This window comes from Membranihabitans marinus (assembly GCF_021729155.1).
Classification (GTDB): domain Bacteria; phylum Bacteroidota; class Bacteroidia; order Chitinophagales; family Saprospiraceae; genus Membranihabitans; species Membranihabitans marinus.
In genome coordinates, this window is sequence record NZ_JAJQYA010000024.1 from 1 (window position 1) to 57671 (window position 57671).

General features: G+C 39.2%; 40 protein-coding genes, 1 tRNA gene and 1 pseudogene (1 of these 42 running past the window's edge). 15 read left to right on the forward strand and 27 right to left on the reverse strand.

Annotation, left to right across the window (positions count from 1 at the left end; translation table 11 throughout):
• From LVD51_RS13915 to LVD51_RS13935, 5 genes and pseudogenes are all read right to left on the reverse strand, one after another.
• Positions 1–7978: pseudogene (locus LVD51_RS13915) on the reverse strand (hypothetical protein); the annotation flags it as partial.
• A gap of 359 nt (positions 7979–8337) precedes the next feature.
• Positions 8338–8958 (reverse strand): hypothetical protein, encoded by a 621-nt coding sequence (locus LVD51_RS13920; protein WP_236972003.1) that lies wholly within the window; start codon positions 8956–8958, stop codon positions 8338–8340.
• A gap of 104 nt (positions 8959–9062) precedes the next feature.
• Positions 9063–9650 carry a Crp/Fnr family transcriptional regulator gene (locus LVD51_RS13925; RefSeq protein ID WP_236972004.1) on the reverse strand — a complete coding sequence of 196 codons (588 nt, stop codon included), beginning with the start codon at positions 9648–9650 and terminating at the stop codon, positions 9063–9065.
• 327 nt (positions 9651–9977) lie between these two features.
• A complete protein-coding gene (locus LVD51_RS13930; RefSeq protein ID WP_236972005.1) occupies positions 9978–10385 on the reverse strand; it encodes a hypothetical protein in 408 nt (135 codons plus the stop codon).
• The gene (locus LVD51_RS13935) at positions 10382–10783 is read right to left on the reverse strand and encodes a hypothetical protein (protein ID WP_236972006.1); all 402 of its coding nucleotides are present in this window, start codon (positions 10781–10783) and stop codon (positions 10382–10384) included. Before LVD51_RS13935 ends, LVD51_RS13930 begins: the two co-directional genes overlap by 4 nt.
• A 1891-nt stretch (positions 10784–12674) precedes the next feature.
• Between LVD51_RS13935 and LVD51_RS13940 the strand changes: the two genes are divergently transcribed.
• From LVD51_RS13940 to LVD51_RS13960, 5 genes are read left to right on the forward strand one after another with little or no spacing between them, the layout of a single operon-like run.
• Positions 12675–15449, forward strand: coding sequence for a TonB-dependent receptor (locus LVD51_RS13940; protein WP_236972007.1), 2775 nt, complete (start codon positions 12675–12677; stop codon positions 15447–15449).
• Between the two features lie 2 nt (positions 15450–15451).
• Positions 15452–16669 carry a DUF4876 domain-containing protein gene (locus tag LVD51_RS13945; protein ID WP_236972008.1) on the forward strand — a complete coding sequence of 406 codons (1218 nt, stop codon included), beginning with the start codon at positions 15452–15454 and terminating at the stop codon, positions 16667–16669.
• 24 nt (positions 16670–16693) lie between these two features.
• Positions 16694–18049, forward strand: coding sequence for a DUF6850 family outer membrane beta-barrel protein (locus LVD51_RS13950; RefSeq protein ID WP_236972009.1), 1356 nt, complete (start codon positions 16694–16696; stop codon positions 18047–18049).
• A 9-nt stretch (positions 18050–18058) separates the two neighbouring features.
• Positions 18059–18349 carry a hypothetical protein gene (locus LVD51_RS13955; protein ID WP_236972010.1) on the forward strand — a complete coding sequence of 97 codons (291 nt, stop codon included), beginning with the start codon at positions 18059–18061 and terminating at the stop codon, positions 18347–18349.
• A gap of 48 nt (positions 18350–18397) precedes the next feature.
• Complete coding sequence (locus LVD51_RS13960; RefSeq protein ID WP_236972011.1) at positions 18398–18916, forward strand: hypothetical protein; 519 nt, start codon at positions 18398–18400, stop codon at positions 18914–18916.
• Between the two features lie 1037 nt (positions 18917–19953).
• Here LVD51_RS13960 and LVD51_RS13965 read toward each other — a convergent pair.
• From LVD51_RS13965 to ruvC, 8 genes are all read right to left on the reverse strand, one after another.
• Positions 19954–20637 carry a class I SAM-dependent methyltransferase gene (locus tag LVD51_RS13965; protein ID WP_236972012.1) on the reverse strand — a complete coding sequence of 228 codons (684 nt, stop codon included), beginning with the start codon at positions 20635–20637 and terminating at the stop codon, positions 19954–19956.
• 12 nt (positions 20638–20649) lie between these two features.
• On the reverse strand, positions 20650–21957 hold the full coding sequence (locus LVD51_RS13970; protein WP_236972013.1) for an APC family permease: 1308 nt from the start codon (positions 21955–21957) through the stop codon (positions 20650–20652).
• 395 nt (positions 21958–22352) lie between these two features.
• Entirely contained in the window at positions 22353–23198 is an 846-nt protein-coding gene (locus tag LVD51_RS13975; RefSeq protein ID WP_236972014.1) for a nucleotidyl transferase AbiEii/AbiGii toxin family protein, read from the reverse strand.
• A 125-nt stretch (positions 23199–23323) separates the two neighbouring features.
• Positions 23324–24049: a type IV toxin-antitoxin system AbiEi family antitoxin domain-containing protein gene (locus LVD51_RS13980; protein ID WP_236972015.1), complete on the reverse strand. Its 726-nt coding sequence runs from the start codon at positions 24047–24049 to the stop codon at positions 23324–23326.
• A gap of 478 nt (positions 24050–24527) precedes the next feature.
• Positions 24528–24752 (reverse strand): hypothetical protein, encoded by a 225-nt coding sequence (locus tag LVD51_RS13985; RefSeq protein ID WP_236972016.1) that lies wholly within the window; start codon positions 24750–24752, stop codon positions 24528–24530.
• Between the two features lie 807 nt (positions 24753–25559).
• Positions 25560–26996, reverse strand: coding sequence for a dGTP triphosphohydrolase (gene dgt / locus LVD51_RS13990; protein WP_236972017.1), 1437 nt, complete (start codon positions 26994–26996; stop codon positions 25560–25562).
• 424 nt (positions 26997–27420) lie between these two features.
• Positions 27421–27494: transfer RNA gene (locus LVD51_RS13995), tRNA-Ile, on the reverse strand.
• Positions 27495–27557: 63 nt separating this feature from the next.
• Positions 27558–28103, reverse strand: coding sequence for a crossover junction endodeoxyribonuclease RuvC (gene ruvC / locus LVD51_RS14000; protein WP_236972018.1), 546 nt, complete (start codon positions 28101–28103; stop codon positions 27558–27560).
• A 503-nt stretch (positions 28104–28606) separates the two neighbouring features.
• On the opposite strand from ruvC, the gene LVD51_RS14005 reads away from it, so the two are divergent.
• The 3 genes from LVD51_RS14005 (at position 28607) to LVD51_RS14015 (ending at position 31544) form a co-directional block, all read left to right on the forward strand.
• Entirely contained in the window at positions 28607–29461 is an 855-nt protein-coding gene (locus tag LVD51_RS14005; protein ID WP_236972019.1) for a DUF3108 domain-containing protein, read from the forward strand.
• Entirely contained in the window at positions 29462–30049 is a 588-nt protein-coding gene (locus LVD51_RS14010) for a DUF4230 domain-containing protein (protein ID WP_236972020.1), read from the forward strand.
• A gap of 145 nt (positions 30050–30194) precedes the next feature.
• Complete coding sequence (locus tag LVD51_RS14015) at positions 30195–31544, forward strand: peptide MFS transporter (RefSeq protein WP_236972021.1); 1350 nt, start codon at positions 30195–30197, stop codon at positions 31542–31544.
• A 537-nt stretch (positions 31545–32081) separates the two neighbouring features.
• Here LVD51_RS14015 and LVD51_RS14020 read toward each other — a convergent pair.
• The 3 genes from LVD51_RS14020 to LVD51_RS14030 form a co-directional block, all read right to left on the reverse strand.
• On the reverse strand, positions 32082–33410 hold the full coding sequence (locus tag LVD51_RS14020) for a hypothetical protein (RefSeq protein ID WP_236972022.1): 1329 nt from the start codon (positions 33408–33410) through the stop codon (positions 32082–32084).
• 151 nt (positions 33411–33561) lie between these two features.
• Entirely contained in the window at positions 33562–34971 is a 1410-nt protein-coding gene (locus tag LVD51_RS14025) for a glycosyltransferase (protein ID WP_236972023.1), read from the reverse strand.
• A 97-nt stretch (positions 34972–35068) separates the two neighbouring features.
• Complete coding sequence (locus tag LVD51_RS14030; RefSeq protein WP_236972024.1) at positions 35069–35761, reverse strand: glycosyltransferase family 2 protein; 693 nt, start codon at positions 35759–35761, stop codon at positions 35069–35071.
• 170 nt (positions 35762–35931) lie between these two features.
• Here LVD51_RS14030 and LVD51_RS14035 point away from each other — a divergent pair, with 170 nt between their 5' ends.
• On the forward strand, positions 35932–37407 hold the full coding sequence (locus LVD51_RS14035) for a hypothetical protein (RefSeq protein ID WP_236972025.1): 1476 nt from the start codon (positions 35932–35934) through the stop codon (positions 37405–37407).
• On the opposite strand, the gene LVD51_RS14040 is transcribed toward LVD51_RS14035, so the two are convergent.
• Positions 37397–38707 carry an MFS transporter gene (locus tag LVD51_RS14040; RefSeq protein WP_236972026.1) on the reverse strand — a complete coding sequence of 437 codons (1311 nt, stop codon included), beginning with the start codon at positions 38705–38707 and terminating at the stop codon, positions 37397–37399. The genes LVD51_RS14035 and LVD51_RS14040 overlap by 11 nt on opposite strands.
• A gap of 125 nt (positions 38708–38832) precedes the next feature.
• Here LVD51_RS14040 and LVD51_RS14045 point away from each other — a divergent pair, with 125 nt between their 5' ends.
• The 4 genes from LVD51_RS14045 to LVD51_RS14060 are packed head-to-tail and all read left to right on the forward strand — an operon-like array spanning position 38833 to position 42793.
• Positions 38833–39741, forward strand: coding sequence for an ATP-grasp domain-containing protein (locus LVD51_RS14045; protein WP_236972027.1), 909 nt, complete (start codon positions 38833–38835; stop codon positions 39739–39741).
• Entirely contained in the window at positions 39722–40657 is a 936-nt protein-coding gene (locus LVD51_RS14050; RefSeq protein ID WP_236972028.1) for a succinylglutamate desuccinylase/aspartoacylase family protein, read from the forward strand. Before LVD51_RS14045 ends, LVD51_RS14050 begins: the two co-directional genes overlap by 20 nt.
• A 10-nt stretch (positions 40658–40667) precedes the next feature.
• On the forward strand, positions 40668–42110 hold the full coding sequence (gene dacB, locus LVD51_RS14055) for a D-alanyl-D-alanine carboxypeptidase/D-alanyl-D-alanine endopeptidase (protein WP_236972029.1): 1443 nt from the start codon (positions 40668–40670) through the stop codon (positions 42108–42110).
• Positions 42111–42142: 32 nt separating this feature from the next.
• Positions 42143–42793 carry a class I SAM-dependent methyltransferase gene (locus tag LVD51_RS14060; protein ID WP_236972030.1) on the forward strand — a complete coding sequence of 217 codons (651 nt, stop codon included), beginning with the start codon at positions 42143–42145 and terminating at the stop codon, positions 42791–42793.
• On the opposite strand, the gene LVD51_RS14065 is transcribed toward LVD51_RS14060, so the two are convergent.
• A complete protein-coding gene (locus tag LVD51_RS14065; RefSeq protein ID WP_236972031.1) occupies positions 42787–44193 on the reverse strand; it encodes an ArnT family glycosyltransferase in 1407 nt (468 codons plus the stop codon). The genes LVD51_RS14060 and LVD51_RS14065 overlap by 7 nt on opposite strands.
• A gap of 214 nt (positions 44194–44407) precedes the next feature.
• Between LVD51_RS14065 and LVD51_RS14070 the strand changes: the two genes are divergently transcribed.
• Complete coding sequence (locus tag LVD51_RS14070; protein ID WP_236972032.1) at positions 44408–46696, forward strand: TonB-dependent receptor; 2289 nt, start codon at positions 44408–44410, stop codon at positions 46694–46696.
• Positions 46697–46732: 36 nt separating this feature from the next.
• Here LVD51_RS14070 and LVD51_RS14075 read toward each other — a convergent pair whose 3' ends face one another.
• From LVD51_RS14075 to LVD51_RS14085, 3 genes are all read right to left on the reverse strand, one after another.
• Positions 46733–47359, reverse strand: coding sequence for a porin family protein (locus LVD51_RS14075; RefSeq protein WP_236972033.1), 627 nt, complete (start codon positions 47357–47359; stop codon positions 46733–46735).
• Between the two features lie 1314 nt (positions 47360–48673).
• Complete coding sequence (locus LVD51_RS14080) at positions 48674–49375, reverse strand: thioredoxin domain-containing protein (RefSeq protein WP_236972034.1); 702 nt, start codon at positions 49373–49375, stop codon at positions 48674–48676.
• A gap of 11 nt (positions 49376–49386) precedes the next feature.
• Positions 49387–49791, reverse strand: coding sequence for a hypothetical protein (locus tag LVD51_RS14085; protein WP_236972035.1), 405 nt, complete (start codon positions 49789–49791; stop codon positions 49387–49389).
• Between the two features lie 264 nt (positions 49792–50055).
• Here LVD51_RS14085 and LVD51_RS14090 point away from each other — a divergent pair, with 264 nt between their 5' ends.
• Positions 50056–51165: an OmpA family protein gene (locus LVD51_RS14090; RefSeq protein WP_236972036.1), complete on the forward strand. Its 1110-nt coding sequence runs from the start codon at positions 50056–50058 to the stop codon at positions 51163–51165.
• A gap of 305 nt (positions 51166–51470) precedes the next feature.
• Here the strand turns inward: LVD51_RS14090 and LVD51_RS14095 are convergent, their stop codons facing one another.
• The 6 genes from LVD51_RS14095 to tig all read right to left on the reverse strand — a co-directional run.
• Positions 51471–52625 carry a TlpA family protein disulfide reductase gene (locus LVD51_RS14095; RefSeq protein ID WP_236972037.1) on the reverse strand — a complete coding sequence of 385 codons (1155 nt, stop codon included), beginning with the start codon at positions 52623–52625 and terminating at the stop codon, positions 51471–51473.
• Positions 52626–52730: 105 nt separating this feature from the next.
• The gene (gene dinB / locus LVD51_RS14100; protein ID WP_236972038.1) at positions 52731–53891 is read right to left on the reverse strand and encodes a DNA polymerase IV; all 1161 of its coding nucleotides are present in this window, start codon (positions 53889–53891) and stop codon (positions 52731–52733) included.
• 95 nt (positions 53892–53986) lie between these two features.
• Positions 53987–54739 (reverse strand): tRNA pseudouridine(38-40) synthase TruA, encoded by a 753-nt coding sequence (truA, locus tag LVD51_RS14105; protein ID WP_236972039.1) that lies wholly within the window; start codon positions 54737–54739, stop codon positions 53987–53989.
• A gap of 163 nt (positions 54740–54902) precedes the next feature.
• Positions 54903–56150 (reverse strand): ATP-dependent Clp protease ATP-binding subunit ClpX, encoded by a 1248-nt coding sequence (gene clpX, locus LVD51_RS14110; protein ID WP_236972040.1) that lies wholly within the window; start codon positions 56148–56150, stop codon positions 54903–54905.
• A 27-nt stretch (positions 56151–56177) separates the two neighbouring features.
• Positions 56178–56867, reverse strand: coding sequence for a ClpP family protease (locus LVD51_RS14115; protein ID WP_262912790.1), 690 nt, complete (start codon positions 56865–56867; stop codon positions 56178–56180).
• Between the two features lie 105 nt (positions 56868–56972).
• Positions 56973–57671 carry the final stretch of a trigger factor gene (tig, locus tag LVD51_RS14120; RefSeq protein WP_236972041.1) on the reverse strand. The gene runs 702 nt beyond the window's last position, so the window shows 699 of its 1401 coding nt (coding positions 703–1401); the start codon falls outside the window, past its right edge; its stop codon occupies positions 56973–56975.

Sequence of the window (57671 nt, forward strand, 5' to 3'; positions counted from 1 at the left end):
TAGAAGTAAATACACAATTAACGACCCCAGGCGAACTTACTCCATTACTACTTCCATTATTATAAATAGCACCTCCATCTTCGGCTGAGTTAGATTCAAATACACAATTGATCATCATAGGTGAACTTACACCATCAATACTTGCATTATTACAAATAGCACCTCCATATTGAGCAGAGTTAGACTCAAATACACAGTTGATCAAGTCAGGTGAACTTTCACTCTGATATCCTCGATTATAAATAGCCCCTCCAAACAATTCTGCAGCGTTGGATATAAATAAGCAATTGACTAATTCAGGGGAACTTTCTCCATTATCTTCTGTATCATTTAAAATTGCACCTCCACGTACATTAGCATAGTTGTTCGTAAATTCATTATCTGCGAATACTGGAGAACTATTTCCCTCTATTCTTCCATCATTGTATATAGCGCCAGCCTTATCAGCTGAGTTAGAAGTAAAATCACATTTAATAAAATTAGGAGAACTTTGACCTTGTAATTTTCCATCATTAAATATAGCACCGGCCTCTTCGGCAGAGTTAAATAAAAATTCACAATCGATGAAATCAGGTGAACTATTCCCTTCAAATCTACCATCATTATACATCGCGCCTCCACGAAAATCAGCATAATTGAAAGCAAAGACACAATTTTCAATCCTTGGATTGGACACATTCCCAATTCCAGAGCCATCGTTATACCACCCACCTCCATAGTCATGATTAAATCCGCCATCGGCATTACCTTCGGTGATGGTAAATCCATCCACTGTGGTAGCAGCACTTACATTCTGAGTATACACTACGTGGTAGCTATTGTCGGTACTGTCGTTCTGAGTCCCAATATCTCCACTAAGAATGGTCTCGTAAGAATTCCAATCTCTGTTTTCAATATCATCTCCACCTGCTGGGAATCCTCCGTAAACTCTTACACTATCCGGTATCACAAAGGATATTTCTCTTTCCATAGTCGTTACATTTCCAGGATCTGAGGGACTTACTGGATGATAGGTTCCCTCAGCTACAAAAATAGAATCGGCAGCATTGGGACATACCTTTAACAGTTGAAGAGCGGACTGCAAATCTGTATAGGCATCGGTCCAAGATGTTCCATTGTTTCCTCCCGTTGCAGATAAATCCACATAAATAATATCATCCGTAAAACTATAGTCATCACAACTAAATTCATAGACCCCCATGTCGATAATGCCGGAAAACCTAGGACTCAGATCCAAATCCACTTCTTGTCCATCTACTGTAAATAAAGTATCAATGGTAGATGGATCTCCACTATTGATGGCAGGCGAAGTCAGCTGCAAATGAAAATCTCCATTTGGCCCATCTACAAATAAGGGATCTGCTTCAAATAAATTACCTCCAGCATTCGAGACTCCAGGATAATTGACCTCAGAAAAATCAACATCAAATAAACAGTGGGAAATAGAAACAAAAGCGTCATGATTAAAAAACACAGGTCCCCCACTTTGTGCAGTATTTTCATAAAATATACTATTTTTCAGTATAGAAGAACTTACTCCTCCAACACCTCCATAAATATAAATAGCACCACCTTCATCAGCTGAGTTAGACTTAAAAACACAATTAAACAACACAGATAAACTTGTTCCTTCTTTTCCATCATTATAAATAGCGCCTCCATAGTCAGCTGAGTTAGAATCAAATACACAATTGATCACCTTAGGTGAACTTGCTCCACCATAACTTCCATTATTACAAATAGCACCACCTTCATCAGCTGAGTTAGACTCAAACACACAATTAACCAACTCAGGTGAACTTACTCCTCCATTATTTCCTCCATAATTTAAAATAGCGCCGCCTTGACCACGAGTAGAATTAGAATTAAATACACAATTAACTAACCGAGGCGAACTTAATCCCTTATTACTTCCATTATTATAAATAGCGCCTCCTTGATCAACAGCATAATTAGACATAAATTCACAATTAACCAACTCAGGTGAACTCTCCCCAGATAATCCATCATTAAAAATAGCGCCTCCATCGCCAGCTGAGTTAGAATCAAATTCACAATTAACCAACTCAGGTGAACTTTCTCCACCAAATCTTCCATAATTTAAAATAGCACCTCCTTGACCACCAGTAGAATTAGACGTAAAAACACAATTGATTAACTCAGGTGAACTTTCTCCTCCATTATCTCCAAAATTTAAAATAGAACCTCCACCATTTTCTGCGGCATTCGACGTAAATACACAATTTTGAATCCTAGGATTAGATACATTCCCCAATTCTCTGCCGTCATTAAACCATCCACCTCCAAAGCTATCGTATATTGCTCCATCGGCATTACCTCCAGTAATCACAAATCCATCCACTAGGGTAGAATCACTGACATTCTGGGTATATACTACGTGGTAACTATTGTCAGAACTGTCTCCTGTCACACCAATGTCTCCGCTGAGAATGGTCTCGTAAGAGTTCCAATCTCTGTTGGCAAATAAATCTCCTCCTGAGGGAAATCCTCCATATACTTTTACACTGTCTGGAATGATAAAGGATATGGTTCTTTCCCCAGTTGAAGTAGGCTTATAAGTACCCTCTGCCACATATATCTTATCGGGAGCATCGGGACAGGCTTTCAATATCCCAAGAGCTGATTGCAAATCGGTAAAGGCATCGGTCCATGATGTTCCATTGTTTCCTCCTGTAGCCGATAAATCCACATAAATAATACCATCCGTGAAACTATAGTCATCACAACTAAATTCATAGAGGCCCATATCTATAGTTTGGCTAAATCTAGGTTTTAAATCCTGACCCACTGCACTCCCATTAAGGAAATAAAATAAATTTTCATCAGTGACAGGATCACCACTATTGATAGCAGGAGAATTAAGTTGTAAATGAAAATCTCCAAAATCAGGATTTACAAATAAGGGGTTGGTATTGATAAAGTTATTATTGGTGGTATTGGAGCGCAGCATCAGCATTTCTCCTGTTTGCCCAATTGCTGATCCATCGAACATAGAATAAGAAACTGCAATTACCCCATCACTCACTGCATGAATGACTGGAATGTCTTCGTCCATGTTATTTTTATAAAATATACTATTCTTCAGCGATACTTGCCCCCCTTCGCTATGTATTATATTGATATTGGAAGTGGGATTATTCTGATAGAAAACTGAATTAACAATCGGGGACTGAATCGCTTGAGAGGGAGACCCAACATAAGAAATAGCGCCTCCATTTCCTGAAGCTTGATTTTCATCAAACAAACAATTAATAATTTCAGGTCTTACTTCTCCACCACTTTCTAAATTAAAAATGGCTCCTCCTTTTTCTGCCTTATTGCTAGAAAATCTATTGTTGATAATTTTAGGTGAGGACTTACCAGTATTGCTTCCTTCATTATAAATAGCCCCTCCATCATCAGCAGTGTTGAAATCAAATAGAATATTGATCAACTTAGGCGAACTTTCTCCATCATTTCCACTATTAAAAATAGCCCCTCCTTTATCGGCCGAATTATATATAAATCCACAATTGATCAACTCAGGCGAACTATTTCCATTTTTGCCATAATTATAAATAGCACCTCCATTACCACTAGCTGCGTTGAACGCAAAAATACAATTTTGAAGCCTGGGATTAGATGAATTCCCTGTACCCGAACCATGGTTAAACCATCCACCTCCATTGCCATAGCTATCAACTCCATCGGCATTACCTCCGGTGATAAGAAATCCTTCCAACAAAGTAGAATCACTGACATTCTGGGTATATACCACGTGGTAGCTATTGTCTGTACTGTCATTCACCACACCAATATCCCCACTAAGGAAAGTCTGATTGCTTTGCCAATTTCTATTTTCAAAATCATCGCCTCCAGGTGGAAATCCTCCATATACTTTTACACTATCGGGAATGATAAAGGATACTTCTCGTTCCTGTATGGTTACATTCATGGGATCATCAGGAATTACGGGAAAATAATCCCCCTTCGCTACATAAATCTTATCGGCAGCATCGGGGCAAACATTTAATATCTCGAGGGCTGATTGCAAATCAGTATAGGCATTGGCCCAATCCACTCCTGTGTTCCCACCTATATTTGCTGAATGATCTACATAGATTACATTATCCAGAAAGCTAATGCCAACACAGCTGTATTCATACACGCCCATATCGATGTCATTCCTAAATCTCGGTTGCAAATCCAGGTCTACGACATTGCCATCATTATAATAAAATATCCCCTCTTCTGTCATTGGATCTCCACTATTGATAGCTGGAGAAGACAATTCTAAATGGAAATCTCCGATTACCCCATCTACAAATAAGGGATCGGTATTGAATAAATTATCTCCTGCGTCAAGGAAACCGGTATTAGGATCAACCTCAGAATCCTCAACATCAAATAAACAGTGAGATATTGAAACGGTAGCATTTACAATAAAGGTTACAGGACCATTAACTGCATTATTTTGATAAAAAATACTATTCGTGATCACCGGCTTATATTCTCCATCATCTCCAATAATAAACATAGCACCACCATCACTACCGGCTGAATTATATGCAAATACACAGTTGGTAGATACCATCGAACTCTCACCATCATTTTGCTCATCATAAACACCACCACCAATTTCAGCAGAATTAAATGAGAATTCACAATTGATTAACTTAGGCGAATTTTTTCCTTGAACTCCTGCATTAAAAAAACCTCCGCCAACTTCAGCAGAATTAAACTTAAACACACAATTGATCAGTACAGGAGAACCTTCGCCTCCTTCCACATAATTAGCGAAACCTCCGCCAATTTTTGCGGCATTGAAGAAAAATAAACAATTTTGGATGGTGGGATTGGACGAATGCCCGGCTCCCCAACTATAGTTAAGCCATCCACCTCCGGTACCTAATTCGGAAGATCCATTGGCATTACCTCCGGTGATGAGAAATCCATCCACTAGGGTATAATCTCTGACATTTTCCGAATAAATAACGTGGTAGCTATTGTCCGTGCTGTCATTCTGTATTCCGATATCACCACTGAGAATGGTCAAATTGTCCTTCCAATTTTTGTTAACAAATTCATCTCCACCTGTTGGAAATCCTCCGTACATTTTCACACTATCCGGGAGAACAAAGAATACCTCTCTATTGAATGTCGCAGTCGGTTTATAGGTTCCCTTCGCTACATAAATCTTATCGGCGGCATCGGGGCAAGCTCTTAACATACCAAGCGCTGATTGCAAATCGGTAAAAGCATCGTTCCACGATGCACCATTGTTTCCACCATTTATGGCTGCAGAATCCACATAGATAATATCATCTGTAAAACTATATGAATCACAAATAAACTCATACACCCCCATATCGATATCATTCCTAAATCTGGGTTGCAAATCCAGATCTACGGCATTGTCATTAAGGGAGTAAAAAATATTCTCATCAGTCATTGGTTCTCCCCTATTGATAGCTGGAGAAGGCAACTGTAAGTGAAAATCGCCATTATTAGGATCTACAAATAAGGGATCTGCCTCAAATAAATTACCTCCATCATCAGAGACTCCTGAAGGATAATTGACCTCAGAAAAATCAACATCAAATAAACAGTGGGAAATAGAAACCGAAGCGTTACTATTATGAAACACAGGACCTTCATCATTAACCATATTTTCATAAAATATACAATTGATCAGCACCGGTTCACTTTCTCCACCACCTCCAAAACTAGATATCGTACCATCTTCCTCTGAAAAGTTAAACGCAAAGACAGAATTGGTTATATATGGTGAACTTTCTCCAGAAGAACCATAATTAGAAATAGCGGATGCACGATCTTCGGCATGATTAAACGAAAACATACAATTGATCAAGTCTGGTGAACTCGCTCCGTTGGAAGATCCATTATTGTACATTCCCCCACCTTCATAAGCGGAGTTATAAGAGAATATACAGTTGATTAACCTAGGCGAACTCAGCCCATCATCGCTTCCATTATTAAAAATACCACCTCCTTCATAAGCGGAGTTAGTCGTAAAATCACATTGAATGATAACAGGCGAACTTTCCCCATCCTCACCTTCATTGAAAATCCCTCCACCCCATTCATCAGCATAGTTGGAAAGGAATTTACAATTGGTGATCACAGGCGAACTTTCTCCCGCTCTTCCATTATTATAAATACCGCCTCCTTCCTCATCCGCTGAGTTATCGACAAACACAGAATTTAGGATAATAGGGTTGGATACATTTCCCGATTCAGAACCGTCGTTATACCATCCACCTCCATTATCATGGAAAGATCCACCATCGGCATTCCCACCAGTGATGACAAATCCATCTACAATAGTGGAATCCTTGGCGTTCTTGGTATATACCACATGGTAACTATTGTCTGTAGTATCATTCTGAATTCCAATATCTCCACTGAGAATGGTCTTATTGTCCTCCCAATTTCTTGCTGCAAAACTTCCTCCACCAGTTGGAAACCCTCCGTAAATTTTTACACTATCGGTGATAAAAAAGGAAGCTACTCTATTCATGGATGAGGTGGGCTTATAGGTTCCCCGAGCCACATAGACAGTATTTACATCGATGGGACACGCATTTAATATCCCGAGGGCTGACTGTAAATCCGTAAAGGCATCGCTCCATGAAGTTCCATCGTTTCCACCACTCACAGCTGCAGAATCTACATATATAATATTATCTGGGAAACTATATGAATTACAATTGTACTCATAAACGCCCATATCTATAGCATTTCTAAATCTCGGTTGTAAAGCAAAATCTACTGCATTTCCATTAATAGAATAAAATAATCCTTGGCCAGTCATTTCATCCCCTCTATTAATAGCCAAAGAAGAAGGTTGTAAATGAAAATCGCCATTCTGAGGATCTACAAATAAAGGGTCTGCCTCAAATAAATTACCTCCATCGTCAGAGACATCCGAAGTATAGTTGATTTCAAAAAAGTCTACATCAAATAAACAGTGAGAGATCGAAACCGAAGCTTCATAACTATAAAACACAATTCCATCATTATTGACGCTGTTTTTGTAAAATATACAATTGATCAACTTCGATAAACTTTCACCTTCATCTCCATCATTGTATATTGTACCAATATCGTCAGCTGAATTAAACGCAAAAACACAATTAGTCAACTTAGGAGAACTCTTGCCTCCATCACTTCCTATATTGTAAATAGCACTGCCAAATTCAGCGGTATTAGAGGAAAGTATACAGTTGATCAAGGTCGGTGAACTTTCTCCCTCATCTCCAAAATTATAAATACCTCCTCCTGAATCTTCAGCAGTATTAGAGGTAAATACACAATTAATCAAGGTCGGTGAACTTTCTCCATTCTCTCCATAATTATAAATACCCCCACCATTATCTTCAGCAGTGTTTGTGACAAACACAGTGTTGAGGATACTGGGATTAGACAGGTTCCCCGATCCTGAGCCGTCGTTATACCATCCACCCCCATCACTATACTGAGATCCACCGTCAGCATTCCCTCCAGTTATGGTAAACCCATCTACCGTGGTAGCAACACTTACATTCTGGGTATATACTACGTGGTAACTATTGTCTGAATCGTCATTCTGAGCACCAATATCCCCACTGAGAATGGTCTTATACATTTCCCAGTCTCTGTTGTCAAAATCATCCCCATCAGTTGGAAATCCTCCGTATAGTTTTACATTATTGGGGATAACAAAGGATATAGTCCTATCCCCAGTAGTAGTCGGGAAATAAGTTCCCTCCGCTACAAAAATAGAATCACCACTACTGGCCGCTGTCAATGCTTCTTGTAAATCGTCATAGGCCGTAGTCCATGTGCTGCCATCACCTCCGGGCGAAACACTGGCATCGACATAAATTTGTCCACTTAAAGGCAAAGCCAAAATAGACAAAGTAAATACCAATAAACAACTTAAAAATGAATTTTTTAGGGGTAAGGTTTTATACATAGCCAAATAGTAATATTGAAAAATCAGTATCTGAAATATAAATTTCTGATTATAATATTAATTATAAAATACTAACAACAAAGTACTTACGACACAAAAAATAAAAAACTATTCAATTTCAATATTTATTAAAAATATAAAAAAGGAATGGAGGCCTCTTTGTTATTTTCCAACAAAAAACAAACGTCAATTTATAATAAAACACAAACAAATTCAAATATACCAACTCCTACACAGCGAACCTTCCCTCGTTTTTTCTTCAACATATATTAGATGACAGCTTAATCTTTGCCCTAAAATAGCGCAACAAAGTCGTGAGATAAACCTTAAATTAATCGACAATAAAAACCAAAAATTTATTAAAAATTAAAGCCAAAATGAAGACCGGGCTCACCTATAATATAATTGGGCCATTTGTCGTTTAATTGAGCAAAAGATTGGGGCATTTTAGTCTGAATAGGTCGATGTGTGACTGCTATAGACGGCTCAATAAAAAATTTGTTTTTGAAAAATCTAAATTGATACCCAAGCCGATAGGTATTAAACATTTGATAGCCCTTTTTGAGTTGATTCCCGTCGTCATCCACAAAACTCTGTCGCGCATTCATGATATGAATTGATGTAAATAAATCTTTCCACCAAAATCGCTGATAAACGAAGGCTATTCCGAATTCTCTAATATAACCTGGAAATTTTTCTTCTGGAGCTTCAAATGAATCTCCATAGGGAATACCTAATGACCAAGCGTATTTCCAAGTTTTAAATTCTATAGAAACCACATCCTTTTGGGTAATTCGATACCCTAAGTTTAGCTGAGCAAAATCAGGCTTATTTTTCTGAGATAATACATTACCCAAGACAAAAAATGTACTTCCAACAAAGCACTTTTTATCCGTGGTATCCCGATGAATATCCTGACCGAAAGCCGTTGTAATAGAGAACAATAAAGTGGAGATAATTAAATACAGTTGTTTTTGCATAACATTTAAATTTTAATGATAATGCAAAAGTAAGATGAGGCCAAGCCAAGATTCGTTCACTTAAGTTAAGAAAATCGCCTCCACCAATATTCCCACTCCCGGCCTTAGCTATTCTGTGAAGGATTATCCACCAATCGATTTCTCATTCGACTCAATGATTGAGGAGTTATACCAAGGAAACTAGCGATTTGGTATTGAGGAACTCTTTGAAAGAGATCTGGTCTTGTGTTAAGCAAATTTAAGTAGCGTTGCTCAGGTGAGGAGGTTCTAAATTCATCGAATTCAGCTTTCTTATTGGCCAATAGTTCCTCAGAAAGCAGACGGCAAAGGGTTTCAAATCTGGGAAATTTTTCAAAAACTTCCACCTCCATAGCAGAGTTGGCGACGACTAAAATGGAGTCCTCTACACAGGCAACATAGGAAGTAGAAGGTTTCTTATTAATCTTGCACAGAGGTTCGCAGGATTCGGCCTCAGTATAAAATGCCGTAGTTTTCTCGACACCATCTACCATGGTAAATGATCGGATACAACCTTTGATGACGAAATATCCAAAATCGGATACCTGACCTTCTCTCAATAATATACTGCCTTTTTTGTATTGTTTAAAGACATCTAGATCGAGAAGAATCTTCTTTTCCTCTTCCGTTAGTGTAATGTACTTCGCTAGATAATCAAAAAGAATAGTTTCCATTTTTCTGTTCTATTATTGTGGTGACAGAGAATACATAAAGATAATACCAATTGGGGGTTAATTCTAATAAAAGAGAGATGCAACCTCTTAGACCTTACTTTCTTCGACGAAATAATACGAATTATATTTAAAGAAATTTAAATATTCATTTTGCATTTAATCACCAATGCTATCAGCCTTCGTCCTTTCCTGATTTTACAACAATCTTTGACCTTGTTCATTGACCCAAAATCTATTCTTAATAGTCAAAGCTCTTTGTGTTTTTTGAGAAATAATTCGTATGCTTATTGGTGAAGCAAACTGCCTATTGAAAAATATCCAATGAAATCATTTGGTCTTAGACCGTACCTTATTCACAATAACAGGAATGGCTAATGTAATTAATAAGGCAACGCATGCGGCAATGCCCAGACCTCCTCCAAAACCGTGAAACAACCGACTAGAATTTAAAAATAAACAGGTAAAAATTCCTCCAGATAAGGCAATTAAAAAATAATTACTCAGAACCTCAGAAGAAACCATACCTATAAAAGAGGCCCCAAAGAAAACCAATGGCAAGGTATGGGTTAAATAGTCGGACATTACATGAGGAAATAATAGGACAAAACCACCTGCCAAACAGCCAACCAATGCAGAAGCGCGTACAGCGCCCAAGTTCAATTTATTATTGAGGACATAAGTTAAAATGGCAGAAAAACAACCAGAACAAAAAACCAAGACAAGTTCTATATTCATTGCAAGACTATATTGTAGAAATAAAAAGCCAATCCCACTCCGACAAAGGCCAAACTGCCCAACTTGCCACCATATCCGTGAAAAGCGTTCTTTGTCCCCAATAATATCAGTCCTGTCAATATACTGGCTATGGAAATAAACAGAAAATTGGGGCTATCTCCCACCTTGGTCATCCCTACAAAGGTTCCACAATATACCGCGGCTGGCAGGTTTTGTAATTCTTGGTGACTGGCCATCAAATTGGGAATAAAACTAAATATCAGTCCTACTATGGATGCCGAAAATACGACATTCCAACCTATGATCCAATGCAAAACATAGGTGGTTATTGCCCCGACAAATACAAAACCAATGTTGACAAAGTCCTCAAAACTGTGATCCTCAGCACTAATATTCACTTTTTTATAAGTAATTCTCAAGAGTAAAAAACCCATTATCAGAAAGAATAGATTGTATCCATTTTGAACATTTTCGACAAGTATTGCCACTAAAAACCCAAAATGACCTAGCATTACGGTTATGAAAGACAGTTGTTTTAAACGCTTTTTAATAACAAAATTAAATTTGATAGGTCGCAAAAGTATATAAAAATGGCTGATATAAATCCATAAACAATATAATATTTATGTCAAAAAACAATGGCCAAACTAGACTGGATAGGGGAAGTTGGACTATTGCGAAAATCATGACAAATCAATGAACATCACCATTCATGGTATCAGTCAATTCACATCAATCTTTGATTTTAATAGAAAAATGATGTATGCTGACGATAGAAATGAATTCCCTCGTCCCTTCAGGACTTTTTTCTAGGAATGCATCCTTTTCATAGGGTTTCACCCTATGCTATTAGACTACGTCCTTTCAGGACTTTCTCTTGTTATATTAGATTGGTTTGCCCAAAGCCAATGGCTAAAACCTAACGAATTACAATGAGATCATGCCATTCAAGCTTAAAAAAGTCCTGAAAGGACGGAATATGTCAGCGTAGGGTGAAACCCTATGAATTAATGGTCATCTTGAAAAGAAGTCCTGTAGGGACGACATAATATTAATAAGTAAAATCCTGACGATTTACAAGGCAGTCACGACGGAGCCAGTGGCGTCAGTTCCTTTAATGCTATTATATTATATTGTAAAATGAAATTTTAAACTTGTCAATTTAAATGCAGTCTCGTCGCAGCGCAGTGGCTGCGACTTCTCTCCCCGTAGACCGATTAACGGTCTACGATGCTTCGCATTTTGGTCGTTCATATTAAGGGCATTTGCTTGCCATTCTGGCAACTCTACTCAGTCATCCTGAAGGGATGATAGGTCATAGCCGTGGGTGACCGAATGCAGCTCAAAGAGCCAAATGCCTACTAAAGGCATTTGATGAGGGAACCGAGGGATTATTCCCTCGGGTGGGTGAGGTGTATAAATCATCAGACAATGTTGATTTGGCGGACTTTTTGCTCTATAGACTTTCTTGGACAGATAATCATTGTTTTAATTCAACGATACGAGATATAATATGATTATTTGAGCAAAAAGTGTGACAAATCCCTGAGCATAACCATTCATGGTATCATTCAATTCACAGCAATCTTTGATTTTGATAGAAAATGATGTTTGCTGACGATAGAAATGAATTCCCTCGTCCCTTCAGGACTTTTTTCTAGGAAGGCATCCTTTTCATAGGGTTTCACCCTATGCTATTAGACTACGTCCTTTCAGGACTTTCTCTTGTTATATTAGATTGGTTTGCCCAAAGCCAATGGCTAAAACCTAACGAATTACAATGAGATCATGCCATTCAAGCTTAAAAAAGTCCTGAAAGGACGGAATATGTCAGCGTAGGGTGAAACCCTATGAATTAATGGTCATCTTGAAAAGAAGTCCTGTAGGGACGACATAATATTAATAAGTAAAATCCTGACGATTTACAAGGCAGTCACGACGGAGCCAGTGGCCTACCCACCCGAATCACGGAGGTTTCGGTTCCTTCAATTTTAATATATTATTATTGAAAAATGAAATTTAATACTTATCAATAAAAATGCAGTCTCGTCGCAGCACAGTGGCTGCGACTTCTCTCCCCGTAGACCGATTAACGGTCTACGATGCTTCGCATTTTGGTCGTTCATATTAAGGACATTTGGTTGCTCTATAGAGCAACTACTCTCGGTCATTCATTTCCTAATCAAAATTATGATTTACAACAAAAACATTAATATAAATGCAACGATGTTGCATTTATATTAATGTTTTTCTATTTTTGCAGCTGCTTAAATCAACCCGCAAAGAAAAATGACCAAGGATATAACCTCTCACAAATCAATTGGCAAAAAGCCAAATGTCGATGTTCGAAATATCTGCTCTATAGTATTTCACCTTGTCAGCATCCTGTGCTATACCAACAATATCCAGGCTCAGAACAATCTCGAATATACCTTAAACGGTCAATTGTTGAACAGCTTAGACTCTAGCCCTATTAGTAGCGCTACCGTTTTGGAAGTCAATTCTGAGATATTCGCATATACCGATGAATTGGGAAACTTTGTTTTGGAAGGACTGCCCTCTCCTCACCTACGACTCCAATTTTCTTGTCTGGGCTTTCAACCAACAGACATCATTGCAACCATTACATCAGATAAACAACGGTTTTATTTAAAAGAAGCCACATTTAGCATAGAAGACATCGTCGTTGTCGGCAAAGAATTGGAAACCGGATCCTCTACCGCCATAGGCAGAAAAGCCATCGAACACATTCAAGCGGTAAGTTTGAACGATGTATTCCAACTACTCCCTGGACACTTGGCCGAAAACCCGAGTTTTCTCAGTCCCCAGCAACTAAATCTTCGACAGGGTTCTGCCCTCAGCAGTGCTGGCAAAGCCAATGCACTGGGCACTCAAATAGTAAGCGATGGGATACCGCAATCCAACAATGCCGATCTGCAAACCGACATCAATATCCTCAATGCCAGCCCAGGTTCCGACCCGGGGTTTTCTACCGTAGCCGGCAAGGGAACTGATCTTCGCGAGTGGTCTGCAGACAATATAGAATCCGTGGAGGTTATCAGGGGAATTCCATCCGCCAAATATGGCGACCTAACTTCTGGTTTAGTATTGGTTCATTCTCGTATAGGAGACTTCGATCCCGAAGTTATTTTGCGAGTAAACCCCAATCTCATGCAATTTTCATTTACATCGGGGAATAATCTCAATGACAAAAACAGCCTAAACACCAGTGCAGATTATCTCCAAACCAATGACGATTTGCGCAATGCAACTTCAGCCTACCAACGCTTCAATGGGCAATTGGCATGGCAGCGTATAGGATCTTTGTTCAAAATCAGACAAATAGCCAGTGCATCCTTCGGCATGGATCAATACAGAGGAGAAAACAGTACTCAAGCGGCCAGCCTCAGTGAATACTCTAGCAAAAACTGGCGGTATAAATGGAATTCAGAGATAAGCTTAAGTGCTCCGAGAAAAATATTAAAAAAAGCATCCATTCAAACAGGGATCAATTTTGCCTCTCAACAAAGCTATTATCAAGATTTAATCACCCGTGATCTATATCCCCTATCTGTTGCCCTCATCGACACCACCATGGTGGGTCAGTATGGACATAGCGAATACCTCAACCAAACCACCATCGACGGCCAACCACTCAATCTATACAATCGCATTGAGGGAACTTGGTCTTTCAATGGATGGTGGACCGACCACCATCGCCTGATAGCAGGCAGCGAGTTTCGATATGATGAAAACTTTGGCAACGGTCGACAGTTTGACCCATTGACCCCACCACGACAAAATTATAGCATGGGAGATCGCCCAGATTCATGGGAAGACATTCCAGGCAAGAGCCAAATGGCCGTCTATCTAGAAGATAGGATACTGACTACATTACTCAACAGAGAAGTCGTGCTATCTATGGGATTGCGGTGGGACTTGATTTCAACCCAAAACTTATTTGCCGGCAACGTGGGCAACATTCTCTCCCCTCGTTTCAATCTCAATTACTCTATTCTAGACCATCTTTCCCTACGATTGGGATGGGGGAAGGCGTCAAAATCCCAGACTCTGTCCCAACTATATCCGGGAAAACGATATTTTGACTTGGTCAACTTCAACTACTTTGCCAATGCCCCATCAGAACGCTTAGTGATTATTACCACCAAAGTATTGGACCTCAACCATCAGGATCTAAAACCCTTTACTTCCAATAAATTAGAAGGTGGTTTTACCTTTAATCAAGGGGGCTGGAATCTTACACTTACGGCCTTTTATGAAAAAACCGACAACGCCATCAGCTATGTCAGACAGGTGACTCCTCTAGAATATGAAAAATATCAAATAGCCTCAGAACGCGAAGGCCAACCACCATTATTGATGGAAGAAGCCCTCAGTGTTGAAACCTTTTTTGCAGGCATAGACATTCCTCAAAACAACCTTTACATCGAGAACCAAGGATTGGAATATACTCTATCATTGCCAAAAGTAGAAAGCATCAATACCGAGATAATGGCCAATGGCGCATGGTATTTTACCGCAAGCCGCAACTATGGCCAGATAGCAGAATCTTCCTTTGTGTATACCAATGATTCGAGCCCAGATCGAATACCCTTGTATGAAAAAACCGGCGAAGTAGTTTCGGAACGACTCAATTCAAGTATTAGGGCCATTACCCATCTTCCAAAAATAGGTTTTATTGTATCCACTCTGTGGCAAGCTATATGGCTGGACAAGTCCCATTCTGGCACATTTGATCCATACCCCACAGGATACGTCAATCTTCAAGGTGAAATCGTAAACTTAACTCCAGAACAATCTCATTCTGAACAATATAGTGACTTGCAACGAATGGTCAGCAATCGAAAATGGAATAAATATCCATCCTTACATCTATTCAATCTCAAAGTCACCAAAGAGTGGAAAAACCACAGTCGCTTCTCTTTCTATGCCAATAATATCTTTAATCATCGACCACTTCATTGGAATGAGACTCGACAAGTTTATGTAAGAAGAAACCTTCCTTTAACTTTTGGATTAGAAATTATTTATAAAATTAATTAAATATGAAATTTAGAAATCTAACTCTTTACACATTGGCCATGCTAGCAATGTTTGCACTCACAAACTGCAGCAAGGATGACGGTCCCTCCTCAGGAAATCTTAGCGTTACCGTACATTATCCTGAAAATTATGCCGATGAATTTGCTCAAAATGTTGAGGTAAAAGTGGTCAACACACTGAATGGCAAAGAAAGTTTTGCACAGACATCGAGCCAGGGCATTGCTACTTTTTTAGAAATCACTCCTGGAAGCTATACGGTATCCTCTAGTGTTTCCCTGTCCAGTGCTGAGACAGAGGCATTAACAGGGATTGCACAAGAAACCCAACTCAGTGGAGTAGCTTCCAATATCTCTGTAATGGCTGGTGAAGAAGTCGCTGTGGAAATCGATCTCAATGGAAGTCCCTTGGGCAGTTTACTCTTTAAAGAAGTATATTATACCGGGTCCAAAACCCTTTCCGGAGGCAATTACTTCTCTGATCAGTTTGTCGAAATTTACAACAATTCAACAGAGGTCATCTACTTAGACAATCTTTGTATTGCAGACGTTTACGGTGTGTCTGGGTTAATCAATTCAAGTAATGTGCCCACAGAATTTCAGGATGATCAAAATGCTGTTTATGTAAACAATGTATGGCGGATTACCGGCAGCGGAACCGACTACCCACTGGAACCGGGAAGTAGTATAGTGATAGCGCAAGACGGAGTCAACCACCAGCTGGAAGAACTCAACCCCAACAGCCCAGTTGATCTTTCAGAAGCCGACTGGGAGACCTTCAATGTTCGCGATGACAACAGAGATGCAGATGCCCCTGATGTGGCCAATCTGGAACGATTGTACTTTACTGGGGGTTTTGATTGGCTGATCACGGTTTTTGGTCCCGGCTTAGTCATTTTCAAATTAGATGACTTCGATAGCCTAGAGCAAGTTCCCTATCCAGTCCCTGAATATGCCGACATCTTAGCTCCTCGTATTAAAGTTCCCAACGAAATCGTCATCGATGCTTTTGAAGCACTCAAAGACGGCAACAGCGCTTCATTTAAGCGAGTTCCCGTTGCTCTTGATGCAGGCTTTGTCTATGCCGACGACACTTATACGGCACAAAGTTTTAGAAGAAAAATAGCGGCTACCATTGAGGGTCGTGTGGTTTTACAGGATAGCAACAATTCCACTGAAGATTTTGAAAAATTGGATACGCCCACTCCATGGTCATTTAATTAATACGAATTACGTTAATCACAGAGAATGAATAAGGTTCTATTACTCCTGCTCTTACTGACGGCTTTTATAGAGTCTACTTGGTCCCAACAAGCTCAAGATACGACGACACAGGGTTCTGTAGCCATGATTTCTATTGCGGAAGTCGGTTCATTTCGACCGGCCATGGCCCCTCACCAGAGCTACGATTTTGGCTTTATTACCAAAGGCAAAACAACCATCGACCAATGGCAATTAGAGGGTAAATTTGCCTACCAAAGACAGCTTAAACAAGACCTTCTATTTGCAGGAGTACTAGACCCTTACAATGGCAATCCCTTTATTTGGGGCGACACCATAAGTGGAAATTGGCAGCATGATGGATTCGACACCTACGTCGATATAACTATGCCCAAATATAAAAACCATATTTTCAGCCTTGCCTTGGACTACATCAACGGAACTGGAGCACGCCATAACGGTCCCAAACCTTTTTACCGTTATAGAGAGATCAAAATTGCTCCCCGAGTCAAAACCCTCATTGCCAAAAGAGAAGATCATTATATTAATTTAGGTCTTTACTATACATCGGCTTTCGAGGAAAATGAAATAGGGTATTACGCCATCGACGACACTTATTTGATCAGAGGAAGGGGATTTGGATCCCTGCTCAAAGGCCCTATCAATTCATTGGATAGACGACGAAATTCCAATAAATATGGATTGAATCTCAAGTGGTTTTATGCGGATAAATGGCATATCGACTTCAATTCACAATTTCGCCACGATGGAGTATCAGACGGCCTGTCCAACCCCAATGAAGAAGGTAGTTACACCGAATTTCAATCACTGGCTCAAGTTAAATATCACAGTGAAGAGATGGGATGGAAACTATTTTTCAATTACCGAACAGGCAGTACAGATGATGCGGTGTATGGTTTTCGCAACAGTGAATCACAACACATACAGACCAGAGTAACCATAGATATAAATCGCCATCGCAACATGATTTTTCTACCCGACCTTTCTCTGGAACTACTTTACTGTAAGCAAGAGGACTACATTGTTCAAGCCGATTACCAGAGTCTCAATCTAATACCTCTATTGGAACAAGTCAGCAATATCGGTCAAGTACAGTTGTCCTACTATATTGGATATCAATTCAACCTCGACAAAGAGGAATCCGTTCTCGAATTTGATATATTAAATCGCTTGGTATACACTCCCGATTTTGAATATCTGACATCAGACCATGTATTTATCGGATTAGCACCCACATTTCATTTGGGTAATCAGAAGACCCATAATAAAAGATATTTTATTTCAATTAAAAATAAGCTCATGGCTCGTCACCTTTCTTCTATGCGATATCGAGGAGAATTAGCCTTGGGCATTAACCTGTAAAACACAATTATGGTATCAACAAATAAAAAATTCATCGTTCTTGGACTATTTGCTGCAACTATTGCATGGAGCAGTTGTGCCTCCCTGCCCAGAACCTCTGCGTCAAATAAAAACATTGCGGTCAGCCATCATCATTCTCGTCTGGCCGATTCCATCTTAGCGATAGGATTGGACCACGAAGCGCTGTACACCTTGGTTTCAGATATCAAACCCATGAGCAGCCTCATTGGATTTACCCTGCCTTTTGAGATAGATTCCCTCGAATATATCAAAGGCCATGCCGTAGACCTAGAAGATTAGGCAAAATATGTAGATCAAATCAAACAGTATACGGCTGCTCTAAAAAGTATGGATTTCGATGACTTGTCATTTATCATGGTTCCATTTAGAGCCAAATCCGATTCGACCAGGGCATTTCAAATCAATGTAATCCGAAAGTCTCGTATGAGTCAGGTGATTAACGATCATTTGGATTTCTTTTCCTATATGGGAATCGTTCCTGAAACCGATCCTGGGATTGTACTAAGTACGATCGAAAACCATGAACAAATCCTTCGTTTGCGTGCCTATGGTTATTTATTTGGCTATCCCGACTACGCCGTTGATTTTTTTGTTGAAGCCTATTATGAAAATCAAAAGACGGGAGAATTTGTGGAACGAGATTTCTTTCAAATTCCTGTCTACAGTAGAAAGACAGGGCATTTTGTCTATGCTATGCCCAAAAACCACATCCCCACGGCTACGGACAGTACATTGTATCAGCGATCGACAGAAGTATTGGAGCGATACAAGAAAGAACGCCCAAAATATTTAAATGCGGACAGCAGTTTATTAGCGTCCCAATTGATTCGAAAGTTATATAACTAAAATAAATACGGTAGTTGATCTACGAATTGCATTTATAATAAATGCTAATATTAAGAGGTATAATCACATCCCCCTAGTAATTTGAAATCATTATTAATCGATGACTAAAATTTTTTCTTTTTTGAAACGAAACATCGACGAATAAAAATTACATTTTTCACACAGTGAGTTCGGTTAATTTTGGGGGATGTTTTTTAGTTTTTATTAAAATCTGAACTATACTTCTTTCTTTCCTTTGTCATATTTTTTAAAGTCAACTTAAGTTCCTTAATTTTTTGTTCTAATTTACATACTACTACCACTTTTACCTAGAGAATCCTCATTGTAATATTTATACGTAGTTGCTTGGTCACTTATGTTTATTGTAATGGATTAATTTAGGCATAGACAATTGTTTATGTTAAAAGAAAAGCCCTGAAAACCGTGCACTGAGCCGCCGCACTGAGCTCTTTCGAAGTGTTGGTCGAAGTGGACGTAGTCTAATAGCATAGGGTGACCGAGCAAAGTGCGCGGTACCAGAGCCCGTAAATCGGTCTACGATGAGAGAAGTCATGTCCCCTGGGGTATGACGAGATATTATAAAAATAATCGTCAGCAAATATCCTTCCTCTATCAAAATCACAGATTGATCTTAATTGGATGATAACATAAACGGTGATGCTCATGGATTTGTCACACTTTTTGCCCAGATTATCCAAATATATAATTGTAGAAAATGAAAAAATATGATCTTTTCGTGTCGCGCGATAGTTGATGCAAAAAGTCCGCCAAATCAATATTGTCTGATGATTTATACACCTCACCCACCCGAGGGAATAATCCCTCGGTTCCCTCATCAAATGCCTTTAGTAGGCATTTGGCTCTTTGAGCTGCATTCGGTCACCCACGGCTATGACATATCATCCCTGACAGAACGTAGTTGCCCTTTAGGGCAACCAAAGGTCGTAAATCGACCTTTGGTGAAGGAACCGGAGCCACTGTGCTCCGGCATGACTGCAACGTAATACGATAGGTTTATAGCCAGTGGCTCCGATTTCTTATTTTACTTTAATGATGTATTGATAAGGCAGTAAATTGACATCGACTTCAATGGAAGTAAATCCTGCCTTTTTCAATTCTGTAACCGCTACATCCATGGACAACTTATGGTTAAAGGGAGGACCGACTGGCAGATCTTCTGTTTTGAAATAATCGATGATGACGATTTCCCCGTTGGTCTTGAGACCTTTTTTGACCTTGGCAAAATAATCAACACGGTTTTCTATATGGTGATAGGTATTTACTAAAAAAACCAAATCGACTTCCCCGTCCTTCAATCCAGGGCTATCGTAAGGTATTTTGCGCAACTCTATATTTTTCAAATTTTCACTTTGAATACGCTGCTTTAAATGTTCTTGAAATTCATCATTCACATCAGCGGCGATGACTTCAGCGCCCTTACCAGCGAGTTTTACCGAAAAGTAACCCGATCCTGCTCCTATATCCATTACCTTTTTACCATTGAGATCCCCTAAATAGGCCATCACTTTCTCGGGTTGTTGGTAGGCATCCCTTTCTGGTGATTCGAAATGTTTAACTAAGCGGTCCACGGACGACTGATGCATATATTCATTGGCTGATTTCTCACCGTGTTCTTTTTTATGATGGTTTTCTTGAGCCCATAATGGCTTAACCATTACAAAACTCAGCAAAATTAATGATAGCAAGATCTTCGTTCTCATTGTATTTATGATTTATGATATGGTAATTGGTTCTTTATAGATTCTTTTATCTAAATAATAAGTGGCCAATCCCAGAAAAAGGTTCCCCACTCCGGCTATGGCTTCATAGGTATTGTTCATAAATACAAATACGATCATCCACAGCGACAATAAGATATAGAGTATTTGAAAAAATGGGAATAATGGACTTTTGTATACCCCATCATTTTGATTGTTCTTATTTCGGCGAAGTTTAAATATTCCCAATACCACGAGCAAGGAAGAAATAGAGAGCAAAACCCCACAATAGATCAATATTTGTTCAAAAGTTCCGGTAAGGATTAAAAAGCAACTAATAAAGAACTGAAGCCAAAGGGATCTTTTGGGAATTTCTCTTTCGGATTGGGGTTTAAAATAACTCCATAATCGGTATTCCTTGGCCATACTAGAAGTAACTCTAGGGCCCACCCAGACCATGGCACTGATGCCTGAGATCAACAACAAGGAAATTGTTGCACCAAATATGGCACCGTATTCCTGCCCCAACATTTTTTTTATGGCGATCGCTCCGACGTCAATTTGTCCGAGGAGTTCATTGGCGGGAACGTGTTTTAAAAAAATGAACTGCAACAATACATACATCAGGGTAACCAAGAGGGTTCCGCCCAACAAGGCAAAAGGTAGTGATTTGCTAGGGCTTTTAAATTCTTCCGTTATATAGGCTGCGGCATTCCAACCTGAATAAGAATAACTTACATATATCAATGCAACGGCGAAAGCGGCGGATCCAATCTCATCAATGAAATTTCCTCCGGGGGAATATTCCACATGATTTTGACTGGGAAGGAATAATCCAATCAAAATAATAGTAATAATCAAGAGGACTTTGAGCAATGTACCTATGTTTTGGAATAGTGAGCTTGTCCGCAAATTTTGTGAATGGATAAAGGTTATAGCGGCTATTAGACCAATGCCCACATATTTGACATTGAGTTGGCCATAGGGAAAATATTCTACCACCGCAATGGCCGACAGGGCAATGGGGGCTGCAAATCCCACGGTCAATGAAATCCAACCGGCAAGATATCCGATGAGAGGGCCGTAGATCGAGGACAGGAAGGCGAATTCACCACCCGATTTTTTGATAGAAGTCCCCACTTCGGCATAGCTAAAGGCCCCAGATAAGGCCAGTACCCCTCCCAATAGCCAGAGGGTCAAGATGGCTGGTATACTGCTCAAGTCTTTTAATTGGAATCCCAGACTAGTAAAGACACCTGTCCCAATCATATTGGCCACTACTATGGCCATACCAGTCATACTCCCTATCTTATATTTTGACACTATATATTATCATTTTATAATGCAATTCAACTCAAACGCAACAATGTTGCAAATATAACCTAATGGAAGGACAATGCAACGATATCGAGAAGGTATGCTAAATATAAACCTTTCTAAGCTTAACTCACATTGAATAAGAAAACCTTAAGAGAAGGGAGGATAAATCACATTGTAACATATATCAAGACGATAGTTCATAAAAACTGGGGGCTGGTTCAATAATTAAAAATAGGATAATAAGATACATTTGAAATAACAGAAATCATATAGCATACCGGAAGATCTGTACCTAGAGCATTTTTTTCTATACCTATCTAATATACCCGCTGACGGGTGACCGAGCGAAGTTGCTCTTTAGAGCAACCCGGATGGACTTAATGTCCATCGGATGAGTATCATAAGTAATTCGAGTTTATTTCTTTAACCCTATCCCCTAAAAGATTTAAAGTGTTTTCTATTTCTTTTTCAGCTGGTAAATCACCGTATACTAACATCCTAAAATCATTGAGATAAGTTGTTTTTAACTTTTTCCATACTTTTTCGGTTTCCGAAAAAATAATGGCTTTAGAAATAGGATAGTTTAGCCAATCATTTTTCGTCTTAAAACTTAATCTATCACATTCTTTAACACTCAATAGCATTTCAACAAAATCACCACTCTTAAAAAAAATCTGATTTTTTTCTAATTGTAATAATTGATGTATATCGTAAGTATGCCTTATTTTATCCCTCAATTGCTGAATTGGATTATCTCCATAAGAAAAACGCACTAAGCTCATTATTTTCTCACAAATAGTTCTTCTTATATCCATTACATTAACTTCAAATGGTTTCATATCAAATTCTTCAGCCAATTTTTCTTGATCAATATCTAGCATCATTTGACCTATGTAAGAATTTATTAACTGCTTATGATAAGGCTCATATCCTCCAAAACTACTAGCTTCTAATACAATTACATCTCGCACTTGTCCAAATGCCCCTTTATATTCCTTAGGATATTGGTGCACTGTTTTACGTAACATTCCCTTTTTATTCGTCAATCCCTCTACATTTATTTCAGGCAGTATTGACTCTATGGATTTACTTGGCTTTTTAACCTTTCGCTCCATGCTACTGTTAGTATCCATATCTTTACGCACCATAACCAAATCTATGTCTTCAGAAAAACGTTGTATAACTCCAATACATTTACTTAATGCCGTTCCTCCCTTAAATACGGTTTCTAAACCAATGGGCAAATGAAATATGTGATATCAAGACAAGGTAATCCAATAGTCTTTTTCTATATATATTTCTGCAATTCCCAATCGCTGAGCTGTAGCTCTTATAGATTGATTAAAAAGGGTTTTGTTTACGTGCAATTTCATTCTATATTCCAATTATCAGTGGTGCCGACGACTTGACTTACGCCTTCAATAGGATATTTTGTAATCTGATTTAAAGAATTTTGCAATCTCTCTAAATATTTATCTTCACCTATTTCTTGTAACAAAGCTCCTAATAGAGCTCTTGTAGATGGTGGATATTTTAATGACAAGCGAACCATTGTTTTTATTTCTTCTATGGACTTTTCTTTTAAAATAGCCATAAAACGAATACAAGCTTTTGCTATCGTGGTATCCGGTATTTTTTTCACATATTTTATGGCGTCTAATAATTGCAAATGCGGTATATTCTCTTTAGTAATTGTGTTTTTTTGACGAATAAAGGCAATTTTATAACGACCTCTTTGAAAAGTTGGTCTTACCTCATTTTTTCCAATTTGAATAGTATTACTAACTTGAGTGGTCAAACCTAATTGATGATAAATACTTAAGCCCGTTAAATAACCAATGGTTTTGTTGTTCACCTCCAATAAATCTTTTACAACCTGATATTGTTCAGGAGCTAAATCTCCAAACACTGATTGCTCCGGCTTATAATATTTGCCCTTAGATAATTTAGCTATTTTACCACTTTTAGCCATTCGATTTAAAGCTTTTATAGTGGCTTCTTTACTTTTAACATCTACAAGAAAATCCTCATAGGTGAACACATACCCTCGTGGCAGTCTTTTAAGCATACTCCTAATATAATCAGTGGTTTTCATAATCTATTATATATTTCAAATATAATAAAAACGTCCAGTTTATTAAATAAAAAACTGGACATTTTTTTTCACACCTTCATAGAGGTCTTTGTGTAAATCCGGATTGCTGGCAAAGGTAAGTGGATAATGTGAGCGAGCGAAATGCGAAGCATCGTAGACCGTAAATCGGTCTACGGCGAGTACGACCGAATATAGTACGAAGTATCTAATCCATTAAATATGGATTGGATGAGGGAGCCGAGGTCACTGCACCTCGGGTGGGTTAGTCACTGTGCTGTGACGAGACTGCATAAAAATTTAAGTCACCTATTTATTAATTGAGAATTGAGAATTAAAAAATACAAAAGCACGGATAGACTCAAACCGCACTAATCCTTCCGCTATTCTACTCCACATATGAATCCTGTAGCTACAACGCAATGCCCCACATCCTTATTCAATGTCAAAATTCGACTTTTTTCAAAAAATCCAGTTGATATTATATCCCCCTCACCTGCTGATCATACAATTCATTAAACCACATGTTTTTAAACATCAAATTGATTTTATCCTCTGTCATCTTATTGTAAAAATCCAGCTTTTTATCTATAAAATTTAACAACTCAGAATCTACTTCTTGATAGAACTTATCCTTTATATTATCCTTCGAATTTCCCTTATTGAAATAAGACATCAATGATCCTTCCCCCAAATCTTGGACCAAATCACCTAATTAAGTGATTTATAATTAATTCAATGAAAAGGTGTAAACTTTACACTCGTATTTCCTACAAGGGTAATTTTTGACTATATTTACCCTCGTTAACAAAACGTGAGTACTTATTACCCTTGTTAAATATGGCAGATTTCAACAGAAACATACCTTACAATAGCTTACCGTCATTGCCTCCTAAAAAAACGCTAGAGACAACTAAAGTTTTGCGTAAAACTATTGATGCCTGTAGAGCCTTAGCACAGCTTATACCAATTACGTTTTATGATGTCTGTTAAGATTTTTGAATGACTGAATGTAGTTGCCCTTTAGGGCAACCAAAGGTCGTAAATCGACCTTTGATGAAGGAACCGAGAGCTCCGTCTCTCGTGTGGGCTAGCCGTTAGACGAGGCAACGACTGAATATAACTGAATGAAGTCACATACTGACCAAATACCCTCAATGGATGACCGAATGCAGTACATTATCGAACATAATACGTAGTATCATTGACCGTAAATCGGTCAATGGTGAGATCACCACAGCTACCATGCTGTGGGTGGGTGAGGAAAGGTCGTAAATCGACCTTTGATGAAGGAACAGAGAGCTCCGTCTCTCGGATGGAATGGCCACTGTGCTCCGGGTGGGTCTACCTCCGCGCATTGGGTTGGGAGAGAAAAGAATTGAAAATAGCACATATCGCTCTAATCAAAATAATATTAACCCTAAAAAAAATTCAATTACAAAAGAAAAATATAGAATACAACCTAGATTAAGAATGTGGAATTTGTGAGTATTAAGGATGATTTTTTATAGTATTATATGGGTTTAAAAATTGTTTCAGGGTTTTCAGAAGTCAGTCTACCATAAAATTCTATAGCATATTTATTTGTCATTCCTGCAATAAAATCACAAACTATTCTATTCTTATCTTTTTCGTTTACAGCTAAGTATATGCTTTGAAAATCTTCTGGTAAAAGTCGATAATCCCCATTAATTATTGTATTGAAAATCCTTTTAACAATTTCTTTACCTCTCAATTCCGCAATTTTTAGCTTTGGAGATAAAATTTGAGACTGATAGGTAAAAGTCTTCAATACTTCTACCTCTTTACGAATATCTTGCTTAAGATAAACTGTTGAAAGCATTGGACAATTAACATTGATATCAATCTCTACGCCTCTTAAAAATTTGCCAACAAGTTTTGATGTCAATTCAGTTCTTAAAGCACCATTTATACTTATAATTTTCGACTGTTCATATGCATATCCCGTATAATAATATATCAGATCCTCTCTATTATCCTTAGTAAATTCGACATCTTTCATGTCTTCAGCGTTTAGTATATCTCCGTAAATAGATATTAAAATATCTAAAACTTCATCAGCATCAATAATAAAGGAATTCCTATTGTTTATAGATTCGACTATATTCTCAACTAGTTGCTTTGGTGGATATAGTAAATCCATAGGTGTAAGAAAACCAGCTTTAAAACTATCTTCTAAATCATAATTTGAATATGCAATATCGTCAGCAATGTCCATTATCGAACACTCCACAGTTTTAAATTTTTCACCCAGACTATATCCCTTCAGTAGAGTTTCCTTAATTCTTTGTACTAAACTCTCTTCGGATTTATAGTAGCCTTTTATTGGTTTTATACTTTCTGACCTCTCTTCATGATAGGTTCTTCTTTCTTCTTCATTATCTGGGATAATATTATCATATTTTAAGACGGAGGCTAAACTTCTCAATGTTAAATTTAAGCCTATTCTCTTATCAGTGCCTTCTTCAGATATTCCATAATTTGGATAGCGGGGATTATATATTTTCTTTTCAACTTTTGATATAATTCTTAATGTTTGTGCATTTCCTTCAAACCCTCCTTGAAATTGCATACATTCATCTAATGCTTCTTCTCCCTGATGCCCAAAAGGTGGATGTCCTAAATCGTGGGCAATGGCCGCGAAAGAAACTAAGTCTTCGTCAATATTTATGTTGTTTAAGAAATTGAGCCTTTTTGATATAGATTTAGCAATCTGAGCCACCTCAAGTGAATGAGTTAACCGATTCCTAAAAAAATCAGACTCATTGTTTGGGAATAATTGTGTTTTCCCAACTAACCTCCTAAAACTTGGCGAGTGAATTAGCCTCGCATAATCTCTCCAAAATGGACTTCGATACTCTTCTTTTTCTAGACCAGAATCTCTTTCTGATCCAAATCTTTTATAGTCATGTTTAGAGTAAAAATCCAATAGGATACAATTTTGAGAACATCAATTAGAATTTTGTGCTAGCCTTGTACCAGCTGAAGTTTTAACAGTTTTTACGTGACTCCTTAGTTTAAGCGGGACATATACTTTTGAAGCAGAAATTTTTGATGATTTTGCGATTACCTTCCCTGTAACTGATATTTTAGTTTGCTTTCCCATATGTCGATTATAACATAAAATCTATTATCAAAGTTCAATTATAACGTAATTCCAAATATATCAAATAATTATGAGTTTTCAAATGAATTGAAACTAAATCAATTTTAACTAATTATGTAACAAAAATCCAGAATTTTTCAAGTCAAAAAAACAAACTACTTTTAAACTTACCTATTACACGCTACAATCGTGTCCTAAATAAAAAAAGAGTTACAACGATAAACGCTATAACTCTTTGATATTGAAGTGGTCCCACATGGGCTCGAACCATGGACCCCCTGATTATGAGTCAGGTGCTCTAACCAGCTGAGCTATGGGACCGAAAATTAAGGATTGCAAATTTATAAGAATTTGCCATTTAAAAGAACAAAATTAATAATTTTATTACGAAATAATGCGCCCGGGATTGTTTTTCATAAAATCACCCCAATTGCCTCCCTTGCTGGTCACCAAATTGTTCTTCTTGCTGTATGCCATACAGACGGCAGTGGCCAATGCATCGGTGGCATCCAAGGTGGCCGCCTCCAAATTTTCACCCAATATAATCTGCAACATGCCAGCCACTTTTTCTTTGCTCGCATTGCCATTGCCCGTAATCGACTGCTTGATTCGCTTCGGTGAAAATTCTTGCACCTCCAATCCCATGGCCGCACCAGCCGCAATAGCTACTCCTTGAGCCCGTCCCAACTTGAGCATTGATTGGGGATTTTTACCGAAAAATGGCGCTTCAATGGCCATCAATTCTGGATTAAACCGCTCAATGACGTCTTGAATCTTGAAAAAGATCTCCTTTAGCTTTTCTTGATGAGTCTCGAATTTGGACAGCTTGAGAATGCCCATGGCCTCCACTGTAATAATATCGTTCTTTGACGATATCACCGCATATCCTGTAATATTACTGCCTGGATCCACTCCCAATATCCTCATCATTCGCTTTTGTTTTTGTTGTCGTTCTAACGAAAGTAGTCATATTATTGATATAATTTTCGATTTTAAGTAGCTTATTCCATCCATTATCCCCGACCTAGCCACCATATATTTCAACAGAGTAAAGCCACTAATTACCCTACCACCTAAAGAACTCAACACTAAGCCTCAACCAAAAAATTCATCAGAAAATCAGTACTTTAACATATCTTTTATTGTTTTTCCCCTATTTCAACCGTCTTAATGACAACTGTGTTCTATTCTGGGAAACACTTTAATAAATTAAAGACTCGAAGGGCAGCTTCCTTAAAAACACAGTTTCACCATCCATCTGTAAAGAAGATCGATGAAAGAACAAAATTGGATAACTAATTACTAAATATTTATAAATGGAAAAGAAATATACATAATTGACTATTTAAAAAAATCCATTTTTAATAATCATTATGGACTCTAAATCGTTATTAATACGAATTCATCAATTGTCCGTAAACAGACATTTATTTATGAAATTGCACAACTTTCTAATATTTCCATTTTTCCTCGTACTAGTCTTTCCTTTTATATTTGGAATATCAGACCAGTCCGAACCACTCCAGGAGCAAGATCTACCCAGATACGACGACTACTGTCGTACCAATAACAATACTTTCTCCAATGCTGAAGTACTGACTTATAAACTGTACTACAATGTCAATTTTTTATGGATTGGAGCCGGTACCGTGACCTTTAAGATCGAAGATCGAGGCGACCATTTTTTTGCCGAAGCCATTGGACGTACTCACGGCGGATATGATTGGATATTTAAGGTGAGAGACACCGTTCAGTCCATCATCAACAAGGAAACCCTGTTGCCAGAAGAAACGGTGCGCATTGTCAACGAAGGCAGTTATACTCGATACGACCATGTAAAATATTTGAGAAATAGTAGATTGGCCAAATCGGAAATGGGCAAGACCCGCGACCAAACTACATCGGAGACCATATATATCGATCAATGCGTACACGATATACTGTCTACGGTCTACGCTTTTAGAAATACACCAACGGACCACCTTGGCGAACAATCTATATTTTCACTCGACATGTTGCTCGATCGAAAAAAATACCCCATCTCCATGCGTTTTCACAATGCTGAAAAAGACAAAAAGATAAAGGGCATAGGACCAGTGGACACCTATATGATTGAACCCAAACTCATAGTAGGTAATGTGTTTAGCGAAGAAGACGGCATGAAGATTTGGGTGTCACAAGACAACAACAAGGTGCCCCTCCTTATAGAATCCCCCATTGCCGTGGGTAAGATAAAAGCCGTACTCGAATCTCACAGCGGATTGAAATATACACCAAATGGCTATTAAATGAAAAGTATACGCACCATAACCAGACTGTTAATCGTAGTCGGCCTATTGGGCTTGCTGGGTTTTGGCTATATCTATTTTCAAAAAAATGCCCAGTTAAAAGTCATGAGGCAAAGCGACATCCTAATGACTCAAGTAGAAAATGTAAAAAAACTCGTGGCTGTAGAAGGTCATTTTTCGGAAATACTTTCCCACAAAGACTACTACACTTTCGATGTCTACCCTTTGCGCAAAAAAGCATTGGTGCGAGTAAAAGCCAAGGCCTCCATCGGCTTTGATCTCGGTCAAATAACAGCATACACCGACACGGAAAAGAAAATCCTCTACCTCAGTGAATTTCCCCAATCGGAACTGTTGTCCCTCGATCACGACATCGACTATTACGACATATCTGAAGGTACATTCAACTACTTTACCACAGAAGACTACAACAATCTAAATGCCCAGGCCAAAAGTCTAATTAAACAAAAAATTGCAGAAAGCAATTTATACTCTCAAGCCGATGAACAGGGCAGAATCATGTTTCAAAACCTTCAAGACTTAGTGAGTGGTATGGGTTGGCAGTTAGAAATCATCCCTCAGCCATAGCAGGGTCTACCACTACTCTCGAATCCTAGGTGAGGATCTACCATTAAATCCACAAGCCGGCCAGAATCAAATTTTGATTTTTGGTAAACCATGATTATCTTCCGTGTTTCGCTATTGAAAGATTTACATCGAAAAATAATCGTACATGACGGATCAAACCATACCAGCACAGTCAGGTAGACAAATTTTTGGCCACCCGGCGGGTTTATATATTCTCTTCTTCACAGAACTCTGGGAACGATTTAGCTATTATGGCATGCGAGCTCTTCTCGTACTGTATATGACGGCTATCTCTACCGGTGACAACCCCGGATTTGGCTGGTCCAATGAAAGAGCGCTGGCTCTCTACGGATGGTACACTATGTTGGTTTATATCTCAAGTATCCCCGGAGGATGGTTGGCCGACAAGGTCTTGGGACAAAAGAAAACAGTAATCTTAGGTGGAGCCCTACTGTGTATTGGTCACGGTATACTGGCCATTGACCATATTACCGCTTTTTATACCGGCCTCGGCTTTATTATAGCCGGTGTAGGATGCCTAAAGCCCAATATTTCGACCATGGTAGGCGGTCTGTACAGTTTTAAGGACGAACGCAGAGACATTGGATTTACTATATTTTATATCGGTATCAATATCGGAGCATTATTGGCACCCATTGCCTGTGGTTATTTAGGCGAAAGATATGGATGGCATCTGGGATTTGGTCTGGCCGCCATCGGTATGTTTATCGGACAGATGGTATTTGTATGGGGACAAAAATACCTAAAAGGCGTTGGAGATTTTATCGGAGACAAAGACAATCCCGATAAAGAATTAATGAAAAAACCCCTTACTGCTGTAGAGAAGGACAGGGTAAAAGTCCTATTAATCTCTTTCTTATTGGTGATATTGTTCTGGGGAGCCTTCGAACAAGCCGGAGGATTGTTGAACCTATGGGCCGATCAAAATACCAATCGAAACTTTTTGGGTTGGGAAATCCCCGCTTCATGGTTTCAATCCGTCAATTCATTTTTCATCATAACCTTGGGAAGTTTGGTGGCAGGATTCTGGTATAGAAGGAAATTAAAAGGCAAAGAAGCGTCTTCCCTCTTCAAAATGCCCATTGGTCTAGTGATTCAGGGAATCGGATTCTTTTTTATGGCCTATTCCGCATTAGAATTTGCCAAAACAGACTCTACCTCATTTATCTGGCTTATCATGTTCTACCTCTTTTCCACCGTAGGTGAACTTTGTTTATCGCCGGTGTCATTGTCATTTATTACCAAATTGGCTCCGGTAAAATATGCTTCCCTTATGATGGGTGCTTATTGGGCGGCCACAGGATTTGGCAATAAATTGGCTGGAGAATTAGGGGTTTACAGTCAAAATGCTGGAGAATTTGAAATCTTTATCGGCATTTCGATCTTTAGTGTTGTTGCTGGTGGATTGGTGATTATGTTGCTTAAGCCACTGAAAAGATTGACCCACGGGGCTGAGGATTTGGCGGTTAGCTAAGGAGATCCATAATAGATCTTATAGACATTGTAAACGTATAATTTCCTAGCATTTAGTTGGAAAAATTAGGCATTGACTATTGGATGATAATATACCTAATACGAATTACATTTGGTAATCACTGAAGGAACCGAAACCACCGTGTTTCGGGAGGGTCCAGCAAAGCACCAGTACAGCTGTATACATTACATCTCTATTCAAAATAATTTAGATGCAATGCATTGCATCTCTACAATAATTCGAAAAATAACCGAGTAAAGTACGAAGTACTGAAGGTAGTAAATCTACCTTCAACGAGGATGACCGAGCAAAATCCGAAGGATCAAAGATCGTAAATCGACCTTTGGCGAGGGAACCGGAACCTCCGCGTTCCGGGTGCGCTAGCCAACCTCCGTGTCGTGGATGGGTGAGCTTATCAATTATAAACGTACTTGGTATTATATCCCAATACTGGCCATTAAGGGAATACAACTATGACGGGAACTGATGAAGACAAAAAAAGTATATCGTATTATGCAAACAAAATACATAGGAAATCTAATCTTTTTCTGTCGACTCATATAGATTGAAATACCATTTGGCGGGAATAAAACCAAACTCGATCAACAACACCAATCCCAACAATAGATATTCAATTACCACGACAGCCATCATTTCACTATAGGGATCACTGACATAGCTGATATAACTGAATACGATAAAAAATGACCATACAACGGGATATCGATATTTTGAAAACAGCGAAAAGACCAGGGGGAAAACAATATACCAAGGATGAACCGTTGTGCTGGCAAATAGAAAGATGGTATATATAAATAGGGCTCTCACCAAGAGTCCCTTGTTGTTGATGTATTGTAAAACGTACATAAAAAAATAACCTCCCATGGCCGCAATAGACAACAATGGACCGATATAGTGAATCATATTATACCCCTTCCACTGATAACCCAAATACCGAAAAAAGTAATAGAAGCTGGCATTGAATTCAAACCGCTGAAAGAATAGCTGTAAACTGGCTAGGTAATTGTCCAAGTATACAAATAGCCCCATTCCCCCATAGGCCGCCAGTACGATGGCCGCTATTAGCAATCCGGAAAGTATAAAATTTTTCCATCCCAGTCGCTTAAGAAACAGGGGAAACAACAATAATATGGTCAACTTAGTCAGTATGCCCAAGGCAAATAACACACTAAAATAACCCCAACGTCCTTTGAGCAACCACCAAAATGCAAAGAGAAAGAAAAACAACATAATCACTTCTCCGTGTAAATTGGCCGAAAACTCGAGAATGACCAAGGGATTTAAGGCGTATAATAAGACGTTTTTCTGATTAAAATTCATCGCTGGCAACAGCTTCATCAACAGATAAATCACTCCAATATCGGCCGTTATATTAAACACACGCAATACGATGCTGCTGTGATAAAGGTGATCTTGAGTGAAATAAGTAGAGATCTGAAAAATCAACTGACTCAAAGGCGGATAGATACTGTAATAATCCTGAGAATTGAGATACGGATATATATCGGTAGATAGAAATCCTCCCACCATATTGCCATCCATCATTTGGCTTGGCGTATATTCGTAGGGAGAAAAACCCAAGTGGGCAATCGTCCCATCCCAGAAAAATCGATACAAATCATCGGATAATCCAGGAGCCACAAAGATCAGCCCCAATCTAGCAACAATAGCCACGCCGATAAAAAACACAAAGTCGTGGTGACTTGCTACCCTTTTATGAATCCACAAATACCCGATAAACCCCAAGGTATACAATCCCAAAAAGGCATAAATATCCGTTCTCGGCACAAAATACCCAATGGTCCAAATGGTCAAGACAAAACATGTGGCAAAAAAATACTTCACAAAAATGAGTTTTTAGAAATATACCTTTTATTCTAAAGATGAATCCTCTACAAAACTGCACCTTTTATTTCGAATAATATAAATTACAATTGACGATTACGGAAAAGATTCCCGTTAATTATAAATGTAATTCGAATAAAAATAGACTAGATTATCTAATCCTTAAATCTTTGATGCTGAAGTAAAAGATGGAACCGAATCCAAAAACTAAAAATATATGCAACAGAATCATAGAATAATTATGCAATCGCAGACCGGCAACGATGCCAAAAATAAAATATACACAGAGCAATCCTTCGAGTAAAGTACCCGACTTCAGCTTAGTCAATGCTTTGAGATAAACTCCTTGATTGGTATGGTTGAAGTCAGAATTCAGCTTTTGCAAATTGAATTTTGGTGTTCTTACAAATGGACTTTTCTTTCCTCTAAATCCCTGTATCACAGCGATGGAATTGTGCAGGGACAATCCCATAGATATAGATATAAAGACGGGGAAAAGAAATATAAATTTAATAATCTTGCGAAATTTTGACAATCCGGGATGGTTGTATGGATTCAAAACATTGGCTTGATAAAAAGTAGCGGTAATGGCCACAATACCCAGAACGAAGACCATAAAATATCCCATATTGAGGTTGAGTTTGGACACGGCCCACACCATGGGCACAGAAAGCACAGCCATAGAGAACACCAATAAAAATATAGTAGACCCCGTCAAATGGGCAATGGCGTGAATCTTGCGTTCCAAAGGAATTTTAGATTTCAAGATGGGGCCGATTAATTTCTTGGCCGTTTCGGCTCCGCCCTTCATCCATCGGTACTGTTGTGATTTGTAACTATAGATATGGGCAGGCAATTCGGCCGGGGCACCGACACCTTCTTGGTACAATATCTTCCAGCCCTTTAACTGAGCACGATAACTGAGATCCAAATCCTCGGTCAATGTATCCGCATGCCATCCACCGGCATCGAAAATGGCCTCTTTCCGCCAAATACCAGCCGTTCCATTAAACTGCAATAGATAATCAGAATGACATCGGGCACTTTGTTCGATGGTAAAGTGTACATTCAACTGAAAGGCCTGAACCTCTGTGATCAATGAATCCTCCTGGTTAATATGTTCCCATCTGGCCTGAACCACAGCTATCTTCTCTTTGCCAAAATATCCAATCGTCTTCTTTAAGAAGTCGGTATTGGGTAAAAAATCGGCATCGAATATGGCTACAAATTCCCCAGTGGCAAATTGCAGTCCATTTTGCAGGGCTCCGGCTTTATAACCTTTGCGATCTTTTCGGTGAATTAAGGAAATATCAAATCCCTTTTCTCTGTATTCATCCACCTTTTGCTTAGAAATCTCTAAGGTATCGTCGGTGGAATCATCCAAAACCTGAATTTGCATTTTTTCCTTGGGATAATCCAATCCAGCAATATTGTCAATCAATCGCCCTACCACATATTTTTCATTAAAGGTGGGTAATTGTATGGTAACAGTAGGCCAATCAACTACATCTTCGGGAGAAATCTCCACAACACAACTTGGCTTTCGTTTGTAATTGACCAATAATTGAAATTGGACAAGATTGTAAAACAGAATATATAGTAAAATTAAACTATATATGATAATGATAACGTATGATAAAACTTCGATAATATCCACTTTATAAATACTTAAAAATAGTCCAAATGATTTTTTGTCCAGCCAGCACAGATCCTCTAAGGGTTCCAGATACTTTTGAAATACCTATTCTCACCTTGTAATCTACCGGCACTTCTACCACTTTCATCTTAAATTTGGCTGCTTTCACTTGCATTTCAACCGTCCAACCAAAATCCCGGTCTTGCATATCTATCTTCTCTAAAGCCTGCCACTGTATCGCCCTAAATGGACCAAGGTCGGTAAAAGTATATCCATACACTAAATGGATCAATCTCGTTGCCAACCAATTTCCAAAAATTTGATGAGGCTGCATCGCTCCTTTCTTCATCTGGCCCAAGGTTCTAGAACCAATGACCATGTCTACCTTTCCTTCAACAATGGGTCTTACCACATCTGGCATTTGACTGGGGTAGTCCGAATAATCACCATCGATAAAGACCACTATGTCGGGCGAAATATCCAAGGACTTGAGATAATCAATACCAGTCAAACAGGCGTTGCCATAACCTTTGTCATAGGCATCGACCACTAGCGCACCATGTTCAATGGCCACTTTACTCGTATCATCAGTACTGTTGTTATTACAAACAACAATGTTTCTAATTAAATCTTGGGGGATATCAGCGATAACTTTACCTATAGATTGCTCTTCGTTATAGGCAGGAATAATGACGTCAATAATTGCTTTATTCATTTACTTTCCACAAATTGTAACACCACACTACCTCTTAGACCGAAACGAATTCAAAAAATAAATAATCTAAAACGATAAAGAGTGCAAAAATAATTAATTTTGTGCGTAACTAATATTATTTTAAAAAATTTAACCGTTAAAGGTTGGAATTGTTTTACTAATCTCCATCTATGAAATCAATTTTTTACTCTGCATACTATATTTTATTTGCAGCATTGTTGTTTTCCGCAACTTATTCCTGTCAAAAAATTGAATTCGAAAGTCCTGACAATTTAGATATAAGCTATTCGACGGACACTTTAACCTTTGACACCGTATTTACCCAAGTAGGTTCTACGACCAAGTATTTAAAATTGTACAACAATGGGAATAAATATGCTAGAATCGATGAAATCAAATTAGAGAATGAATTTTCTCCTTTTAGATTCAACGTAGATGGATTAACGGGCAATACCGTTTATGATGTGGAAATCCCCCCCAACGACAGCATATATATTTTTGTAGAAGTAACAGTGGATCCCGACCTACCCATTAGTGAAAGTCCATTTATTATTCTAGAGAATCTTATCATAAATACAGGAGTAAAAACCGACCGCGTCGTACTGACAGCCTGGGGCCAAAACGCCAATTACGTTCCCGCCCTTACTTCAAAACGAAAGCAGTCCCTGGTGACCTGTGATATGGGAGATTGGGTATGGGACGATCCCAAACCATATGTCATCTATGGCGTATTGATCGTAGATAGTTGCAACCTCGTAATTCCCGCCGGCACAGAAGTCTATATTCACGGTGGGCTGGTAAAAGATGGTCAAACCAGTTATCAAGACGGAGTGCTCTATATCGCCAAAAACGGATCCTTAGAGATCAACGGAAGTAGAGAAAAACCAGTAACCATATCTACCGACAGACTAGAAGAAGATTATCAAACCTATGTAGCTCAATGGGGAAGGATCCAGCTGGGCCCTGAAAGCAAAAACAACCGAATATCCTATACTAGGATTCTTCATGGAGGTATCGGTATATTGGTCGATTCTCTCGCTCAATTGAACATCGATCACTCTATTATAGGATTCAATGGAGAAGCTAGCTTGGCTTCATATCGCGGTATCGTATTTGCAGACAATTGTTTGTTTCACAGTGCTGCTGGATACAACCTTTCATTGACCTTAGGTGGATTTTATCGGTTCAGACATTGCACATTTGCCAATGCTGGATTCGGCCGAGAAGCGGTCTACATGAGAAACTTCCATTGTTTTGACTCCGAGTGCAATCATGCAGTAGCTGCTGCACTGAATATAGAAATGGAAAATTGCATCCTCTACAGCAATCAAACCGACGCATTGGTTATGCAAAACGGATTGGAAGATCCATCATTTTTTAAAGTCAAATTTTCCAATAGTTTAATTCGAGCCAAAGACTTAATCAGCGAAGACGAATATCCCAATTTCTTTGTCGACCAACCGAGCAATATGAATTACGAAAACCATGAAGCCTTGTTTTACGATATCAATAATTACAACTTTTCCCTAGACAGTCTTTCGGTAGCCAAGGACAAAGGAATGACGATTCCTGAGATATCAGATGATTTAATAGGCAATCAAAGGGATGCCCTTCCCGATCTTGGCGCATATGAACTCATTGATTAACAGAGAATTTGAGTTCATCTCCCCTTACTCTAAATAACAATATCAAACCAATAACAAAATAGAGGGCCAGGATCAAAATACTGTTTCTCATACCACCGGATAATTGGTCGATAAGACCAAAAGAAAAGGTCCCGAACACAATGGCCAGTTTCTCCAATATTTCATAAAATCCAAAATAGGAATTGTCGTGATGTGTGTCGGCCTTGGGCAACAACTTGGCGAAGGTAGAACGGCTGGTTGATTGAATTCCCCCCATTACCAATCCCACCAATGCTGCCAACACATAAAACTGTCCCTTATCATGTACAAAATAAGCCATGGCACAGATGACTATCCATATGATGAGCATAATGACAATGGCCGCCTTATTGCCTCGTTTTTGAGAAACGGCCGAAAATAAATATGCCCCTCCAATGGCCAACAACTGCAATATCAAGATCACCACTATAAGACCGGTAGTCCCAAACTGCAATTCTTTTTCCGCAAAAGTAGACGCTAGGTATAAGACGGTCTGAACACCTGCACTATAGAAAAAGAAGGAATACAAAAACCGCAATAAATTTTTTCTATCCACAATCATTTGGTAGGCTTGATACAATTCTGACAAACCTTTTTTCCATGCCGAACTACTCCATGATTCTTTCTCTTTCGGCAGTCGAGCAAATGGAATTTGAGCAAATCCAATCCACCATAGTCCTACTGTGATAAATGATATTCGGATGGCCAGATTGGGATCGTCAATTCCAAACCAAGAGGGATAAAGAATCATGACGAGATTGAAGATGAGGAGGATAACACTGCCTATATAGCCATAGGCAAATCCCATAGCACTCACTTTGTCATAGCGATCTCTACTACAAATCAGAGGCAGATAAGAGTTGTAAAACACCTTGCCCCCATCGAATCCTATCATGGCCAACACAAAACACCAAAGCCCCCAGAACAAGCGATCCACACCATTGAAAAAAAACAACAACATACAACCTATAGAACCCACTAGGGTGAAGATCTTTAGGAAGGTCATTCTCTTGCCACTGTAATCTGCCAAACCAGACAAAAAAGGCAGTAATATCACCAACAACAAATAGGTAAAAGAGATGGTATAGGAGAACAGGGCACTATTGCTTATCTCAGCTCCCAATACAGAAACAAAGTCGGGACTGTGGTTGATAAAATAAGCGGGAAAAATAGCCACGGAAATTACGAGGGCAAAAGCGGAATTTGCCCAATCAAAAAATGCCCAGCCTCTTATTATTTTTTCACGATTCAATGGTTGTTCCATTTTTTCTATTATTTTCATTACTTGAATCCAATTTTAATAAAATTCCCCCATCATCCTTTGAAATTATCGGAATTCTATAAAATGGACTTAAAATTGCATCACAAACATCAGATGAAGATAGAAATGTCTGTTAAATTAATGGAATGAAAATATTAATCCTTTCTCGAAGCCTGGCATTGTATTCTACACAAAGCCTAGCGCGCGCCTGTATGCGTAGAGGACATGAAGTGGAAATTATAGATCACTTGTCGATTGATTTGTTGATCAAGAATGGGCAGATGGAAGTAAGGTCTTATGGCAATCCCATAGGTGAGGTCGATGCAGTCTTGCCGCGCATTGGCAGTTCTGTGACTTCTTTGGGCTCATCGATTATCCGTCAATTTGAGTTAATGAATGTATTTTGCACTACTTCTTCCGATGCTTTAATGCAGTCGAGGGACAAATTGCAAACTCTACAAATCTTAGCCTCTCACAATATCCCCATTCCCGATACGATGATCATGAACTACTTGGAGTTCAACAACAATTTTTTTAAATCGGAATTAAAATTGCCTGTTATTATTAAACTGTTGGACAGTACACACGGATTAGGGGTCATGATTGCCAATAGCCAAAAAAGTGTGGAGTCGATTACCGACACCCTATACCACCTCAAACAAAAGGCCATGTTGCAGCAGTTTATTCACGAGTCCAACGGCTGTGATTTGCGTATATTTATCGTCGATGGAAAGATTGTTGCCGCCATGGAACGCCAAGCAGCAGAAGGTGATTTTCGATCCAATCTCCACAGAGGAGGAAGAGCATCCATGGTTCGTCTCACTACTGAGGAACAAAATTATGCTTTAAAAGCGGCTCGGGTATTGGGATTAAAAATAGCCGGTGTAGATATGCTTAGAGGTCAAAAGCACTCATACGTCATCGAAGTCAATGCCTCACCTGGTCTAGAAGGGATTGAAAAAACCACAGGCGTCAATGTCGCTGGAAAAATTGTTGAATTTATAGAACAGGGATACCATCAAAAAAAACAAGCCTATGCGGATAAACGGGTTTAACATAGATCCGGGAAGTAATCGCGAAATAAAGTTACTGATTTGCAAATTGCCCTCTGGATCCAAAGTAAGTGTTCGAGCTAGGGTTTTTCGTTCGACTAATCCTGGTCCAACCGTCCTTATTTTGGCGGGAATGCACGGGGATGAAATCAATGGCATAGAAATCGTTAGACGATGCATTGAAACAAATCTTTTCAATCAACTCACCTCGGGAAGTGTTATCGCTATTCCCGTTTTGAATACCTATGGCTTTATGAATTTTTCTCGCTATCTACCTGATGGCAAGGATGTAAATAGAAGTTTCCCCGGCAACAGTAAAGGATCCCTGGCCTCTAGGGTAGCTCATGTAATGACGAAAAAAATACTGCCCATCATCGACTTTGGAATTGATATGCATACTGGGGGAGATAATCGATTCAATTTTCCTCAAATTAGATATACCACCGGTTCTGAAGAAGGAAGGGAATTGGCCTACGCTTTCAAACCGCCCATTGTCATCGCCAATTCTACCATTCGAAAAACTTTGCGAGCCCAAGCAAAAACCAAAAACATCCCCATCATCGTCTATGAAGCGGGGGAATCTTTGAGGTTGGATCAAGACTCTATAGCCATAGGAATAGAAGGCATCAAAAATGTCTTGCGTCACAAAAACATGTTGGAACCAATGCCCCAACATGACACCGACTGTTTGAGCTTTAAAAAGCTCAGTTGGTTGAGGGCTCCACAATCTGGGATTTTTATCTGGAAAACGCCGTCCGGACACCATGTCAAAAAAACCGATATCTTAGGCTATATTTATTCTCCCATAGGGGAAGAAAAAATACCTATTTTGGCGACAAGAACGGGTTATATTATAGGCCACAACAACAATCCAGTAGTCAACATAGGTGATGCATTATTTCACATAGCCTATGAATAAGACCTTTAAAATGAAATCAGTAATACTACTTTTAAGCTTTTTTATCTGGACAAATTCACTCTTGTATGCACAGGAGTGGACCCAATCTCTGTTGCAACCCGACTGTCTGAATCATGGCTCCGCATCCATAGTCGTACGCGATGTGGTCAAGGATGAAGTGGTATTGGAATACGATGGTCAAAGGGCGCTGCCAACGGCCTCCATACAAAAAATACTGCCAACGGCGGCTTCTCTAAAGCTCTTGGGCTCTGATTACAGGTATTCAACCATAGTTGGCTATACTGGTAAGATCGCAGGCGGTAGCTTGCAGGGCGACCTTATCATCAAGGGATCTGGGGACCCTACTTTGGGCTCTGACTACTTTGAAGACAATATATCGGTTCAACAGTGGTTGGACAGCATAGTAGATCAATTAAAAGTCCACAAAATCAATACCATCAAAGGCAATATCATCATAGATGACAGTGCGGTTAAAGGGCAGAATGTACCCTCGGGTTGGCCATGGGCAGATTTGGGCAATTATTACGGTGCTGGTCATTGGTCTATCAATGTCAACAACAACGAATACACTTTAATATTTAAACAAAATCCCAACCTCGGTCAACCGACTACGATACTGGGTTTTGAACCTACCTTACCGGGTTTTGAACTGGCCAATGAAGTACTGTCTGGTCCTGCCAACAGCGGAGATCGCTCATATATATATGCTTCCCCCAATGGGTGGCATGGGACGGTGAGGGGAACGATTCCCAAAGGAAATGGCACTTTTAGTATTCGGGGAAGTATTTCCAATCCTCCGACCTATGTAGGACGAATTATTGAAAATCATCTCAGTGTTCACAACATCCAGGTATCTGGCGAACTCGTAGTGACCAAAGAATCTCAGTCACCGACACAGACCTTGTATACCCACTGGTCTCCTCCTCTCAAGGACATTGCCCGAGTCACCAATTTCAAATCGGTCAATCTCTATGCAGAAGCCCTAATGAAATTGATTTGTGACCAACCGTCATCTAGTTCGACTTTTGATTGCGGCAAAAAGTCAATGATGTCATTTTACGAATCTCAAGGAGTAGATGTCGACCAAGGTTTCATAGTTGACGGCAGTGGCCTCAGTCCCCGGAATGCCAGTTCTGCTCGATTATTTACTGACATTTTACAGACTATTTACAAGGATTCCACATGGTTTTCAGATTTTCAAGCCAGTCTGCCAAAAATGGGTAAGGAGGGGACGGTTAAGTCCATGTTGAGAAATAAACCCAGCGATATGGTCGTCAAGGCAAAAAGTGGATTTATCGGAAGACAGAGAAGTTATTCTGGATATATTTTTATTTCGACAAACAAGGTATATAGTTTTTGTATTATTTTAGACAATTATTCCTGTAGTTCTTCAGCTATGAGATATCGGATTCAAAATTTTCTACTGAAATTACCTCAATATTTAGAACGTTGACTAAGCCAAAGAAACATTATCTTTATTTTTTCATGCTCTTGCCCTTATTTCTCGGATGCAAAGGCAATCCCCTAGAATCTGATCAACAACAATTATCTAGCGAAGACAGCAATCAATTGTATGATCATATTTCATTCTACGAAAGTGAGCAAAGACATATTTGGCAAAAGCCCAATTACGTAATTGAACTATTTGGCAACAATTTAGAAAACAAGGTCATAGCCGACATCGGAGCCAGTACTGGATATTTCACCTTTCACAGTTTACCCAAGGTAAAAAAGATGATAGCGGTAGATATCGACAGCACCATGGTAGCCTATATGAAGAGTAAGGTTACAGAATTGCCGAAAGATTTACAGGAGAAGGTGGACATTCGCCTTACACAGCCTGGCACATCTGCCCTTAAACCAGGTGAAGTCGACGGTGCATTGTTGGTGAGCACCTACCCTTATATTGAGAATAAGGCCTCATTCTTAAGTCAAATAAAAACGGCACTAAAGCCAGATGGCAAATTAATTTTTATTGAATTTAAAAATGCAGATTTCCCCAATGGTCCACCTGATAACGAGCGTATCGAATATCAAAAATTAATTCAAGATCTAACCGACGCAGGGTTTTCTACTCAATTGGACACCTCATCACTGACTTACCAATACATTGTTTTGGGCAGTATCCGTCAATAGGATTTCAACTCGTAAATCGCGTAATCATCATCTTCATACTTCAATGGTCTGTCGTATTTATCCTGTGAAAACCGCTTATTGACGATGAGTAAAGTAACCCCTTGATCAATAATTTTTTGTAAAAATTCATCTTCCAATTTATTCCCCTTGGTCTCCATCCAACCTTTCCGGTGCGCAAAATAAAATCCAATGGGATTGCCAGAACTTACCAAACAAATTTTATCATCTTCATTTGAAAACTGAGGAACTAAGACTTCCAATTTTTCCTTGTACTCCTCATTGGGCGAGTTCGAAAAATCTTTTGCCTGTTGAAACAATCCCTCCAACATGCCGACGACCAAGAGTCCATAGGCCAACTTCTTGGACTTTATATTATCCAAGGTGATCGATACGACGATCGCAAAAATAGGTACGTATGGAATGATGTAATAATTATGCCATAAAAAGTAATTGCCACTCTTGACCATATACAAGAGAAAGAGGGCTGTAAACCCACCAATACTTAAAAAATACCACTTGGCCTTGGTCTTAAACAAATACATCCAACCCCATAAAAAAAGGATAATAAAAATAAAGGATTGACCGCCGTCGTGAAAAAACCGCTGCAATACCGTCGGAATATCTTGTAACAAATGTAAAAACCCATCGGTGAATGACTCCCCTAAATTATGCCAATAACCATATTTTTTGGAAATATAGGGCGCATATATAAAATACCAAGCAAAACACATTAACACCGATATCCCAGAGCTGACCAACATCATAAATACCCGAGTATTGACATCCTTGTATTTAATGATCAACATCATAGGAAAAATAAAGTAAATAACGGCCGGAATCTTGGCCAGACAGGCCAACGATGTCAATAAAAAGTAAAGTATTATATCTCGCCACCTCCCTTTTGAAAAGTAGGCATCGATGTAATACAAACCGATAATCATCAAAGAAATGGCAAAAGTATCCTGCATGGTCTTGCGTGCAAAAGCCAGCCAAATCGAGGTAAGGAGGATGGAAGCCGAAAACAGCGCCACCCTTGGATTGAAGTATTTGAGCACCAACAGATAGAAAAAATAAATACCTAGTGAAGAGACTAATAAATTGATAATTCGACTATAATAATGCTGGTAGCCAAATGGAATAGAGATGGCTGCATGAATATAGTACATAATGGGAAATTCTAAAACCACGATACCAGTCCCACCTGCATTGTCATCGATGCGGGGATGAAATATATTGGCATCGGTTTCCAAAAAATTTCGGGCATACATCAGGCCCGTCGACTGTCGCCAAGTATGTTGATATTCTATTGGAGGCTGAGTGGTAAAGACCAAACGTCCAATAAAAAACACCACTATTATAGTTAACATTCCATGGTCATACAGCCAATTTGCCATCTTCATATTGTATAAATTTCATCCTAATCAAGTTCAATTTATAAAAAAATAGCCAACTCCTCAGAATAAATTCAGCGTCCATCGCAAGCCAAAAATCGATATGGATCATTACGGCTTTTTCAAGCTTCATAATTGTTGAGATATTTTTTTAAAAAAACTATCAAACAATATAAGTTAGATCAATAAAACTTTTTATGTTTGCATTATGAAAACAAATATTATGAGACACATTATCTCCCTTTTATTTTCCATCGTATGGGTCTCTACCGTTTCGGCCCAAGAAACTGTGATATACGGTCAAATCAGTTCTGAGTCCGACATACTCCCTTTTGCAACCATCAGAGTAATGGAATCTTCCGATGTAACTGTAGCCGATGATGGTGGTCAGTACCGTTTAAACTTAGATCAACAAGGTGAATTCCATCTAGAAATCACCTTTGTAGGTCATTTGAAAAAACAAATCCCCATTTATACCGAAGATTTGGACAGTATGGAATTGAATATTGTCATGGAATCCATCTTAGCCATGGACGAAATCGTAGTTACTGGCAGTATGAAACCCACCTATGTATCGGAATCTCCGATAAAGATCGATGTCATCTCTTTTAAACAGCTCGAAACCTTCATGCCTATTGCTGCATCATCCATAGTTGAAAGCATCCAACTCATCAATGGAGTTGAAGAAGTCATTGCCTGTGGAGTATGCTATACTAATAGCATCAGTATCAATGGACTTCCAGGCCCATACACAGCCGTACTTATAGATGGAATGCCTATGTTTGGCAATTTGGCTTCAGTGTACGGTCTCAACGGTATACCGAGTATGATCATCGATAGAATGGAGGTGATTAAAGGACCCAATAGCACCCTCTACGGTTCGGAAGCTGTGGCTGGAGTAGTCAACATCATTACCAAGGACGTCAAAGAACAACCATTCCTGTCTCTAGACATCATGGAAACCAGCCATGTGGAAACATTTGGCAATCTAGCCCTTGCCCCAAAATTCAAAAATGCCAATGGATATATCGGAGTAAATTTTGCCTATATCAACGATTTCGACGACGTCAACCAAGATGGTTTTGGGGATGGTGTCAATCTAGATCGATGGTCGATATTTAGCAAATGGAATATCGACAGAAAAAGTGGCAAGGAGTTTTCCATTGTAGGCCGATATTACTACGAAGATCGCCGAAATGGAGTAGAAGAATACCTGGTCGATCGAAATTATAGAGATCTGCGTGGCAGTTCTTCCATCTACGGAGAGAGTATATATACTAAGCGTTTGGAATTGTTTGGCAAATATGTATTTAACACCAAACCAGATTTAAGATTGGAGTTTTCATGGTCCGACCATCATCAAGATAGCTATTATGGAGATGCTCAATATTTGGCAGATCAATCCATATTGTACAATAATTTATTGTGGAATATCAACCCTGGGAATCACGACATATTGATGGGCTGGACGAATCGCTACCAAATATACGATGACAATTCCGAGGCTACATCGGTCACCGATGCTATGGGCAATACAGTGAATCAACGCGACATCCAATATATTCCTGGCCTATTTATTCAAGACGAATGGTCCATTAGTCCCAAATGGACACTGCTTTCCGGCGCTCGATTGGATCATTACAAAGATCATGGACTGATATTTTCACCGCGAATCAATATCAAAAACAAATGGACAGATGGCAGTAGTTTCAGAATCAATATGGGGACGGGATTTAGGATAGTGAATCTCTTCACTGAAGACCACGCCTTTGTGACAGGGCAGAGAGAAGTAGTCATTACCGAAGCTCTCAAACCCGAAAGATCCTACAATATGGCATTAAATTTCAACCGGGTTTTTGCCCTTTTCGAAGGCGCCGGAAGTATAGACATCGATGCTTACTACACCTATTTTACCAATAAGATTATTCCCGATTACGATACTCCTGGTCAAATTATTTATGGCAATTCCAATGGCCATGCATCCACCAAAGGCATTGGAGCTAATATAAATTATGGATTTTTATTTCCTCTGCGACTGAGCTTGGGCATGAATTTTCAGAATGCCGTAGAAGTTGAACGCAATATTGATGGCGACAATGAAACTCGAAACATAGAATTTGCTCCAAACTGGACTGGGGTTTTCACCGCCAATTACAGCTGGGCCAAACATCGTTTTTCCATATCCTATACAGGTCGAATTACAGGCCCCATGACTCTGCCTACGGTTTATGATCTTTCCTCTGAAGGTCAGCCCCTGACCCATGCCAGACCGACAACTAGTCCGGTCTTTAGCCTCCACAATATCCAGTGCAACAAAGAATTGGGCAAAAACATATCCATCTATGCCGGCTTACAAAACATCTTCAATTACAGACAGTATTATTCTCCTTTGGTGGGCTACAACGATGTCAATGCCGATCCCGGATTCAGTCCCTACTTTGATACGGCTTATGCATTTTCCCCAAATCATGGTCGAGAATTTTATCTGGGTATTAAGTTTGATATTTACTAAAAATAAGGGTTATGATCCTCGACCAAGGGGGTATCTTTATAATTGCAATGAAACGACTAAACTGAAATTTTGCTGGGTTAAATTAATATCTTTTTGAAAAATCCCGGCAAAACCCTCCAATGGAATTTTCTGGATCGGGGTGAATACCTTATTGTATCTAAGTCCAATAGACAATGGACCTTCGGTATGATAAGTCAATCCGGCATTAATTCCAAGGTTAAATTTATTTTTGATTGGATCCATTATGAGAGATAAATAATCTACGTTGGAGTTGACCAAGTAACTTAATTCAGGTCCAACTTCTGCAGAAATATAATTTCTTGGATAAAACTGAAACAACATAGGCATGTGAATATAATCCATTTTGAGATCGGTCTTTACTGTGGTTATCGAAGGCAGTATACCGATCTCACCCCCCTTGCGGATATATCCAGGCTCTATACGCAGTCCCCAATAATCCGATGGTTTATACTGAAGAAATCCATTGACCTGATAGCTGGCTATAGGATTGTTAGAAAACACGGGCAAACCATCGAGAACATTTAATTGAAGTTGTGAAATACCTCCACCGACCATAATTCCATAATTGATATCCTGTGCATCGGCGCGATTACTCCATCCCAACAACATCATCATGGCTATGCCTAATACTATATTTTTCATAATTATTCAATTTAAAGGTTGTAATGTAATTTGTATAATATGAATTACATTTTATGATGACGGAAAAGATTTCGAATGACCGAGCGAAATGCAAAGCATCGAAGGTCGTAAATCGACCTTCGGCGAAGGAACCGAGGCTACCATGCCAAGGCATGACTGCCCTATAAATCATTACGTCTCAATCCAAAATATTTTAGAAGCAATGCATTGCGTCTCTACAATAAATCGAAAGATTACCGTTAATTATAAATGTAATTTGTATTACTTGTAAGCTTACAAAAGGGAGACGATGGATTGATGGATGGAAATCTCAATATTTATTTAAATTAATTTGAAAAATGTTAAATTATTTGAAGTGAAAATAATTACCCACCGGTTATTTCAAACTAGTATAACAATAATAAAGTCCTGAAAGGACCACTTGGAGTAAATACAAAAAACACCCCTAAATTAAGAGCATTTGGTAGTCTATCATACTACTACTTCATTCAGTTGTGGCTCTACAATAAATCGAAAGATAACCGAGTAAAGTACGAAGTACTGAAGGTAGTAAACCTACCTTCAACGAGGATGACCGAGCATGACTGAATGCAGTTACTCGAAGAGTAACCCAATTGATTAAATATCAATTGGATGAAGGAACCGAGGGTTCCATCCCTCGGGTGGGTGGACAAAAGGATCAAAGATCGTAAATCGACCTTTGACGAGGATGACTGAACATGACTGAATGAAGTTGTCCAGAGGACAACCCAATCCAGTAAATGTGGATTGGATGAAGGAACCGAGGGTTCCATTCCTCGGGTGGGTGGCCAAGAGTATCCAATCGACTAAATGTCGATTGGGTGAAGGAACCGAAACCTCCGTGTTTCGGGTGGGTTGGCCACCGCGTTCCGGGTGTGAACGAGCAAAGTGCTTGCACCTGAGCCCGTAAATCGGGCTCTGGCGAGAACGACCAAATGCAGTACGAAGTACCCAATCCACTTAATGTGGATTGGATGAGGGAGCCGAGGTCTCTGTACCTCGGATGGGTGGCCAGCCTCCGTGTCGTGACAACACTACATTAAAATCGAGAAGTATTAAATTACATTTTTCAATAATAACATAATAAAATTGAAGGAACCGAAACCTCAGCGTCTCGGGAGGGAGTGCCAGCATAGCCGTAGCTACGGTGTGACTGAGTAAAGTTGCCAGAATGGCAACCAAATGCCGTAAATCGGCATTTGACGATGGAACCGAGGCCACTGTGCCGAGGTATGACTGAGCTTATAAATTATAAATGTAATTCGTATAAGAGCCTTGGCTTTGAAATAATGGTTATGGAATCATCGTCAGTTGACTTAACAATTCTTCCCGACTGATGTATCCATCGTGTTGCCAGACGGCTTTGCCCTTATGGTATAATATCAATCGAGGTACGACGTCAACCACCAGTTCTTTACACAGAGATTGATGCTCGTCGGTATCTACTTTAAAAAGGGATAATTGATCTTGTTTTTCTAAAGCTATTTCAGCCAGAACGGGAGCCATTTTCTTACAGGGCGCACACCATTCGGCATAGAAATCAACTAAGACATAGGGCTTCGACTTCAACGAATCCGTATACATATCCATTGACATTCCCTCAACGGTTTCCAGTTTACGCTCTGGATAGTCAAATTTTCTCCATTGGAGCAGTCCTCCTTTCATTTCCCATACCTGAGAATAGCCCATCGATCGCAATTCTTTGGCAGCTGCTGCACTTCGGGCTCCACTTAAACAATAAATATAAATAGGTTTTGATTGGGGGATTAATGCCGCCATTTCTTTGAAGTTATCATCCTTCCAATCGATATTTAAAGCATTGTATAGATGTCCGGATTTGAACTCTACTGGAGTTCTGACGTCCAATATTTCGATACCTTCCAAGCTATCGATAGATTTATAAAATTCCTGCGGACTTAAGGATTGAGCCATGAGTGAACTTAACCCCATAAAAACCACTGCAATGGTAGAAAAACAAAGTCGAGATAGCATCATTTACAAAAATTTTAAAAGACATTGGTTCGCATCAATTCTTGATAGCTCGGCCACTGCACGGTAGCATCGTCTTCTGCGGTAATAAAAAACTGAATAGGTCGATATGGAATAGAGGTTTTAAATTGTACTGTTCTTGAGGCTTCTGAAGTCAGTTGACCAATGTTTTTCACTCCACTCTCTGCGGTTTTTGCCCATAGTACATAAGTTCTTTTGGAGGGAGAGAGTCGCTGTGGAGAAGCCAGGTATTTGGCTTTTAATTGAATACCATAATTGTCATTATCGTCTTTTTTCACCTTTACTTCTACTTCTGCTGCTGGAACAACGGTAGATATAGGAAAGGTCATCTTGGAAGTACCACAACCCATGATTAACCAAAAAACAAGTCCATACAGTCCTACAGAAGACGCGATTCGCATATTTTTATTCTTTTAGTGATGGTAAAATACCTATTGTTAATAACGACTACTTACTCTAAGATAATATTCATTTCCTCAATTATAAATCCTCTCAACCCATATTTAATTCCCAATGTTTATATTTTAATAAAAACAGAACTGGATTGTTTTTACATCATAGACATTTAAGGTATGTAGCAATTATAATTTTGATGAATTGTGACTTTTAATACAATGTTTCGTATAAATAGCGAATGTATTAAACTCAAATAAAATAATTTCAACATGAAAAATCTTTTACTAATTGCTCTGGGCTTTATGGTTTCAATGGGCATATCTAAAGCACAAGATCAGGGATTACCACCCAATCCCGAACCGGGCAAATGCTATATTAAATGTATAACGAAAGACGAATTCAAAGAAGAAAGTGTTCAAGTCATGACCAAAGCGGCCTATAGCAAATTGACCATAGTTCCCGCTACTTACAAAACAGTTACCGAGCGAGTATTGGTCAAAGAAGAAAGCAAGAAATACACCTATGTTCCCGCCGTGTACGAAACGGTGGAGGTCGATTTTGTAAAGAAGGAAGGCCGTACGGATTTAACCATCGTCGATGCCAAATTTGGTTCCGACAGCAGAACCATTGAGGTTTACCCTCAAACAGCGGGCTGGGAATATACCACTTTAGAGGACTGTCCATATCCCAACAAGGAAAATTGTCAGGCCTTGTGTTGGAAAGAATACCCTTCTCAAAGTACAACTTTGGCGTTGACCACTGTCGTGGCAGATGCCGCTACCAATGATGTCCCCGTCAATAGAATCAATGATAGTTATACTAAGCAAGTCATCAAAACACCAGCTCGAATGGAGGAAGAAATCATTCCTGCAGTGTACGATGAAATCACGAAAGAAGTCTTGGTTACACCAGCATCATACACTAGTGTGAAAGTGCCTGCGGTATACGAAACCGTAACCAAAACCGTATTGGTTAAACAAGGCGGATTAACGGTTTGGGAAGAAGTAGATTGTAAGTTGACAGAATATTCCATCCTACCCATCTTATATGATTACAACAGTGCAGCCTTAACGGCCAATGCCAGAAAGATAATCGATGAGACCATCTTAGATCTAATGAAGGACAAAGCCAATATCTCTGTAGAGATCGCATCCCATACAGATGCTAGAGGAAACGATGACTACAATATGGATCTTTCTCAGCGCAGAGCCGAATCTGTGGTCAATTATCTCGCTTCTAAAGGCATCAACAGAAATCGTCTTATCGCCAAAGGGTTTGGGGAAACCAGACTTAAGAACAGATGTAGCAATGGAGTAGATTGCTCTGAAAGTGAGCACCATGCCAATAGAAGAACTGAGTTTAGAGTACTCGGGAATTAACCAGCTAAAAATTCGCATTTGAGGTAGTTATTTATAAAGGTTGTTTAAGGAGAGTAGGTTGTGTTTCACAATCTACTCTTTTTTTTATTTCACCGCCCTAACCTAGGGACACTCCATTTTATTTGAAAAAATATGGAGTATAATGCATGGCGCGCTGCTCTAATAGCACGGCTCTACAATCATCAGAAGGTTTATTATCCACCAGTTGCCACCATTCTTTGTGTCCATTGAAAAAACTTTTGTGATCTTTGTGGTGAATGATCTCAAATTCCAAATCTTCAAGAAATGAGTAAAGGTATTTGGTATTACTCCATAGAGCGCAGCAATAAGACATGTTCCTGGGTCCAACCGACATCCCTGATCTCGATGCCATATTCCGACGCGAGTTGCTCCTCCATCAGGGAATAATGTTTAATATGGATATCCCAATCGTGGAGGCTACCATCGTCGTACAATACATTGATCTGAGCGCCAATAACAGATCCTAGTTTCTGAGCCAATTGACTCAATGTCTGATTATCCGCCTTTATATTTCTATCATCAATCAAAAACCCCGGACTGTCCACGCCCCAGTCTATGACGTTGGTCTGCCACAACTGCTGACTATCGACGATATGCATTTCCAATTGTTTTACCTGATTTTGCTCTGAAGCCAAAGTGAGGTGGTATTTTTCCAACAATGATTCTGTAATCTGCTGAATGGAAGAGTACAATTGGCTGGTATCACAATACAATTCTAAATATTTAGCTTCTTGATCCGAGCGAATTTGATGATTCTCTATAGGCAATATATCACTCAATATATGCTGTAAACTTCCGGTAATATGAAAGTCTGATCCCCGTATTTGTTTTGAATATGGACAAGGATAGGGCAATTCTCTAAATCTAAATTCCCCATATTGGATAAATTCAGCCTCCAATTCCTCTTTGACGACCGGACGAAGTGCCAATTTTTTACTTAAAGGCAGGGCGACTTCATTATTGTCGGCCATTATCCCACCCAATATCTGTGGATTGAGAGCACTGGGATGGCCTTTCCATATCAGATGTCCCCCCGGTGACAGCAATACTGCATAGGGCATAGAAGTGACCTTATACCTTTCAAAGGTCCTGCCTTCATCGTCTAGTGCAACTGCCGTCTGCATTGATCGGCCCTGTAAAAATTGCTCTACCACAAAGGGCGATTCATTGGTCAGGGACAATACAAATAGGTTTTCTCGGTCTTCCCTTTGTAGGTATTCGATGTGATCTTTTATCTGGTGACAAGGACCGCAATATGTCGCCCAAAATTCGATTAGTATAAATTGATGATCAGCCAATTGAGTCATCTGAGAGGATTGTATCCACTCACTGAGTTGTATGGCAGGTTGATTGGTTTCTGCATTGGTTTCTGCATTGGTTTTTGCATAGCCATTCAGGAAAACAAACAACAACAATACTACATTTTTAAAATATGACATAAGTGAGTGATTATTGGGTATAACGCTGAATCTGTGAATCCCGTATATTTTCACTCGGTCAAATTAATACATTATAATTAAAAATCATAGATTAATGTCTACATTTTAAGACTTTACAGGCAAAGAAAGAGAAGATGCTCGCTGAATAGCCTTGGCTCCGAACCGATTTCTTATAACATCCATTTGCTTCAACAAATCGATTTCCTCAACGGTATCGTCAAACAAATTAATCTGAAAATTACCATACACCAAACTTCCAAACTTAATCCCAACCAATCGAATAAGTTGTCTTCGTTGGTACAATTGTTCGAACAAATGCAAAATATGTCCCAACAATATCTTGTTGTTGGCCGTATACTGAATCCGCTTTTGTTTAGTGTAAGTATTAAAATCTGCGTACCGTATTTTCACGGTAACCTGACAGGTCAACTTGCCACTCTTGCGCAATTCATAGGCCAAATCGTCGACCATGGCAATGATTTTTTGTCGAATAAAGACCATATCCAAGGTATCTTCAACAAAGGTACGTTCCTTGGACATAGATTTTTGTTCGGTGTAGGGAACTACCGGACTGTTGTCTTTGGCATTGGCCTTGTACCACAACTGTTTACCGTGATCGCCAAATTCTCTTTCGAGCAGACGAATCGGAATATCTCGCAAAGTATAGATGTGACGGATGCCCATAAAACTTAATTTCTTATAAGTTTGCGGTCCTACACCAGGTATCTTGCGCGTAGATAATGGAGCTAAAAAATTGCGTTCTGTGCCCTTGGTAATTTGTTTTTCCCCATTGGGCTTCGCTTCACCAGTACCAATTTTTGAAACCAATTTATTGACGGACAAACCAAAAGAAATAGGCAAACCACTCTCCTTAATCACTTTTTGCCGAAGCTCTTGTGTCCATTTAAAGCAGCCAAAGAATCGATCCATTCCACTGATATCGAGATAAAATTCGTCGATAGAAGATTTTTCAAACACCGGCGCATCTTCACCGATAATGTCGGTAACCAAGGTCGAATATTTGGAGTATTCATCCATATCACCTCGCATAACAATGGCTTGGGGACATAGCCTCAACGCCATCTTAACCGGCATGGCAGAATGCACGCCAAACCGCCTTGCTTCATAACTACATGAAGCCACGACACCTCGACTACTCATACCTCCTATCAATAAGGGCTTACCCAGTAGTTGGCTGTTCTTGAGACACTCTACAGATACAAAAAATGAATCTAAATCCATATGAACGATGGCCCTATCATACATTGCTACCCTAATTAAATCAATAAATATGTCGAAATATACAACTATTTAATCAATGAATCACAGACAATGTCGCATTTTTCGACAAAAAATATTGACTAACGCTGTGATGATTCTATAAAAGGATATTCAATTTTGGATAAAAACAAACCTTGAGGTGGTACCGACCAATTTTTTTCAAGCCTAGACTGCTCATCCATGGCCGTTTTAACTCCAGACAGCTGAATTTTGCCTTCCGCATATAGTAAACTAGCACCCACGATCAGACGAACCATACCTCGGAGGAATCGATCGGCAGAAATATGCATCTCATAGCCTCCTTCTATAGCCTTCCAATGACAGCGAGAGAGTTGGCAGCGATAATTATTTACATCGGAATGCAATTTACAAAAAGGGTAAAAATCACCGTAACTGAGCAACAACTCACTCATTTCATTTAACCGATGGACATCGAAATGTTTGGCTTTATAATAATAAAATGATCGATCCTGTAAAAAGGGATTTTTTTGAAAGTGAAGGTTATAGATATAGCTTCTACGCAGGGCATTGAACCTGGCATGGTGGTGATCTTCCACTGGTATAATATCGTAAACGGCAATATCCTGCGGCAGAAAATTGTTAAGGCGAAACACCAATTCATCATTCACTACAGCATCGGTATCGAAATGGGCATAATAATCGCTGGCGTGAACACCGGTATCCGTCCTGCCACACCCCACAATAGCTATATTACTGCGCAAGATCCGACTCAAACGATCTTCTATCACACCCTGGACGCCCTGAGCATTGGGTTGGGATTGCCATCCAGAATAATGACTGCCTTTATATGTAAGATGAATAAAATAACGCATAGACTATAAGGTAAATATGCAGGGGTTGAGGAAGACTTCCAGTAGCTCGACAAAAAAAGAGATTGATCTATTGATCAACCTCTCCTATCTTTTTGTTTCTATAGATATGAATTACATATCCGTAACATTAGCAGTAATAAAGATAACAATTATTCTGATATCTCTAAGCTGCCTCGTCTAATTTTTTAATTTTCGATTTGCTAAATTCTCGCTTAGCATACTCCTTATCGATAACCAGTCGCTCCACTTTGTCCATAGAAGGCGCTTCGTACATAGCATCGGTCACTATGGCTTCGCAAATACTTCGCAGCCCTCTAGCCCCCAACTTATAAGCCAGTGCTTGTTCTGCTATATATTCAATCGCACCATTGGTAAAATGTAAATCGATGCCTTCCAATTCAAACAATTTCTTGTATTGTTTTAAAATAGCATTTTTGGGTTTGGTCAAAATACTGACCAAGGTCTCTTTGGTCAAGGGATTCAAATAAGTCAATACCGGTACCCGTCCCAACAATTCTGGAATTAAACCAAACTGTTTGAGATCGTGGTGATTGACATATTGCAACAGTGTTTCTGGATCTTCTACGGCGTTCTCCTGTGATTTATAACCAATGACTGAAGTATTCTTTCGTCGAGCAATTATCTTTTCAACACCGTCAAAAGCACCACCACAAATAAACAAGATATTTTCAGTATTAATGGTAATCATTCTCTGTTCCGGGTGTTTTCGACCTCCATAAGGTGGCACATTGACCTCGGCACCTTCCAACAATTTCAACAATCCCTGCTGAACACCTTCTCCCGACACATCTCTAGTGATGGATGGATTGTCGCTTTTCCGGGCTATCTTATCGATCTCATCGATATACACAATACCTTTCTCTGCGGCATTGACATCATAATCACAGGCTTGTAAGAGTCGAGACAGTATGCTTTCTACATCTTCTCCCACATAACCCGCTTCGGTAAATACCGTTGCATCAACAATGGCAAAAGGGACATTGAGCATCTTGGCTATGGTTTTGGCAAGTAGGGTTTTACCCGTACCCGTTCTACCGACGAATAATACATTTGATTTTTCAATCTCTACTTCATCTTCGCCCTTCAGCTGCTGAGAAATACGCTTGTAATGATTATACACCGCTACAGACAAATATTTCTTGGCCTCAGTTTGACCTATGATATAGTCGTCCAAAAAGCTATTTATCTTCTTGGGAGTAATACCTTCTGGCAGTTGTCCGAGTTTGGAATTGGCCTCAGAACTATCCGAATTATCTTCCAATTCTGAATGAATAATATCGTGGGCTTGCTCTACACATAGTTCACAAATATGTCCATTGAGCCCGGCTATTAATACCAGAGCATCTTTCTTCGTTCTCCCACAAAATGAGCAATTTACATTTTCTTCCATTTCATTCAAAGTTATTGGTGAATAAGATTAGACTGATTTGGCACGTGCCAACACTTCATCAACCAAGCCATACTCTTTAGCTTCTATGGCTGTCATCCAATTATCTCTATCGCTATCTTTTTCTATTTCTTCAAAGGTTTTGCCCGTGTGATGAGACATTATGTTGTAAAGTTCACCGCGGAGTTGCTTAATCAACTTGTACGATATTTCCATATCGGTAAACTGACCTTGCATCCCACCTGAGGGTTGGTGAATCATTACTCTTGAATGCGGTAGACAGGTACGCTTGCCGCTGGTACCAGCACACAATAGGACTGCTCCCATAGAAGCGGCCAATCCAGTACAGATGGTAGCGATATCAGGACCTACGTATTGCATAGTATCATATATCCCCATTCCATCGATTACCGATCCACCAGGACTATTGATAAACAATTGAATGTCGCGTTTGGCATCGGTACTCTCCAAGAACAACAATTGAGCTTGTACTACATTGGACACATAATCATTTACAGGAACACCCATAAATATAATTCTATCCATCATCAACCTTGAAAAAACGTCCATCCCTACAATATTCATCTGTCGTTCTTCAATGACCTGAGGTGTAAATCCATGAATATTGGGTACGGTGGTATTCATAAACTTATCCAAGTGTGCCGAGCTAATTCCTCTGTGTTTTACGGCGTATTTTTTAAATTCTTCTTGAAAATTCATTTTATATTATTTTAAAGAATAAACAACTAGATATGAAATTGTTTAGGCTGACTCCCCATAAAAAACAACATTCTATAGAAATTTAGCCCTTCTCGGTCTTATAAGTTACTCTTCCTCCGTTGAATCTACAGCACTCCCCTGCTGTTCTGCTCTAAGACCTTGAATTTTTTCCATCAAATCATCTTGAGCAATGGCCTCACTCTCCAAAGTAAGGTCAACTTTCAATGCATCGAATAGCTTAGCGGCCAAAGACTCTTCGTAAGCCTCCTCCACTTGCTTCTGATCTTGCATCAATCGCTGAACGGTTTGTTCGATAAATTCTTCTCCGAGATTGTATCCACCTGCATATTGGATCACACGTCGTCGCAATTCGTTTTGGATATCCTCAGGTAAAATTTCTATTTCTTTGGCTTTAACCAATTTGTTTCTGATTAATGTCCATCGAAGGTTGTCTGCAAAATAAGAATCGTATTCCGATTCGATCTGCTCCTTGGATACAGTTTCATTGCTCACGGCCAACCATCTCTTCAAAAATTCGTCCGGCAAGGTAATATCACTGCTTTCCATCAATTTGGTTTGCACATTGCGAAACAGGATAGCATCGGCCTGAGAATCGTAATAAGTCTTTATTTCTTTGGCGATAACTTCTTTGGCAGCTTCTTCAGTCTCCACTTCTTCTCCGAAAACAGAGGTTAAGAATTCTTGGTTAACTTCAGCCAATTCCACTCGTTTCGCCTCGACAATTTCCCCTTCGAAAGTAGGGTTAAATTCTCTATCCATTTCCTCGTCATCCAATTTTAGGAT

What these genes read in the sequence shown, in the direction of transcription:
- LVD51_RS13920 (WP_236972003.1), bottom strand. Translation starts at nt 8,958, where the DNA reads ATGCAAAAACAACTGTATTTAATTATCTCCACTTTATTGTTCTCTATT.
- LVD51_RS13925 (WP_236972004.1), bottom strand. Translation starts at nt 9,650, where the DNA reads ATGGAAACTATTCTTTTTGATTATCTAGCGAAGTACATTACACTAACG.
- LVD51_RS13930 (WP_236972005.1), bottom strand. Translation starts at nt 10,385, where the DNA reads ATGAATATAGAACTTGTCTTGGTTTTTTGTTCTGGTTGTTTTTCTGCC.
- LVD51_RS13940 (WP_236972007.1), top strand. Translation starts at nt 12,675, where the DNA reads ATGACCAAGGATATAACCTCTCACAAATCAATTGGCAAAAAGCCAAAT.
- LVD51_RS13945 (WP_236972008.1), top strand. Translation starts at nt 15,452, where the DNA reads ATGAAATTTAGAAATCTAACTCTTTACACATTGGCCATGCTAGCAATG.
- LVD51_RS13950 (WP_236972009.1), top strand. Translation starts at nt 16,694, where the DNA reads ATGAATAAGGTTCTATTACTCCTGCTCTTACTGACGGCTTTTATAGAG.
- LVD51_RS13955 (WP_236972010.1), top strand. Translation starts at nt 18,059, where the DNA reads ATGGTATCAACAAATAAAAAATTCATCGTTCTTGGACTATTTGCTGCA.
- LVD51_RS13960 (WP_236972011.1), top strand. Translation starts at nt 18,398, where the DNA reads ATGGATTTCGATGACTTGTCATTTATCATGGTTCCATTTAGAGCCAAA.
- LVD51_RS13965 (WP_236972012.1), bottom strand. Translation starts at nt 20,637, where the DNA reads ATGAGAACGAAGATCTTGCTATCATTAATTTTGCTGAGTTTTGTAATG.
- LVD51_RS13980 (WP_236972015.1), bottom strand. Translation starts at nt 24,049, where the DNA reads ATGAAAACCACTGATTATATTAGGAGTATGCTTAAAAGACTGCCACGA.
- ruvC (WP_236972018.1), bottom strand. Translation starts at nt 28,103, where the DNA reads ATGATGAGGATATTGGGAGTGGATCCAGGCAGTAATATTACAGGATAT.
- LVD51_RS14005 (WP_236972019.1), top strand. Translation starts at nt 28,607, where the DNA reads ATGAAATTGCACAACTTTCTAATATTTCCATTTTTCCTCGTACTAGTC.
- LVD51_RS14010 (WP_236972020.1), top strand. Translation starts at nt 29,462, where the DNA reads ATGAAAAGTATACGCACCATAACCAGACTGTTAATCGTAGTCGGCCTA.
- LVD51_RS14015 (WP_236972021.1), top strand. Translation starts at nt 30,195, where the DNA reads ATGACGGATCAAACCATACCAGCACAGTCAGGTAGACAAATTTTTGGC.
- LVD51_RS14030 (WP_236972024.1), bottom strand. Translation starts at nt 35,761, where the DNA reads ATGAATAAAGCAATTATTGACGTCATTATTCCTGCCTATAACGAAGAG.
- LVD51_RS14035 (WP_236972025.1), top strand. Translation starts at nt 35,932, where the DNA reads ATGAAATCAATTTTTTACTCTGCATACTATATTTTATTTGCAGCATTG.
- LVD51_RS14040 (WP_236972026.1), bottom strand. Translation starts at nt 38,707, where the DNA reads ATGAAAATAATAGAAAAAATGGAACAACCATTGAATCGTGAAAAAATA.
- LVD51_RS14045 (WP_236972027.1), top strand. Translation starts at nt 38,833, where the DNA reads ATGAAAATATTAATCCTTTCTCGAAGCCTGGCATTGTATTCTACACAA.
- LVD51_RS14050 (WP_236972028.1), top strand. Translation starts at nt 39,722, where the DNA reads ATGCGGATAAACGGGTTTAACATAGATCCGGGAAGTAATCGCGAAATA.
- dacB (WP_236972029.1), top strand. Translation starts at nt 40,668, where the DNA reads ATGAAATCAGTAATACTACTTTTAAGCTTTTTTATCTGGACAAATTCA.
- LVD51_RS14060 (WP_236972030.1), top strand. Translation starts at nt 42,143, where the DNA reads ATGCTCTTGCCCTTATTTCTCGGATGCAAAGGCAATCCCCTAGAATCT.
- LVD51_RS14065 (WP_236972031.1), bottom strand. Translation starts at nt 44,193, where the DNA reads ATGAAGATGGCAAATTGGCTGTATGACCATGGAATGTTAACTATAATA.
- LVD51_RS14070 (WP_236972032.1), top strand. Translation starts at nt 44,408, where the DNA reads ATGAGACACATTATCTCCCTTTTATTTTCCATCGTATGGGTCTCTACC.
- LVD51_RS14075 (WP_236972033.1), bottom strand. Translation starts at nt 47,359, where the DNA reads ATGAAAAATATAGTATTAGGCATAGCCATGATGATGTTGTTGGGATGG.
- LVD51_RS14080 (WP_236972034.1), bottom strand. Translation starts at nt 49,375, where the DNA reads ATGATGCTATCTCGACTTTGTTTTTCTACCATTGCAGTGGTTTTTATG.
- LVD51_RS14085 (WP_236972035.1), bottom strand. Translation starts at nt 49,791, where the DNA reads ATGCGAATCGCGTCTTCTGTAGGACTGTATGGACTTGTTTTTTGGTTA.
- LVD51_RS14090 (WP_236972036.1), top strand. Translation starts at nt 50,056, where the DNA reads ATGAAAAATCTTTTACTAATTGCTCTGGGCTTTATGGTTTCAATGGGC.
- LVD51_RS14095 (WP_236972037.1), bottom strand. Translation starts at nt 52,625, where the DNA reads ATGTCATATTTTAAAAATGTAGTATTGTTGTTGTTTGTTTTCCTGAAT.
- dinB (WP_236972038.1), bottom strand. Translation starts at nt 53,891, where the DNA reads ATGTATGATAGGGCCATCGTTCATATGGATTTAGATTCATTTTTTGTA.
- truA (WP_236972039.1), bottom strand. Translation starts at nt 54,739, where the DNA reads ATGCGTTATTTTATTCATCTTACATATAAAGGCAGTCATTATTCTGGA.
- clpX (WP_236972040.1), bottom strand. Translation starts at nt 56,150, where the DNA reads ATGGAAGAAAATGTAAATTGCTCATTTTGTGGGAGAACGAAGAAAGAT.
- LVD51_RS14115 (WP_262912790.1), bottom strand. Translation starts at nt 56,867, where the DNA reads ATGAATTTTCAAGAAGAATTTAAAAAATACGCCGTAAAACACAGAGGA.